This window comes from Rothia sp. HMSC072B03 (assembly GCF_001809565.1).
GTDB lineage: Bacteria > Actinomycetota > Actinomycetes > Actinomycetales > Micrococcaceae > Rothia > Rothia mucilaginosa_A.
The window spans coordinates 90,455-148,125 of sequence record NZ_KV797966.1; the positions used below are offsets into that span (position 1 = coordinate 90,455).

At 59.3% G+C, this 57,671-nt stretch carries 50 protein-coding genes (1 of these 50 cut by a window edge); 27 read left to right on the plus strand and 23 right to left on the minus strand.

Annotation, left to right across the window (positions count from 1 at the left end):
- Positions 1-151: 151 nt before the first annotated feature.
- Positions 152-736, plus strand: a complete 585-nt coding sequence (locus HMPREF2630_RS01790; RefSeq protein ID WP_005504206.1) for an NAD(P)H-dependent oxidoreductase — start codon at positions 152-154, stop codon at positions 734-736.
- A gap of 266 nt (positions 737-1,002) precedes the next feature.
- Here the strand turns inward: HMPREF2630_RS01790 and HMPREF2630_RS01795 are convergent, their stop codons facing one another.
- Positions 1,003-2,439, minus strand: coding sequence for a glyceraldehyde-3-phosphate dehydrogenase (locus HMPREF2630_RS01795; protein ID WP_049344577.1), 1,437 nt, complete (start codon positions 2,437-2,439; stop codon positions 1,003-1,005).
- Positions 2,440-2,725: 286 nt separating this feature from the next.
- Here HMPREF2630_RS01795 and HMPREF2630_RS01800 point away from each other — a divergent pair, with 286 nt between their 5' ends.
- The 3 genes from HMPREF2630_RS01800 (at position 2,726) to HMPREF2630_RS01810 (ending at position 5,226) form a co-directional block, all read left to right on the plus strand.
- Positions 2,726-3,661, plus strand: coding sequence for a carbohydrate kinase family protein (locus HMPREF2630_RS01800; RefSeq protein ID WP_049344578.1), 936 nt, complete (start codon positions 2,726-2,728; stop codon positions 3,659-3,661).
- Between the two features lie 113 nt (positions 3,662-3,774).
- Positions 3,775-4,320, plus strand: coding sequence for a YbhB/YbcL family Raf kinase inhibitor-like protein (locus HMPREF2630_RS01805; protein WP_049344581.1), 546 nt, complete (start codon positions 3,775-3,777; stop codon positions 4,318-4,320).
- A 93-nt stretch (positions 4,321-4,413) separates the two neighbouring features.
- Positions 4,414-5,226: an HAD-IIB family hydrolase gene (locus tag HMPREF2630_RS01810; protein ID WP_049344584.1), complete on the plus strand. Its 813-nt coding sequence runs from the start codon at positions 4,414-4,416 to the stop codon at positions 5,224-5,226.
- 318 nt (positions 5,227-5,544) lie between these two features.
- Here the strand turns inward: HMPREF2630_RS01810 and HMPREF2630_RS01815 are convergent, their stop codons facing one another.
- The 5 genes from HMPREF2630_RS01815 to HMPREF2630_RS01835 all read right to left on the minus strand — a co-directional run bounded on the left by HMPREF2630_RS01815 (position 5,545) and on the right by HMPREF2630_RS01835 (position 11,992).
- Positions 5,545-6,879: a uracil-xanthine permease family protein gene (locus tag HMPREF2630_RS01815; RefSeq protein WP_049344586.1), complete on the minus strand. Its 1,335-nt coding sequence runs from the start codon at positions 6,877-6,879 to the stop codon at positions 5,545-5,547.
- Between the two features lie 235 nt (positions 6,880-7,114).
- Positions 7,115-8,200 (minus strand): acyl-CoA dehydrogenase family protein, encoded by a 1,086-nt coding sequence (locus tag HMPREF2630_RS01820; RefSeq protein WP_049344589.1) that lies wholly within the window; start codon positions 8,198-8,200, stop codon positions 7,115-7,117.
- 29 nt (positions 8,201-8,229) lie between these two features.
- Positions 8,230-8,754, minus strand: coding sequence for a DUF4242 domain-containing protein (locus tag HMPREF2630_RS01825; protein WP_049344591.1), 525 nt, complete (start codon positions 8,752-8,754; stop codon positions 8,230-8,232).
- Positions 8,755-8,999: 245 nt separating this feature from the next.
- Positions 9,000-10,190 carry a Fic family protein gene (locus HMPREF2630_RS01830; RefSeq protein WP_070483139.1) on the minus strand — a complete coding sequence of 397 codons (1,191 nt, stop codon included), beginning with the start codon at positions 10,188-10,190 and terminating at the stop codon, positions 9,000-9,002.
- 341 nt (positions 10,191-10,531) lie between these two features.
- Positions 10,532-11,992, minus strand: coding sequence for a peptide MFS transporter (locus tag HMPREF2630_RS01835; protein ID WP_070483140.1), 1,461 nt, complete (start codon positions 11,990-11,992; stop codon positions 10,532-10,534).
- Between the two features lie 309 nt (positions 11,993-12,301).
- Between HMPREF2630_RS01835 and HMPREF2630_RS01840 the strand changes: the two genes are divergently transcribed.
- From HMPREF2630_RS01840 to HMPREF2630_RS01870, 9 genes are all read left to right on the plus strand, one after another.
- The gene (locus HMPREF2630_RS01840) at positions 12,302-12,634 is read left to right on the plus strand and encodes a rhodanese-like domain-containing protein (protein WP_070483142.1); all 333 of its coding nucleotides are present in this window, start codon (positions 12,302-12,304) and stop codon (positions 12,632-12,634) included.
- Between the two features lie 27 nt (positions 12,635-12,661).
- Entirely contained in the window at positions 12,662-14,242 is a 1,581-nt protein-coding gene (locus HMPREF2630_RS01845) for an anthranilate synthase component I family protein (RefSeq protein ID WP_070483144.1), read from the plus strand.
- 65 nt (positions 14,243-14,307) lie between these two features.
- Entirely contained in the window at positions 14,308-14,889 is a 582-nt protein-coding gene (gene pyrE / locus HMPREF2630_RS01850) for an orotate phosphoribosyltransferase (protein WP_005507935.1), read from the plus strand.
- A gap of 122 nt (positions 14,890-15,011) precedes the next feature.
- Entirely contained in the window at positions 15,012-15,788 is a 777-nt protein-coding gene (locus HMPREF2630_RS01855) for a TrmH family RNA methyltransferase (RefSeq protein WP_239662183.1), read from the plus strand.
- An 866-nt stretch (positions 15,789-16,654) separates the two neighbouring features.
- The gene (locus HMPREF2630_RS01860; RefSeq protein WP_049338606.1) at positions 16,655-17,488 is read left to right on the plus strand and encodes a hypothetical protein; all 834 of its coding nucleotides are present in this window, start codon (positions 16,655-16,657) and stop codon (positions 17,486-17,488) included.
- A gap of 102 nt (positions 17,489-17,590) precedes the next feature.
- Positions 17,591-17,722 carry a hypothetical protein gene (locus HMPREF2630_RS09380; protein ID WP_256370613.1) on the plus strand — a complete coding sequence of 44 codons (132 nt, stop codon included), beginning with the start codon at positions 17,591-17,593 and terminating at the stop codon, positions 17,720-17,722.
- A 413-nt stretch (positions 17,723-18,135) separates the two neighbouring features.
- Entirely contained in the window at positions 18,136-18,492 is a 357-nt protein-coding gene (locus tag HMPREF2630_RS09455; RefSeq protein ID WP_141747363.1) for a peptidase inhibitor family I36 protein, read from the plus strand.
- Positions 18,493-18,559: 67 nt separating this feature from the next.
- The gene (locus tag HMPREF2630_RS01865) at positions 18,560-19,375 is read left to right on the plus strand and encodes a hypothetical protein (protein WP_049342002.1); all 816 of its coding nucleotides are present in this window, start codon (positions 18,560-18,562) and stop codon (positions 19,373-19,375) included.
- Positions 19,376-19,462: 87 nt separating this feature from the next.
- On the plus strand, positions 19,463-20,275 hold the full coding sequence (locus HMPREF2630_RS01870; RefSeq protein ID WP_049338604.1) for a hypothetical protein: 813 nt from the start codon (positions 19,463-19,465) through the stop codon (positions 20,273-20,275).
- 231 nt (positions 20,276-20,506) lie between these two features.
- Here HMPREF2630_RS01870 and HMPREF2630_RS01875 read toward each other — a convergent pair whose 3' ends face one another.
- The 3 genes from HMPREF2630_RS01875 to HMPREF2630_RS01885 all read right to left on the minus strand — a co-directional run bounded on the left by HMPREF2630_RS01875 (position 20,507) and on the right by HMPREF2630_RS01885 (position 24,136).
- A complete protein-coding gene (locus tag HMPREF2630_RS01875) occupies positions 20,507-21,559 on the minus strand; it encodes an ornithine cyclodeaminase (protein WP_005504242.1) in 1,053 nt (350 codons plus the stop codon).
- A 283-nt stretch (positions 21,560-21,842) separates the two neighbouring features.
- Positions 21,843-23,444 carry an amino acid permease gene (locus HMPREF2630_RS01880; RefSeq protein ID WP_049342001.1) on the minus strand — a complete coding sequence of 534 codons (1,602 nt, stop codon included), beginning with the start codon at positions 23,442-23,444 and terminating at the stop codon, positions 21,843-21,845.
- A 305-nt stretch (positions 23,445-23,749) separates the two neighbouring features.
- A complete protein-coding gene (locus tag HMPREF2630_RS01885) occupies positions 23,750-24,136 on the minus strand; it encodes a hypothetical protein (RefSeq protein ID WP_012902700.1) in 387 nt (128 codons plus the stop codon).
- 263 nt (positions 24,137-24,399) lie between these two features.
- Between HMPREF2630_RS01885 and fbaA the strand changes: the two genes are divergently transcribed.
- Positions 24,400-25,425, plus strand: coding sequence for a class II fructose-bisphosphate aldolase (gene fbaA / locus HMPREF2630_RS01890; protein WP_070483145.1), 1,026 nt, complete (start codon positions 24,400-24,402; stop codon positions 25,423-25,425).
- A gap of 183 nt (positions 25,426-25,608) precedes the next feature.
- Here the strand turns inward: fbaA and HMPREF2630_RS01895 are convergent, their stop codons facing one another.
- Complete coding sequence (locus HMPREF2630_RS01895) at positions 25,609-26,190, minus strand: arsenic metallochaperone ArsD family protein (protein WP_049357483.1); 582 nt, start codon at positions 26,188-26,190, stop codon at positions 25,609-25,611.
- 338 nt (positions 26,191-26,528) lie between these two features.
- On the opposite strand from HMPREF2630_RS01895, the gene HMPREF2630_RS01900 reads away from it, so the two are divergent.
- From HMPREF2630_RS01900 to HMPREF2630_RS01910, 3 genes are all read left to right on the plus strand, one after another.
- Positions 26,529-27,041, plus strand: coding sequence for a PTS sugar transporter subunit IIA (locus tag HMPREF2630_RS01900; protein WP_049357482.1), 513 nt, complete (start codon positions 26,529-26,531; stop codon positions 27,039-27,041).
- A gap of 392 nt (positions 27,042-27,433) precedes the next feature.
- On the plus strand, positions 27,434-29,038 hold the full coding sequence (locus tag HMPREF2630_RS01905; RefSeq protein ID WP_049357479.1) for a glycerophosphodiester phosphodiesterase: 1,605 nt from the start codon (positions 27,434-27,436) through the stop codon (positions 29,036-29,038).
- 361 nt (positions 29,039-29,399) lie between these two features.
- A complete protein-coding gene (locus HMPREF2630_RS01910) occupies positions 29,400-31,061 on the plus strand; it encodes an NAD-dependent succinate-semialdehyde dehydrogenase (RefSeq protein WP_070483147.1) in 1,662 nt (553 codons plus the stop codon).
- Positions 31,062-31,232: 171 nt separating this feature from the next.
- Here the strand turns inward: HMPREF2630_RS01910 and HMPREF2630_RS01915 are convergent, their stop codons facing one another.
- The gene (locus tag HMPREF2630_RS01915) at positions 31,233-32,342 is read right to left on the minus strand and encodes a sucrase ferredoxin (protein WP_049350214.1); all 1,110 of its coding nucleotides are present in this window, start codon (positions 32,340-32,342) and stop codon (positions 31,233-31,235) included.
- A 113-nt stretch (positions 32,343-32,455) separates the two neighbouring features.
- Positions 32,456-33,079, minus strand: coding sequence for a TetR/AcrR family transcriptional regulator (locus HMPREF2630_RS01920; RefSeq protein ID WP_049338599.1), 624 nt, complete (start codon positions 33,077-33,079; stop codon positions 32,456-32,458).
- A 156-nt stretch (positions 33,080-33,235) separates the two neighbouring features.
- Here HMPREF2630_RS01920 and HMPREF2630_RS01925 point away from each other — a divergent pair, with 156 nt between their 5' ends.
- Positions 33,236-34,453 carry an ABC transporter permease gene (locus HMPREF2630_RS01925; protein ID WP_233992306.1) on the plus strand — a complete coding sequence of 406 codons (1,218 nt, stop codon included), beginning with the start codon at positions 33,236-33,238 and terminating at the stop codon, positions 34,451-34,453.
- Positions 34,454-34,595: 142 nt separating this feature from the next.
- Here HMPREF2630_RS01925 and HMPREF2630_RS01930 read toward each other — a convergent pair whose 3' ends face one another.
- Positions 34,596-35,423: a UDP pyrophosphate synthase gene (locus HMPREF2630_RS01930; protein ID WP_070483149.1), complete on the minus strand. Its 828-nt coding sequence runs from the start codon at positions 35,421-35,423 to the stop codon at positions 34,596-34,598.
- 358 nt (positions 35,424-35,781) lie between these two features.
- Here HMPREF2630_RS01930 and HMPREF2630_RS01935 point away from each other — a divergent pair, with 358 nt between their 5' ends.
- The 3 genes from HMPREF2630_RS01935 to HMPREF2630_RS01945 all read left to right on the plus strand — a co-directional run bounded on the left by HMPREF2630_RS01935 (position 35,782) and on the right by HMPREF2630_RS01945 (position 38,477).
- Positions 35,782-36,174: an RNA-binding S4 domain-containing protein gene (locus HMPREF2630_RS01935; protein ID WP_060824177.1), complete on the plus strand. Its 393-nt coding sequence runs from the start codon at positions 35,782-35,784 to the stop codon at positions 36,172-36,174.
- Between the two features lie 75 nt (positions 36,175-36,249).
- Positions 36,250-37,695: an MATE family efflux transporter gene (locus HMPREF2630_RS01940; RefSeq protein ID WP_083298871.1), complete on the plus strand. Its 1,446-nt coding sequence runs from the start codon at positions 36,250-36,252 to the stop codon at positions 37,693-37,695.
- A 125-nt stretch (positions 37,696-37,820) separates the two neighbouring features.
- On the plus strand, positions 37,821-38,477 hold the full coding sequence (locus tag HMPREF2630_RS01945; protein WP_049332370.1) for an NAD(P)H-dependent oxidoreductase: 657 nt from the start codon (positions 37,821-37,823) through the stop codon (positions 38,475-38,477).
- A gap of 310 nt (positions 38,478-38,787) precedes the next feature.
- On the opposite strand, the gene HMPREF2630_RS01950 is transcribed toward HMPREF2630_RS01945, so the two are convergent.
- The 7 genes from HMPREF2630_RS01950 to HMPREF2630_RS01980 form a co-directional block, all read right to left on the minus strand.
- Positions 38,788-41,298, minus strand: a complete 2,511-nt coding sequence (locus HMPREF2630_RS01950; protein WP_049344625.1) for a heavy metal translocating P-type ATPase — start codon at positions 41,296-41,298, stop codon at positions 38,788-38,790.
- Positions 41,299-41,443: 145 nt separating this feature from the next.
- Positions 41,444-41,830, minus strand: a complete 387-nt coding sequence (locus HMPREF2630_RS01955) for a chorismate mutase (RefSeq protein ID WP_070483151.1) — start codon at positions 41,828-41,830, stop codon at positions 41,444-41,446.
- Positions 41,831-41,905: 75 nt separating this feature from the next.
- Positions 41,906-42,121, minus strand: coding sequence for a heavy-metal-associated domain-containing protein (locus tag HMPREF2630_RS01960; protein WP_070483153.1), 216 nt, complete (start codon positions 42,119-42,121; stop codon positions 41,906-41,908).
- Between the two features lie 65 nt (positions 42,122-42,186).
- Positions 42,187-42,612: a metal-sensitive transcriptional regulator gene (locus HMPREF2630_RS09385; RefSeq protein WP_070483155.1), complete on the minus strand. Its 426-nt coding sequence runs from the start codon at positions 42,610-42,612 to the stop codon at positions 42,187-42,189.
- A gap of 292 nt (positions 42,613-42,904) precedes the next feature.
- Entirely contained in the window at positions 42,905-43,570 is a 666-nt protein-coding gene (locus HMPREF2630_RS09270; RefSeq protein WP_246822740.1) for a hypothetical protein, read from the minus strand.
- A gap of 497 nt (positions 43,571-44,067) precedes the next feature.
- A complete protein-coding gene (locus HMPREF2630_RS01975) occupies positions 44,068-44,784 on the minus strand; it encodes a DUF6318 family protein (RefSeq protein WP_049347545.1) in 717 nt (238 codons plus the stop codon).
- Positions 44,785-45,178: 394 nt separating this feature from the next.
- On the minus strand, positions 45,179-46,690 hold the full coding sequence (locus tag HMPREF2630_RS01980) for a Sau3AI family type II restriction endonuclease (RefSeq protein WP_049347130.1): 1,512 nt from the start codon (positions 46,688-46,690) through the stop codon (positions 45,179-45,181).
- 203 nt (positions 46,691-46,893) lie between these two features.
- Between HMPREF2630_RS01980 and dcm the strand changes: the two genes are divergently transcribed.
- Positions 46,894-48,213 carry a DNA (cytosine-5-)-methyltransferase gene (gene dcm, locus HMPREF2630_RS01985; RefSeq protein WP_049347127.1) on the plus strand — a complete coding sequence of 440 codons (1,320 nt, stop codon included), beginning with the start codon at positions 46,894-46,896 and terminating at the stop codon, positions 48,211-48,213.
- Positions 48,214-48,291: 78 nt separating this feature from the next.
- On the opposite strand, the gene HMPREF2630_RS01990 is transcribed toward dcm, so the two are convergent.
- The 3 genes from HMPREF2630_RS01990 to HMPREF2630_RS02000 form a co-directional block, all read right to left on the minus strand.
- The gene (locus HMPREF2630_RS01990) at positions 48,292-49,374 is read right to left on the minus strand and encodes an HNH endonuclease (protein ID WP_049347126.1); all 1,083 of its coding nucleotides are present in this window, start codon (positions 49,372-49,374) and stop codon (positions 48,292-48,294) included.
- A gap of 196 nt (positions 49,375-49,570) precedes the next feature.
- On the minus strand, positions 49,571-51,661 hold the full coding sequence (gene pta / locus HMPREF2630_RS01995) for a phosphate acetyltransferase (protein WP_049347124.1): 2,091 nt from the start codon (positions 51,659-51,661) through the stop codon (positions 49,571-49,573).
- Between the two features lie 241 nt (positions 51,662-51,902).
- Positions 51,903-52,526 carry a GNAT family N-acetyltransferase gene (locus HMPREF2630_RS02000; RefSeq protein WP_049344643.1) on the minus strand — a complete coding sequence of 208 codons (624 nt, stop codon included), beginning with the start codon at positions 52,524-52,526 and terminating at the stop codon, positions 51,903-51,905.
- Positions 52,527-52,690: 164 nt separating this feature from the next.
- On the opposite strand from HMPREF2630_RS02000, the gene HMPREF2630_RS02005 reads away from it, so the two are divergent.
- The 5 genes from HMPREF2630_RS02005 to HMPREF2630_RS02025 form a co-directional block, all read left to right on the plus strand.
- Positions 52,691-53,578, plus strand: a complete 888-nt coding sequence (locus HMPREF2630_RS02005) for a spermidine synthase (RefSeq protein ID WP_070483159.1) — start codon at positions 52,691-52,693, stop codon at positions 53,576-53,578.
- Between the two features lie 182 nt (positions 53,579-53,760).
- The gene (gene pheA, locus HMPREF2630_RS02010) at positions 53,761-54,708 is read left to right on the plus strand and encodes a prephenate dehydratase (protein ID WP_070483175.1); all 948 of its coding nucleotides are present in this window, start codon (positions 53,761-53,763) and stop codon (positions 54,706-54,708) included.
- A 116-nt stretch (positions 54,709-54,824) separates the two neighbouring features.
- Positions 54,825-56,132 carry a serine--tRNA ligase gene (gene serS / locus HMPREF2630_RS02015; RefSeq protein ID WP_049332388.1) on the plus strand — a complete coding sequence of 436 codons (1,308 nt, stop codon included), beginning with the start codon at positions 54,825-54,827 and terminating at the stop codon, positions 56,130-56,132.
- Between the two features lie 99 nt (positions 56,133-56,231).
- Positions 56,232-57,320, plus strand: coding sequence for a diacylglycerol/lipid kinase family protein (locus HMPREF2630_RS02020; protein WP_049344645.1), 1,089 nt, complete (start codon positions 56,232-56,234; stop codon positions 57,318-57,320).
- A 103-nt stretch (positions 57,321-57,423) separates the two neighbouring features.
- Positions 57,424-57,671, plus strand: the 5' portion of a protein-coding gene (locus tag HMPREF2630_RS02025) for a hypothetical protein (protein WP_049332392.1). 172 nt of this gene lie beyond the right edge of the window; the window shows 248 of its 420 coding nt (coding positions 1-248); the start codon lies at positions 57,424-57,426; its stop codon lies beyond the right edge, outside the window.

Sequence of the window (57,671 nt, forward strand, 5' to 3'; positions counted from 1 at the left end):
ATCAGGGTGTGGTGTACCGCCGTAAGGCGTAATTTACCGTAAGCGGTAATTTTAAGGGCTGATTCACAGCGTAGTAGCCCTGTACTATGAAACAAGCGGCTGGAATATAGCCAACCGTTCTCGCGGTGTTGAGTTTAAGGAGTGAACTACAGTGAATATTCTTTTGATTGACGGCGGTAAAGCATTCGCCCACTCGGCGGGTCGTCTGAACCACACCCTGCATCAAGTAGCCCGTGATACGTTATCGGCGCTCGGTCATCATGTGCGAGAAACTGTGATTGACGACGGGTACGATATTCACCAGGAAGTAGAAAAATTCCAGTGGATGGATGCGGTCATCTGGCAGATGCCCGGTTGGTGGATGCACGAGCCGTGGACCGTGAAAAAATATATGGACGAGGTGTTTACCGCCGGTGCGGGTACCCTGTACGCTAATGATGGTCGCCACAGGGTCAGCCCCACTGAAGGATACGGCACGGGCGGTCTTCTTCAGGGGCGGCGTCATATGCTGTCGCTGACGTGGAACGCGCCTCGCGAAGCTTTTACCCGGGAGGGCGACTTCTTTGAGGGACTCGGGGTAGATGCCCTCTATATGCACTTTCATAAGGCCCATGAGTTCATGGGGACTACCCAGTTGCCCACCTTTATTTGCTATGACGTGATTAAAAATCCGCAGGTCGAACAGTATCTCGCTGACTATACTGCCCACCTCAACGAGGTCTTCGGTCAGGCGTAAGGGTTTTAAGCCTGCATGCCTTCATAAGCATGTCTGAGGTGGATGCGGAAAACCGCCCGGTGCCCTCGAGCTTCACGCTGCGGGTGCATCAGGGTGTGGTGTACCGCCGTAAGGCGTAATTCACCGCTCGCGTAGCTCTTCTGAGCTTCTGTGCGACACCCCTTATTTGCGCATATAACCTCATAAACAAACCCACCGGCAATATAACCAAATGGCTATATGTACCGGTGGGTTTGTTATATGCGTGCTAGATGAGCTGGGGTAGCTTACTTAGCGGGGTAGGAGGGCACTTCGTAGCCGCCCATACGCTCCAGAACGCGAATCACCTGGCAGGAGTAACCGAACTCGTTGTCGTACCAGACGTAGACAATTGCGGAGTCATCGGTCACCACGGTAGCCAGCGAGTCCACAACACCTGCGGTGCGGGAACCCACGAAGTCGGTGGAAACAGCCTCAGGGGAATCCGAGTAGCCCACCTGGCGGCGCAGCTCGCCGTCGATGGACTCGCGGCGGAACAGCTCGTTCAGCTCCTCAGCGGAACCTGCGGGCTTGGTCAGCTTCACGTTCAGGATTGCCATGGAGACGTCCGGGGTGGGAACGCGGATAGCGTTACCGGTCAGCTTGCCTTCCAGCTGCGGCAGAGCCTTCGACACGGCCTTAGCTGCACCGGTCTCGGTGATGACCATGTTCAGCACAGCGGAGCGACCGCGGCGGTCACCCTTGTGGAAGTTGTCAATCAGGTTCTGATCGTTGGTGAACGCGTGAACGGTCTCAACGTGGCCGCGCTCAACACCGTAGGCGTCATCCAGAACCTTCAGCGCCGGAGTAATCGCGTTGGTGGTGCAGGAAGCGGCGGAGAGAATCTTGTCCTCATCGGTGATGACGTCGTCGTTCACGCCGAACACGATGTTCTTCATGTCGCCCTTGCCGGGAGCGGTCAGCAGAACACGAGAGATACCGGGGCGGTTCAGGTGCTGCTCCAGGCCCGGAACATCGCGCCAACGGCCGGTGTTGTCCACCAGCAGGGCGTCCTTAATGCCGTACTCGGTGTAGTCGACAGTGTTCGGGTCCGAGGAGTAAATGAAGCGAACCGGAACACCGTTAGCGATGATGGTGCTGTTCTCCTCATCCACCTCAATAACGCCCTTGAAGGGGCCGTGAACCGAGTCGCGCTCCAGCAGGGAGGCGCGCTTAACCAGGTCCTTATCACCGTTCTTACGCACCACCACGGCGCGCAGGTTCAGGCCGGAACCCAGCGGCGAGGAGGAACGCTCCAGCAGGATGCGGGCCAGCAGGCGGCCAATACGACCGAAGCCGTACAGCACAACGTCCTGCTCCTTCGGCTGGTCACCCTGGTGGTTCACGGAGGAACCCAGCTGCTCGGGCAGCCACATGGACAGCTCGGGGGAGCCAGCCTCGCGGTGTGCCTTGTGCAGGGCAGCGATGTTAATCGAGCAAGCGCCCAGGTTCAGCTCAGTCAGAGCACGAACAAGCTCGAGGGAGTGCGCGGGGTTCAGGGGCGCACCATCAATGTGGGATACGAAATCGTGCAGCTTCAGCAGCTCAATGACGGACTTGTTGACCAGGCTGCGGCCGTGAATGCTCAGCACCACGCCGTTCTCGCGGTGCAGCTTACCGATGAGGGGGATCAGCTCCTCTGCGGTAGCCTCACGGTCAACCCAGGTAGCGGTTGCAGTCGTCACGTATGACCTTCTTCCTAACTTCGTTGTCGGAGGGTAGGCGCGACGATGCTGTCGCGTCAATACCGGGCCGGGCGTAAGACCCGGCGTCGGTTTAAGTCTAACCCGTACAAACCCTTCTAGAGCCTCAAAATCAGCGATATTGAGGCTAAAAGTCAGAAGAGACCGAAGGCAGTTTGTGAACCCACACGGCAAGCCAACAGAACCCGTCAGAAGGGAAAGCAAAACCACTTGAAATCCCCACAAAAACGCACTCTCCGGAACGGGCTGGCCGAGTAGAATTGAAACCATGTTGACTGTAATCGGTGAAGCACTCGTAGACGTCGTCCACCAGCACGACGGAGAAACCCACGCATACCCCGGCGGATCCCCCATGAACGTCGCCGTTGGCGCATGCCGCCTCGGCCACCCCACCAACTTTGTCGGCCACTACGGCCCGGACGCCTACGGTGAAAGCATCAACGCGCACCTGAACGCCTCCTCGGTGCAGCTGCCCTTCGAACCCACCGCGGAGCGAACCTCCGTCGCCCAGGCCACCATTGGCGCCGACGGTGCGGCGGAATACGAATTCGATATCGAGTGGGCCCTGGACGCTATCGCCGAGGAGCTGGCTGAACTGGCCCGCACCTCCGACGCGGTGCACACCGGTTCTATCGCCGCCATGCTTGAGCCCGGCGCACACGTTGTCGCGGCCGCCTTCGAGGCCGCCCGCGACAGCGCCCTGCTCAGCTACGACCCGAACTGCCGCCCCACCCTCATCCACGATGTGGAGCAGGCACGACAGTGGGCCGAAAAGTTCGTCTCCCTCTCCAGCGTCGTCAAGGCTTCCGACGAGGACCTGCAGTGGCTCTACCCCGAGCGTTCCCTCGCAGACACCGCCCGCGCCTGGCTGGACCTCGGCGCCGAGCTGATGGTGATCACCCGCGGCGCAGACGGCCCCATCGCCTACAGCAAGACGTACCCTGAGGGCATCAGCCAGCCTGCACACCGCGTGGAGGTTGCGGACACCGTCGGTGCCGGCGACTCCCTCATGGCGGCCCTCATCGCGGGCCTGCTGGACCGCGGTATTGCCGGCCCCGAGGCCCGTGCCAAGGTTGCCGCACTGGCCGCAGAAGACATCGCCGACCTGCTACGTTTCTCCGCAACCGCAGCCGGCATCACCGTCTCCCGTGCAGGCGCCAACCCGCCCACCCGCGAGGAACTCGTCGCCGTTCTAAACGGCTAAAAAATGACGCACAGCCGGCGGATAGCTCACCCTATCCGCCGGCATCGTCATATACACGGCCCCTACCCCGTGAAAAATTAATCCAACCACCGCGAGAAAACACAAGGAGAACCATGAGCTCCATTGGCTCCGCGCCCCTGCCCCGTGAACCCTACGCAGGTCTGCCCGAACTGCCCGAATTCACCCTGACCTCCACCGACATTCAAGACGGCGGCACCGCCCCCGAGTGGATGCGCTCCGCCCTCTTCGGCGTGGCAGGCGGTCAGGATCGCTCCCCGCAGCTGTCCTGGAGTGGATTCCCCGAAGGCACCAAGTCCTTCGTGCTCACCTGCTTTGACCCGGATGCGCCGACCCCCTCGGGCTTCTGGCACTGGACCGTCTCTAATATTCCCGCCGAGGTGACCAGCATTGACACCGGCGCGGATGCACCTGCCGGCGCCCTGACGCACCGTAACGACGCCGGTGTGGCGGGCTTCCTGGGGGCTGCCCCTCCGGCTGGTCACGGCCCGCACCGCTACATTTTCTGCGTCACCGCCGTGGACGTGGAGAAGCTCGACATTGACGAGAGTGCAACTCCCGCCGTCGTGAACTTTAACCTGCTCGGCCACGGTCTGGGTCGTGCGTTCCTGACCGTCACCTACGCGGAACCGGCGGCATAGCGGCACGCCGGCACAGTCTCACCAGACCCGCGCCCTGACCAGTACCGTACACTGACCAGCACCGATACACCCCACCACTGAAGGCATATCTGCATGATTAAACTCATCGCCAGCGACCTGGACGGCACCCTCATCGGGCACGACTTCCGGTTCCGTCCGCGGACCCTGCGCGCCCTTGAGGCTGCCCGCGCCGCCGGGATCGATATCGTCTTCGTTACCGGCCGCCCGAGCCGCTGGCTCACGCCCCTGCGCGAGCAGACCGACTTCGACTCCTACGCCATCTGCTCCAACGGCGCCGTGGTGTACCACCTGGGCGCAAACGAGGTGGAAGAAGTCAACGGTGCTGATCCCACGGTGATTGCCCGCGCCCACGAGCTGCTAGAGCCCATGTTCCCTGACGCCACCTACACCCTCGAAACCGTGGACACCGTCTACATTCAGGGCCCGCACGAGGGCGGTGAGGTGCTCGAGGGCGCCCGCGTGGTGGAGGCGAAAATCGCCGAGGCGCTCGAACGTATTGGTTCAACCCCGGTCATTAAGTACCTGATTCGCGTGCCCGGCATGGACCCGGATATTCTGCAGGCGCGCGTGCATCAGGCGGTGGGTTCGCTGGTGTCGGTGACCCGCGGCGTGGTCGGTGAGCCGCTCATCGAGATGGGCTCTAAGACCGTGAATAAGGGACGGATTTTGGAGAAGTTCGCGGCACGCCACGGCATTGAGGCGCACGAGGTGATGGCGTTCGGTGACATGCCGAATGACGCGGAGATGCTTTGCTGGGCGGGGGAGGGCTTCGCCATGGCGTCGGGTCAGCCGGCGCTCATTGCGAAGGTGGGGCGCACCTGCCCGGCCTTCCATGAGGACGGTGTGGCGCAGACGATTGAGGCGATGCTCGCCGAACGGTCCTAGCCGCCTAGCACTAGCTATCCAGCACGAGCCATCCGGTGCTAGCTATCCAGCGCTAGCGGCTGGGTGAGCCTCCGCAGACATAACTTAGACATAAACTTTTATGTCTACACATAAAAAATTTGAGTCTAGACATAAAAATTTATGTCTAGACTCAAATTTTTGTGTCTGATTTATATCTGATTTGTGTCTAAACAGGGTGGCAGTTGTATGTAACGTCCAGAAGACGCAAAAGCGGCCCGGATGGAAACCAATCCATCCGGGCCGCTTTTCTACAGCCTACGCATCAGGAGAGAATCACTCCCACGGGCGGTCAGGTGCCTAGTGCACCTCGGTGCTCTTCTCTGCGTCGAAGGGCTCCAGCGGGTCGCCAGCGGCCTTCGTGTACTTCGCGATGAAGGTCATCAGGTGGAAGATAATCAGGGTTGCCGCGGTACCCAGTGCAATACCGGCGAAGGACAGCTCACCGAAGGTCCAGGTGTAGTCCGCGATACCCACAATCAGCGCCACAGCGGCGGTGGTCAGGTTGATCTGGTTCGAGAAGTTCACGCGGTTCTCGCTCCAAATACGTGCACCGAGCATACCGATCATGCCGTACAGCACGGTTGCGGCACCGCCCAGAACACCCGCCGGGACGGTTGCAATTGCCGCACCGAATGCGGGGAACATGGACAGTGCAATCGCGAAGATAGCCGCCACCCAGTACGCCGCGGTGGAGTACACCTTGGTCGCAGCCATCACGCCAATGTTCTCGGCGTAGGTGGTGGTACCCGAACCGCCGCCCATACCGGCGATGGTGGTTGCCAGGCCGTCCGCCATGAGGGCGCGGCCTGAATAGTCGTCCAGGTTCTTGCCGCTCATCAGAGCAACAGACTTCACGTGGCCGATGTTCTCAGCCACGAGCACCAGAATCACGGGGATGAACAGGCCTGCGAGCTCCCAGTGGAACTCGGGGGTCTGGAAGTGCGGCAGGCCAATGATGCCCTGAGTCTGCACAGCCTTGTCAATCTTGGAGAAGTCCACCTCGCCGCGAATCACAGCGGTGATGTAGCCGATGCCCACACCCAGCAGGATGGACAGGCGACCAATGATGCCCTTGAACAGCACAGAAATCAGGATGATGGAGCACAGGGTCACCAGCGCGGTCACCGGTGCCACCATGAAGTTGTCCTTAGCGCTCTTCGCCAGGTTGAAGCCAATCAGCGCCACAATCGAACCGGTCACGACCGGGGGCATGAGCTTGGTGAGCCAGCCGGTGCCGGCGAACTGAACGATCAGGCCGACCAGGAACAGCGCCACACCCGCCATGACGATACCGCCGAGGGCGCCCGCCGGGCCGTGCGAGTTCATGGCAGCCGCCAGGGGAGCGATGAACGCGAAGGAGGAACCCAGGTAGGAGGGGACGCGGCCGCGGGTAATCAGCAGGAAGAGGACGGTGCCGATACCCGAGAAGAACAGGGTGGTTGCCGGCGGGAAGCCGGTGATAATCGGCACGAGGAAGGTTGCGCCGAACATGGCGACCACGTGCTGCGCGCCGATACCGATGGTAATCGGCCAGGCGAGGCGCTCGTTCGGGGCGACGAAGGAACCGGGCTTAATGCTGCGGCCGTCGCCGTGAATCGACCAGTCGAAGCCGAAAAGCTTAGAGATGCTCAAAGGGAGCTCCTGAAGTGAATGTGGTGTATAAAATTCCACATTATTCTACGCGCCTATGGGTGTAGGTCACAGCTAAATGCCTATAAATATGAGCAGGGATACCCCTAAACCGCTTATATTCCCAATTCGCTATCTGATTGATGGGTGCTGGGTACATAAAAATACCGTCGCCCTCTATATGCAAGATATTGCATATAGAGGGCGACGGTATTGACGAAGACAGCGTCGCTAACGTTTAGAGAGCTTCCTGAAGAGCCTCGAGGTGATCGTACTTCGACAGCTCGTAGCGCAGGTGGCCCTCGGTCGGGGACTGCACCGGCAGGAAGGAAGCCTCACGCAGGCGGCGAGCGGTCGGAGACTCGGCCACGTAACCGGCGCCTCCAACAACCTGCAGCTCAAAGTGAGTAGCAATGGTCGCGAAGTGCGAAACCCCCAGGCGCAGGCTCAGCAGGTCACGGCGCTCGGCGCGCTCCGGTTCGGACGCCAGGCGAATCAGCTCCTCCCGCAGGCTCTCGTACTCGGAGAGGATTAGCGGGAACTCGGGGCGGAAGATGCCCTTCGACACGTCCAGGTGCTTAGCGGCCTCCTGCAGAGCACCTGCGGCCAGGCCCAGGCAGAAGGAAGACTGAACCAGCAAGAACGGTGCGGTGACATCGTGCAGGAACGCCTCGAGGTTATCGCTCAGGATATCCTCGCTCGGCACGAAAACGTCCTCGAACTTCAGGGTGCCCGACTCGGTGCTGTTGAGCGCCAGCAGGTTGCGGTGGTAGTAAATCTCCAGGCCCGGCACATCCTGGCGAATCGTCACGATGTAGCGGTCCGGGTGACCCTCGGGAGCGTTCTCCAAGGCCACCGGCAGAACAATTACGCCGCTCGGGTACAGGTTCGATGCCCAGGAGATAGAACCGTTGAGCTTCAGGCCGCCCTCAACGAGGGTGCCCTTCACCTTAATCGGCTCCAGACCCGACGCCTCCTTGTACGCCGCCGCCATCGCGGTGGTGCCGCTGACGGTCGCATTGGCCAGGCCCTCGGGCAGCTCGCGGCCCACGGCGTCGAAGAACGCGATGGTCGAACGGTGAGCCCAGAGCGAGAAGGCGGTGGTGGCGTCCTCGGTAGCCAGGTCGAATGCAACAGCGACCTGGGGAACCAGGGAGCCGCCGTCGCGACCCAGGGTAATCAGGCCGTCCTTGGCAATCTCACGGAGGGTCTCGAAAGGAGAACGCTCGCCGCGGTCAACGGCCTCCGCATTGGTGCGGGCGAGGGCGAGAACCTGCTCGCGCTGAGGGTAGTCGTACAGGGGTTCCAGGGTGAAGTCGGACATGTGGTTTCTCCTAAGCGGGGAGCGCGCGTCTATGCGTGCAGCTTGAACAGTCGGTCGATGGGAGTGCTGACGGCCTTGCGGGCGCGGACGACAGCCTCTTCGTCGGGTGCATCGTAGAAGCACAGGCACTTGGCGGTGTCTTCACGAACGTAGGTGCGCAGGAAGGAAACCTCGGGCACCTCGGCGTACTTGGGGGCGTTGGCCTTCTTACGGGTCAGGTACTGTTCCATGGTGATCTCTGCGGGGATGTCCCACTCGACCAGGTAGTCGGCGTCCTTCTTGAGCTTCTTGATGTCATCGAGCTCTGCGCCGACGAGGCGGACGGCATCGGGGCCTTCGATGGAGGCGCGCTCACCGATAGCTGCGGCGAGGTCGGGGCCGAATGCGGTGTTCTCGGCTTCGATGATGACGAAGACGATCTTGTGGTCTGCGGAGACCTGGGTTTCGATGAGCTCCGCGCCGTTGGTCAGGGAGGAGTTGACGGTCTCGATGAGGGCGGTTGCCTCTTCCTTGGACGGGTTAGCGGGGGTCAGTTCTACCAGGTACAGTGCCATGATGTTCTCCTTGGGAGGTTGCGTTGGGGTGGCCGGCCGCGTATTTTCCGGCCGTTCTGGAATCACCTTAGACCTGTAGTTGAGGGCTGTCTAATAGATGTCCGTTCGTGGCGTAATGAGTCCTTTTTGACCCTGTGTTTCGTCATGCGCGTTCACGCGGAGACATAAATCGTCACAGTTCCGCGCGCGGGAACCCGCCTGCGGCCGCAGAATTTTCGCGCGGGTTATCGAACCCGATGGTGCATCTATCCGCGTCGTCCTGCTCGTGCCGCAAAGTCATCGAGGGCGCGGTTGAGAGCGGGGACAGTCCACACTTTTTGCCCCTGAATTTTGACGCGTTCTTCACGCAGAATATGCAGCTCCACCATGCGGTTGAGAAGGCGATACACACTAGCTCGGGACCCCTGCGTGTGCTCCTCCATCATGTGCGCAGTGAAGGCGGGCTCAGTGCAGCACAGGTCAGTGAGGGAACGCAGGAGAGGGGTTTTACGCTGGGCAATGGACAGTACCTCATCGCGCAGGGTTTCAATGTCTTGCGCCAGGATTTCTGCGTTGGTGATTGCCTTCTGCGCGGCGTCGATGAAGAGCTCGATGATGGGCTCAGCATCGCCTGCACGGTAGTCGGTGAGCGCCTGAATGTACCCGTCGGTATCGTGCAACAGCCCGGAGGAGACGGGCAGAATCACGTGGCGAGTGACGCCGCGGGCGAGCAGGAGCGCAGAGATGAGGGCTCGTCCGGTTCTGCCGTTGCCGTCAGTGAAAGGGTGGATCGTTTCAAATTGGGCGTGCGCGATAGCCGCCTGCGCGAGGGGATCAATATCGCGGCGGTTCATGAAGGCTACAAGGTCTTCGAGGGCGGCAGGAACTCTCTCGTGATGCGGTGCTATATAGTCGGCGGTTACCGGCGAATCACCCTTAATCCACACCCACTGGGTGCGGAGTACACCGGAGTCCTGATGCAGACCGCGGGTCAGTTCGCGGTGCATCGCGAGGATATTATCGACGCTAATGTTTTCTGCGGTATTCAAGGCTGCACGCATGGCGTGAACATTGCGCGCCACCAGCTCGGCGTTAACTCCGACCTTCGACCCGCTTGCACCCAGGACAGCTAGTGAGAGCCTGCGTGCGCTAACGGTGAGGTTTTCAATCTGTGAGCTGGAGGCGGATTCGCCGCGCAGAAGAACCGCGGAGAAGGGGATTCCGCCGATGTGGTGGAGCCGCTCATCGAAGCGGGTCATTGCGGTGGCGTTCTCTTGGAGGCGCGCTCGCAGTGCGGGGCTGAGTTCGACGTTGCGTTCGGCAATGGAGGCGGGTACGGCGCTGGAGAAGGCGCCGGAGTTGCGACGCGTTGCGCGTCGGGAGGCGAGGGCGTCGCGGTGAACCCAGGGGGTTTGCGGCTCCCATTTGAGGGCGGGCCAGATGATGGTTGAGGGCATGGTTCCTCCTCCCTCCTCCTCTTCATCGGTGTCGTCTTGCTGGTCGTATGGGGGGTCTTAATAAGACAATACACTTCGATTTTCTTATTAAGGCGCTTAATAAGAAAATCCGTGCGGATTGTCTCATTGAGGAAAACGCCCGGAGTGCGCCTCCAAAGCCTCTTTACCCTTCCCCTCCTGAACCTGTCCTCAACATTTCGGCGCTCCGGTTACCGGCGCATACAGCAGTGCATACACATGGGCCCCGAACCCTTGGTAATTCAAGGATTCGGGGCCCTAGCCTATACACGCTTACGCCGCCTGAAACAGCGAGTCAGCAGTGCAGGCAAGTAACTTTGTGGTTACTTCACGCCGCGCATCATCTTCTGAACCGGCTTGTGCACCAGGAACAGCAGCACACCGGTCGCGATGGTGATAATACCCATCCAGGTGAAGTAGGGAATTTCGGTTTCCATGCTGTAGAACGGAGCCAGCCAACCGGACAGCACGGTACCCATTGCCACGGAGGTGAAGTACAGTGCCATCATGTTCACGCGGTGCGCCTTCGGTGCGAGCTTGGTCGCCAGCGAAATACCCACCGGCGAAATAATCAGCTCAGCGATGGTGCAGACGAACAGAATCAGCACGATCCAGCCGACGTTCACGCTCTGGACGCCCGCCTGAGCGAGGAAGATCCAGAACGCCAGGCCGATGATAATCAGCGCTGCGGAGAACTTCAGGGTGGTGACCGGCTGGCGGTCGCCCCACTTGGTCCACAGGGCGGAGAACATCATGCCGAAGACGATGATGAAAATCGGGTTGATGGAGTTGACCAGGTTCGGGCTCAGTTCCATGCCCAGGATGTTCCAGTTGAGGCGCTCATCCGAGTACACCGCCATGACGGTGAACTGCTGCTGGTACAGTGCCCAGAACACGGCGTTTGCAATCCACAGGGGGATGAACGCGGTGACGCGGGAACGCTCGTCGGAGGTGACGTCCTTGGCGGTCAGCATCTGTGCGAACAGGGCGATAGCGCCGATGAAGATGAAGCCCATGACCCAGTTCTTGAGGTTGTCTGCGGTTATCAGACCGGTTGCCAACAGGATGCCGAGAACGACGACGATACCGACCAGTGCCAGGAAGAAGTTACGCTTCTGAGCGCTGGTGAAGGGGGTGCCCACGTGGTGTACGGAGGCGGGCAGGTTCTTGCGGGTCAGCGAGTACTGGATCAGACCGGCAGCCATACCGATTGCGGCAAGACCGAAGCCGAGGTGGAAGCCGCCAGCCTGCCAGCCCCAACCGGTCAGGATCGGGCCGATCAGTGCACCGGTGTTAACGCCGATGTAGAAGATGGTGAAGCCTGCGTCGCGGCGTGAGTCGTTGTCGCTGTAGAGCGAACCGACCAGCACGGATGCGTTACTCTTCAGGCCGCCGGAGCCGATAGCGACCAGCAGCAGACCAATTACCACGCCGGGGATGCCGGGGATGAGGGAGAGGGAGATGTGACCCGCCATGATGCCGATAGCGGAGTAGAAGAGGGTACGCTCGGGGCCGAGGATGCGGTCACCGAGGATACCGCCGAGGATTGCCATGAGGTACACGACTGCACCGTACGCGCCGATAACGCCGGTGGCGAGGTCCTTGTCGAGGCCCAGGCCGCCCTTGTCGGCGGTGTAGTACAGGTAGTAGATCATGATGCCCTGCATGCCATAGAAGGAGAAGCGCTCCCACATTTCTACGGTGAACAGGTTCGCGAGCATGCTCGGGTGGCCGAAGAAGGTCTTGGTGTCCTTGGGTTCGGCACCTGTGATGGTGTTGGACATGGTGGTAATTCTTTTCTGTGCAAGCCCGGGTTCTGTGTGACCCGGACAATATGTGTATAAGTGTATACCCTTATGGGTGCATATGTATACATGGTGTGTGCCTGTATTTCAAAGATTGAACCATCAATCAGTGCATGAAAAACCATTTCGATTTTTTCGTATGCACTGCTTCTGAATCTCACAAACCCCCAAATACCGGGCTAGATGCGCCACGCACCCCCAAAGCGATAGAGTGGAATCACAACTATGCCCACCCGGCACCCCACCGTGCCGACCGGCTTGTTCTAGTTCAATTCAAAGGAGAACCCCATGACCGCTGTACCCCAGGTTGACCCCCGCGACGTTCCCGCAGGCGCAACCATCATCGACGTGCGTGAAGACTACGAGTGGGAGGGTGGCCACGCGACCGGCGCCAAGCACATCACCCTCGGCACCATTACTGAGCGTCTGGCTGAGCTGCCCGCACCCGGTGAGGACTTCTACGTCATCTGCCACGGTGGCGGCCGTTCGAACCGCGCGGCAACCTTCCTGCGTGAGCACGGCTACGCCGCACACAACATTGCAGGCGGCACCAGTGCGTGGTTTGCTGCCGGCCTGCCGATGACCAGCGAAAACGGCGAAGCACCCGCAGTCGTTCACTAAACCGCCAATTCGTCTGCACGCCATACAATGGAGTCCGTGACTAAAACTTCCGCGGACCGTATTTTTTCTACCCCGAACGCTCCCGCATCTGCCTCCCCGAATGCCCTGCCGAGTACTCTGCAGAGCATCCCGTGGGATGCGCAGACGCGGGAGCTTGTCGTGCGCCCGCTTCCTTTCGCGGTGAACTGCGAGGAGGCGTACCCGCTGCTGAGCGGTGGCGCTGAGTATTCCTTCTGGCTGGATTCCGCGCGCGAGGAGTCGCCCATGTCGGTTGCCTCGTATGTGGGTGTGGTTCCGGCGCAGCTGTCGCCCTTGCGCGTGGATTCGGCGCGTGCGGCGGCTGAGTCTGGCGGGGAAGACCCCTTCGCCCAGCTGGAGGCGGCGCTTGCCTGCGCACCGCGCGTGCACCCGGATGCCGCGGTGGCAACCGGCCTGCCCGCGGGTTTGTGTGGCGGTTACGTGGGCTATTTCGGCTATGAGGCGCGTGCCGCCATGGGCATGGAGCACGGCCACCCGGTGCCCGGCTACCTGCCGGCGCATGAGGCGCCGACCCCGGATTCTCTGTGGTTGCCGGCGGTCCGCTACCTGGTGCATGAGCATACCCGCCCGGGTGCTGCGGCGCGTAGCTGGCTGGTGGGGGATGAGCCGTGGTGTGAGGCGGCGGAGCGGCTGCTGAGCACGGTGCTGGCTCCGGCGCTGAGCGCTGCGGGGGAGTGCGCCTCCGAAAATACCCCCGTAAATGCCCCTGAGCTTACCGAGCCTCTGCTCTTTCCTGCACCCGCCGCGGAAGCCTACATGGACGCTGTTCGCGCTAGTCAGCACGAAATCTACGAGGGTAACAGCTACGAGGTGTGCCTGACCGCGCAGACGGTCGCGCGCATCCAGAATCCGAGCCCGGAGCTTTTCTTTGAGCTGTACCGCCGCCAGCGCGCCCACAATGCGGCACCCTATGCGGCGTATCTGCGGTGCGGCGATTTTTCGGTGCTCTCTTCCTCGCCGGAGCGTTTTTTGAGTGTGGATGAGCAGCGTAATGCCCAGACAAAGCCGATTAAGGGCACGGTACCGCGTGGCGCCACCCCGGAAGAAGATGAGGCTGCCGCAGCCTGGTTGCGTACCGATGAGAAGACCCGCGCCGAGAACCTCATGATCGTGGATCTGTTGCGTAATGACCTGTCCACGGTGTCTGACCCGGCGTCCGTGCGCGTGCCGGTGCTCATGGGTGTGGAGAGCTACTCGACGGTGCATCAGCTGGTGTCTACGGTCAGTTCGCGTCTGCGTGAGGGCGTGAGCGCGGTGGCTGCCGCGCGGGCGTGCTTCCCGGGTGGTTCGATGACGGGTGCGCCGAAGCCTTCGACCATGCAGATTATTGAGGGCCTGGAGGGTCGCGCTCGCGGCGTGTATTCGGGTGCTTTGGGTTTTGTGTCGGCGGATGGTTCGGCGAACCTGTCGATTGTGATTCGCACGCTCGTGGCGCACGATGAGGGCACGGTGACTCTTGCCGCCGGTGGCGCTATCGTGGCTGATTCCGACCCGACCGCCGAGTATGAGGAGATGCTGACGAAGTTGCGTGCTGCGTTGCCGCCGTCGGTGGGTCGCGTGGTGGAATAGCCTAGGGCTGGAATAGTGCAGGGAATAGCCTGCGCCGCCTGTACGTGAGCCGCTACACTTGAACTATGACTAAGCTTTCTGAAAATCTCCCCATTGAAGAAGCCCGTGAACGCCTGCGCCAGCTGATTTCTGAGCTGGCTGTGGTGCGCGGGCACGTGGTCCTCGCCTCCGGCAAGGAAGCCGACTACTACGTTGACCTGCGCCGCATCACCCTGCACCACGAGGCTTCTCGCCTGGTTGGTCAGGTCATGCTGGACCTGCTGGATAAGAACGGCATCGAGTTTGAGGCTGCTGGCGGCCTGACCATGGGCGCTGACCCGGTGGGTACCGCGATTATGCGTGCCGCTGGTGATCAGGACCGTGCGATTGACGCGTTTGTGGTGCGTAAGGCTCAGAAGTCTTACGGCATGGGCCGTCAGGTGGAGGGCCCGAGCGTTGAGGGTCGCCGCGTGGTTGCTGTTGAGGACACTTCCACTACCGGTGGTTCTGCGCTGACTGCTGTTGAGGCGCTGCGTAAGGCTGGCGCTGAGGTTGTGGCGGTTGCTGTGATTGTTGACCGTGCGACCGGCGCTAAGGAGCATGTGGAAGAGGTTGCGGGCGTTCCGTGCCTGTACGCGTACTCGAAGGATGAGCTGGGCCTGGACTAGTCTCTACTAGCTTGGACTAGGACCTCGTGAATTTTTAAGACGTTCCGCTGCGGCGGGTGAACCCGTGCCGCTGGCTACTGTGTGTGGCTGGGGGTGCGGGTTTTTGTCTGTAAGATGGCTCTGTGGGCGCCGGAGTGGCGCTGGTTGTTGGCGTGAAGGTGGTTGTGATGGTTGAGAATCGTGAGGCGGCTGAGGCTGTACCTGCTGAGGCTGTACCTGCTGAGGCTGTGCCTGCTGAGGCGGCTGTAGCTGAGGCTGTTGAGGGTACTGAGCAGGGTACTGCCCGTTTTGAGGTGGGTGTGGGCCCGTGGGAGGGTCCGTGGCCTGAGGGCGACCATTGGGATGAGGAGCTGCTGCGTGAGGGCGACCGCCGTAACGTGGTGGATAAGTACCGTTACTGGTCGATGGACGCGATTATTGCTGACCTGGATACGCGCCGCCATGATTTTCATGTGGCGATTGAGAATTGGCAGCATGATTTGAATATTGGCACGGTGGTGCGTACTGCGAATGCGATGTTGGCGAAGGAGGTCCATATTATTGGGCGTCGCCGTTGGAATCGTCGTGGTGCGATGGTGACGGATCGTTATCAGCATGTGCGTCATCATCCGACGATTGAGGATTTTGTGGCGTGGGCGCAGGCTGAGGGTCTGGAAATTATTGGTATTGATATTTTTCCGGATTCGGTGCCCCTGGAGACGTATGATCTGCCGAAGAGGTGTGTGCTGGTTTTTGGTCAGGAGGGCCCGGGTTTGTCGGAGGAGTTGCATGCGGCGGCTAGGGATACTCTGTCGATTGAGCAGTTTGGGTCAACGCGTTCGATGAATGCGGCGACGGCTGCGGGTATTGCGATGCATGCGTGGGTTCGCCGCCATGTGTTTGGCCAGATTCCGTCGTAGCCTGGCGGCTGTTTGGTGTTTAAAGGTTCCGATGCGTTGTGTGCGCGTCGGAACCTTTTTTGTTGGGGGTTTTTATTGGGGGTTTGGGTGATTTTTTTGTTAGAGTGGGGTGTTGAGTTTTTCACATGAATGTGGGTACCCACGGGGTTTGATGCGTTGTTTGTGGTGGGGTTGTGTGATGTTATCTGGATTTTTTGTCTTGTAAATGTAGTAAATAATATTTAAATATATCTAAATCGGGTAAATCACATATTATCACATAAGTGATTTAGGTCACTAAATAAATAGTCTAGGTGTGCTAGTGTTAATTCAAGTCACAGGGAATATGAGAATCGCACTCTCAAATTCGGTTTGGGACATGCGATGGATTTCCTGACTTCGGCTCGCTAATGATTGCGGGTTGTGGATATGAATGACCACGGCGTCATTCTTTTGAAAGGAGATTCTGATGAGGATCTTTAATAAGTCTCTTGCTGTTGCGGCCTGTGTGGCTGCGGTGACTTTCGGTGCGGTAGCACCTCCGGCACATGCGGGTGTTACTTTCTATTCGGATGCCAATTTCCTTGGGTCCCGTATGTACACCTGGGATAACCCTCATCTGGGTTGGATGAATGACCGTGCATCTTCATTGCATTCTGATGGGTGCCGGTGGCGCTATTACGAAGACAGCCACTATAGGGGTCGCAGGTTTGATTCTTCTTCCGACCTCAACTATCTGCGGGGTCTAAGCCATGAGGGTCTCCATTGGGGCGAGACTTGGGATGACCGGATTAGCTCAGTTAGGTATGTGTATTGCTAGGTGAATGGTGGTAGAGGGACAGGATGCTTTCCTGCTTTAAGTTTTTCTTCCACTCTGAAAGGAGGGTGTGCTCTTGCATAAAAGTAGTGCATTCACAATCACTGCCCTAGCAGGCGCGCTTTTGCTGTCTTCATGCGCTCAGGGAGGTGCCTCAAATTCTGAGTATAAAGCCAAGCTCGATTACGCGAATAATTTGATTACTCTTCCCCTGGATGAGTATGACTATGACGATGCGTCAAGGGCTGTAATTAATGAGGCGGTCGCCCGTATCATGCAAGTATGTTATGTAGCTAAGGGATACTCTGATGCTGTCCCTGTGTTCTCTGATGATCAGCACAGTAATATATATGGTGCCTGGAATGTTGAATATGCCAAGAAGTATGGATATTTCAATGAAGAAAAGTCTCGAGAGCGCACGCAGGCGGCAGAGAAAATACCGGCAGAGATTAGGAAGGAATGTCGCAAGGAAAGTGCCAATCAGTTGAAAGAAATTGAATACGAGAATGACAATGACTCTTTCGCTTACCGGCTTAGACAGGAAGCCTATGCGAGTGCGAAAAGTGATCCGGAATGGAATAAAGTTCGCTCTGAATGGTGGAGCTGCCTAGAGAGCAATGGGTTAACACCACGCAAGGATGACCAGGCGTGGGGTAGTCAAGAGACGTCCAATATTGACGTAAGTTCTAAGAGTGAGGAGGAAAAAACTCAAGAAGTGATTCGCCTCGCAACTATCGAAGCGGAATGTAATCAGAAGGTTGGTATGGCTCAGCGTCTGGGTGATATTGAGGCATCCTACCAGGGGCCTCTCATTGAGAAGAACCAGGCGAAGCTTAACCAGTTGAAAGAAGAGAAAGAAAAGCATGTGGCGAGGGCGCGTGAAATTATCGCCACTAGTCAATAACACATTCTGTTTGAACTGAATAGTACAACTAATAATTGTGATGGAGGAGCCCAGTGTTTGTGGGCTCCTCCTGACTTTCCTGGTTGAAAGGAGTCGGTAACAATGAAGGAATTTGCTGCTCTGTTCGCCTGCTTTGCTCTTAAAGAGTGCTACGCGAAAAAAGGATGCGATTTTGAAATCCTAGAAAATGGCTGGGTTTCTGGTGATGCCTCCGGTATGGCTCCTGGAATGTGAAGCATGTGTGCGCGTCGGAACCTTTTTTATTGGGGTTTTTATTGGGGTATTGGGTGATTCTTTGTTTGGGTGGGGTGTTGAGTTTTTCACATGAATGTGGGTACCCACGGGGTTTGATGCGTTGTTTGTGGTGGGGTTGTGTGATGTTATCTGGATTTTTTGTCTTGTAAATGTAGTAAATAATATTTAAATATATCTAAAGCGGGTAAATCCCATATTATCATATAAGTGATTTAAATCACTAAATAAATTGCCTAGGTGTGTTAGTATTAATTCAAGTCACAGGGAATACGAGAGTCGCACTCTCAATTTCGGTTTGGGGCATGCGATGGATTTCCTGACTTCGGCTCGCCAATGGTTGCGGGTTGTGGATATGAATGACCGCGGCGTCATTCTTTTGAAAGGAGATTCTGATGAGGATCTTTAATAAGTCTCTTGCTGTTGCGGCCTGTGTGGCTGCGGTGACTTTCGGTGCGGTAGCACCTCCGGCACATGCGGGTGTTACTTTCTATTCGGATGCCAATTTCCTTGGGCCCCGTATGGAAACTGAGGGGACGACCCATTTGGATTGGATGAGTGACCGTGCATCTTCATTGCATTCTGGTGGGTGTCGGTGGCACTATTACGAAGACATTAATCACAGGGGTCGAAATTTTGAATCTTCTTCCGACCTCAACTATCTTCGCGGTCTAAGCCATGCGGGTCTCCATTGGGGCGAGACTTGGGATGATCGTATTAGTTCTGTTTACAAGGTAAACTGCCGCTGGTAATTGTGATGGAGGAGCCCAATGTTTGTGGGCTCCTCCTGACTTTCTTGATTGAAAGGAGTTGGTAACAATGAAGAAATCTTCTGCCCTACTCGCCTGCTTTGCTTTAGCTTTAAGTTCCTGTGCCGCTGCGCCTAAGGATACTAGCCTCAAAGCCCAGCTGGATTTTGAAAATAACTATATTACTCTTCCCCTCGACGAATACGATATGAGTGACCAGGCCGAAGATATAACATATAGGGCGTATTTGTTGATTCTTAAAGAGTGCTATGCGAAAAAAGGATACGATTTTGAAATTCTAGAAAACGGCTTGGTTTCTGGCAACGCCTCCCAGTACGGCTCCTGGAACGTGAAGCATGCGGCGAATCATTTTACGTCCATCCAAGTCAGAGATGAGCAGGAAAGGATTTATAAGAGCATCCCTGAAGACGTCAGGGCCAGCTGCCGCGAAGAGCATCGGGAAGAACTGGATATGCTCTATTTTGATGAGGATGATGAGAAAAAGTACCGCCCCGTCGAGCGTATCCGTAGTGAAGCGTACATGCGTGCGCAGGCTGACCCTGAATGGAAGAAAGCCCGCTCAGATTGGTGGGACTGTCAGCGTCAGGAAGGGTTGACGCCTCGCACCGGGGACGGTGAATGGACGAGCAAAGAAACGGCCAGTCTGAATGCTGATGATCCCAAAGTGTTGGAGGAGGTTATCCGCCTGGCAACCATTGAAGCTCAATGTAGCGAGAAGGTGAGGTTGGCCCAGCGTCTGGGTGATCTTGAGGCGTCTTATCAGGGGCCTTTGATTGAGAAGAATCAGGCGCTGCTGAATGAATTGAAGGCTGAACGTGATGCGAAGATAGCGAAGGCGCGCGAAATTATTGCCACCCACCAGTAGATATCAGCAACAAGCAGATAGCATCCCTTGGGATAATTGGGGTAACTCCGTTTGAATGCTACAACGAGGTATGGAGGAGGAAAGCCTATGCGTAAGGCTCTCTCTGCGGTAACAGTATTCTGCCTGCTGGGGGCGTGCGTATCCTGCTCCAACAGTGCCGAGCGGGACACCTCACGAAAAGCTGTTCTCGATTATTCAAAGAACTACATACACCTTCCACTGGACGAGTATGCCTTCGATGAACTAACAATCCGTACGGTGAGCACGGCGTGGCACACGCTCATGTCCGAATGCTACGCGCACCACGGGCAGTCCTACGCTGTGCCCTCAATAGACACCCCGCAACCCGGGGGGCTATACGGCAACTGGAACGTCGAGTACGCCAAAAAGTACGGGTACTCCCAGAAGGAATCCCGAGGCCCAGACGATTCAGCATCAGACGACATCAACGCCCGGTGCCAAGAAGAGGTGAAAACCGCATTCTCTGACGTCGAACTGGACGAAAAAGAATACCGGTTTGTAGGAGAGCTAAACTCACAGGCATACACCTACGCCTCCCAAACCGATGAGTGGAAAAATATTCGCTCAGAATGGTGGACCTGCCTGCGTGAACGCAGACTAACCCCCAGGGAAGGAGAGAGCGACTGGATGTCCGAAGAAAGCGCACATCTCATGACCTCCTCCCAAGGCAACGAAGAAGCTAAGCCGGAGGAAATCCGCCTCGCAACCATCGAAGCGGAATGTAACCAGAAGGTGGGTATGGCTCAGCGTCTGGGTGATATTGAAGCGTCCTATCAGGGGCCTTTGATTGAGAAGAACCAGGCGAAGCTCAACCAGCTGAAAGAGGAGAAAGAAAAGCGTGTAGCGAAGGCGCGTGAAATCATCGCCACCCACCAGTAGCCACACCCGCTGAAGGGTAGAACGGGTGAACCAGCCGCAGAATGCTCACAAGTTGCCCATAAGAAAATCCGCGCACAAGAATCCGTGCATACGAAAATTTCATAAGAAGGAGCCGGGGAGTGTCACCACTCCCCGGCCCTCACTTTATTCACTCTCAACCTCGCAGCCTCCGCTGGCGCACCTTACAGGCCCACCAGCTCAAGGCTACTCAGCGTCAGGTTACTTAGCCCTTTAGCCCACCGGAACGTTAACGTTCACCAGCGAGTACAGATCCTTCGGATCATCCGGGCTAGCAACCAGGTCAATGAACTGCTGCAGGTCGGTGTCCTGCGTAGCCGCACGGGCATAACGCAGACCCGAGAAGTCAGCAATCGCGAAGCCCACCGAATCAAACAGGGTAATCTGCTCATCCGACACGCGGCCCGGCTCCTCACCGGTCAGAACCTTCCAGAACTCCACCACCGGGAAGTCCGGGTCCTTCTGCTGAATCTCGCCCTCAATGCGGGTCTGCGGCGGGAACTCAACAAACACAGTGGAGCGGTCCAGAATTTCGCTTTCCAGCTCAGTCTTGCCGGGGCAGTCGCCACCAATAGCGTTCAGGTGCACGCCGGGCTTTACCTGGCGGTCCAGCAGAACCTTCGCCTGCTGCTTATCGGCGGTGCAGGTGGTAATAATGTCGGCACCCTCAACAGCCTCATCCACGTCCTTAGCCAGGTGGATGCGGAAGCCCAGCGGCTCCAGGTTACGGCGGAACTTCTCCATCGCGTGCGGGTCAACGTCGTAGACGGACAGGTCCTCAATGCCGAGCACAGCGCGCATACCCAGCGCCTGGAACTCAGACTGCGAGCCGGTACCAATCATTGCCATCTTCTTCGAATCCTTGCGTGCCAGGTGCTTAGCAACCATGGCGGACACGCCAGCGGTACGCAGCGCGGTCAGCAGGGTCATCTCAGCCAGGAACACCGGGTAGCCGTTGTCCACGTCAGCGAGCAGACCGAACGCGGTCACAGTCTGGAAACCGCGTGCCGGGTTCGACGGGTGGCCGTTCACGTACTTGAAGGAGTAGGTGATGTTGTCGGAGGTGGGCATCAGCTCAATCACACCGAAGGGGGTGTGGGAGGCGACGCGCGGGATCTTGTCGAAGCTCTGCCACTTCTTGAAGTCTTCTTCGAGGAAGTCGACCATGCCGGCAATGATGTTGCCTACGCCGTCCTTCTGAATCCACTTCGCCATCGAGGCGACGTCAACAAATTCCACCGCGTGTGCGCTAGGACGTTCAGTCATGATTTTCTCCTTTGAATATCTGCACAAAACTTCTTTGTGCATCTGGTGGTCACTGCGGATATCTATTATCTCAAAATATATTGCAGGACACACCGTATTAGAAATGCTGTAGATATGTACTTTGCTTTATGTATTACACGGATGTAATACGGAACGAACACGAAAAGACGTACAGGGAGGGGGTTCTAGAACTCCTGGAACCTACGGGCTAGGGTCTAAAACCCCCTCATCGCCTTCACCGGGATTTCACTGGGATATCACGGGATCGGAGGCTGCCGTCGGGTTAGTTGCCCATCGGCTTGTCCTCGTCCTCAGCGTCCAGTTCACCCAGGTCAATGTGGGTGCGAGGCTCCGAAACGAGTTTCTTCACCACGGGGCGGGCAGCAATCACAGGCACGGAACCGGTGTAGCCTTCACGGACGCGAGCAATCTCGTTGACGCGGTCACGAACCGTGTACCAGCCGATAATCAGCAGCGGGATAACCAGCAGTAGCGATGCCAGGGTGTAGGTGCCGACCGGGTAATCCAGTGCCATCAGCACCAGCACAACAGCGAGGAAGACCATCACAGCCCAGTCGCTGAAGCGACCGCCGGGTGCGCGGTAGTTGGGGCGCTTGTACTTGCCCTCGCCGACCAGCTTCAGGTACTTCTGGTGCGACATTGCGATAGCCGCCCAGCTAGCCATGGTGCCCACGGATGCGATGTTCAGCACGACCTCGAACGCCTGCTCGGGAACGAAGAAGTTCAGCACAACACCGAAGAGGCCAATCACACCGGTCAGCAGAATACCTGCCACCGGAACGCCGGAGCGGGATACCTTGGTGGTGAACTTCGGTGCCGAACCTGCAACACCCATCGAGTGGAGGATACGGCCGGTGGAGTACAGGCCAGCGTTCAGCGAGGAAGCAGCCGCGGTAATAACGACCAGCTGCATAATCGGTGCGGTACCGTCAATGCCGATAGCGTCGAAGAAGGTCACGAACGGCGACTCTGCATCCTTGTATGCGGTGTAGGGCATGAGCAGGCAGAGCAGAACCACGGAACCAACGTAGAAGATCGCAATACGCCAAATCACGGTGTTGATAGCGCGGGGGATAACCTTCTCAACGTTCTTGGTTTCACCACTGGTGGTGCCGACCAGCTCAATACCGGCGTAGGCGAACACAACGCCCTGAACCACGATAAGAGCGGGAAGAATACCGTTGGGGAAGAAGCCGTCATTGGCTGCAATAAGGCTCAGGCCGGGGGTGACGCCGTTGATGGGTTCACCGAAGACCAGGTACCAGATACCTACCGCCATGAAGGACAGCAGGGCAAGAATCTTAATGAGCGCGAACCAGAATTCCAGCTCACCGAAGAGCTTCACGGAGATGAGGTTCAGAGCCACAGTGACGATAACGACGATGAATGCGCTGAGCCACTGGGGAATATCTGCGAAGAACTGGTTGTATCGACCGAACCAGCTGATGTAGATAGCGATAGCGGTGGCGTCTGCAACGGCGGTCATTGCCCAGTTCAGCCAGTACAGCCATCCGGATACGAATGCGGCCTTTTCGCCGTAGAATTCGCGGGTGTAAGAGACGAAGGAGCCCGAGGAAGGGCGGTGAAGGATCAGCTCGCCGAGGGCTCGAAGAATCAGGTAGCCGAAGAAGCCGATGACGGCGTAGATAACGGCGAGCATGGGGCCTGCGTCCTGCAGGCGGCTACCGGTGCCCAGGAACAGGCCGGTACCAATTGCGGAACCGATGGCGATCATCTGGAGCTGACGTGCGCCAAGCCCCTTGTGGAAGCCTTCCTGTTCGTGTGCGAACGGGTCATCTGTGGGGGGCTTAGTGTACTGATCCGCTGCAGAAGTCTGCGGGTTCTTGTTCGGTGAGGTGCTCACGCTATACCTCCTTGGATAGTTACGTCTGAAGCACGTGTTACACGAAATGTGGTTGGGAACACGTCTGCGGGTTGTAATGACTATAGCACGGTAATTTAGGTAATATAACTCGCATCACGTAACAATTTATATACATATAATGCATATCTTATAAATATATTTGGTTCATGTTGTATTGTGTGGTTTTCATTGTTTTGTGAAATAGATTAATTGAACCCTGAGTCCAAAAAATCAATTATCCCACCACCGCACAGCACAAGAGCACCCACAACGGGGTGCTCTCACAACCTATTCAAAACGGGGACTTAGCCCTCCATCAGGCGGTCAATCTTCGCCCGCAACGCGCGCTCACGACGATTCAACCACCACCAGCTCGGCCAACGCATCAACGACTTACGGCCCACCTGCACGACCGAGGGGAGCTTCGCCTCCGCAAGCGCCACATCAATCTCGTGGTCACTCGCACCCTCATCACGCATTTTCTCCATCAACTCAAGGGATTTCGCCATATCGCCATGCCCCAAAACATGCCGACTCTTACGCTCCAGAATCTCATCCAACTGGGCGCGCACCGGGGCAATAGCCGCCGCATTCGGATGCTCACGCTCAGCACGACGCTGCGCCTGGCGGGCACGCTTCTCACGTTTCGCGTCGAGCTGTTTTGGATTATTTTTAGCGCTCGCCTTGCTCATGGGAGGTTCCTTTCGTCGCGTCCGGGTGATGTGTGCGCTGGCCTGCACGCGCAGAAGACATCAAGTCATTAACACCTCTACTTTACCGCGGTATTTCGCGGAAATTTCGCTGTAGTAAACCCAAAAAAACCCACAAAAAATTAACGATAAATAAGTCGTATCTTGGTAAAATAGTGCGAGTAGGAGGCGTCTCGCGCGCCAACAAAATATGGTGAACCGGCCCAGCATCGGTAACCGGTCGCATCTATCCAAGGAGTCAGCATATGGCTATTGCAACCCCCGAAGTTTACGCAGAAATGCTGCAGACCGCGAAGGAAAAGGGCTTCGCGTACCCCGCAGTGAACGTGACCTCCTCCCAGACCCTGAATGCTGCAATCCGCGGCTTCGCAGAGGCTGGCTCGGACGGCATCATCCAGGCATCCACCGGTGGTGCAGCATACTGGTCCGGCGCTTCCAAGAAGGACATGGTCGTTGGCTCCTTGGCCTTCGCAGCATACGCACGCGAAGTTGCTAAGCAGTACGACGTGAACATTGCACTGCACACCGACCACTGCCCCAAGGACAAGCTGGAAGGCTTCGTCCTGCCCCTGCTGGCAGAGTCCGAGAAGGCTGTTGCTCGCGGTGAAGACCCCATCTTCAACTCCCACATGTGGGACGGCTCCGCAATCGACCTGGACGAGAACCTGAAGATTGCTGCTGAGCTGATCGAGCGTACCTCCAAGGCAAACATCGTGCTTGAGGTTGAGATTGGTGCCGTTGGTGGCGAGGAAGACGGCGTTGAAGGCGCTATCGACGACTCCCTGTACACCACCGTTGCAGACGCAATCAAGACCGTTGAGGCAATCGGCCTGGGCGAGAAGGGCACCTACATGGCTGCTCTGACCTTCGGTAACGTTCACGGCGTGTACAAGCCCGGTAACGTTCACCTGCGCCCCGAGCTGCTCAAGGAAATCCAGACCGAGGTCGGCGCTAAGTACGGCAAGGGCGACAAGCCCTTCTACCTGGTCTTCCACGGTGGCTCCGGCTCCACCGAGCAGGAGATTGCAGACGCAGTGTCCTACGGTGTTATCAAGATGAACATCGACACCGACACCCAGTACGCATTCACCCGCCCCGTTGCTGGCCACATGTTCAGCAACTACGACGGTGTGCTGAAGGTTGACGGCGAGGTCGGCAACAAGAAGACCTACGACCCCCGCGTTTGGGGTGCAGCTGCAGAGGCAGGCATGGCCGCACGCGTGGTCGAGGCTTGCCAGCAGCTCGGTTCCGTCGGTACCTCCATCAAGTAAGGTACTGTTCGCCCGCCGCAGCTCTCGTAGGTGCTGCCGGGTGTGAACCTAAGCTTCGTTAAGCGAAAGCGGTGCCCGCTTCCTCATCACGAGGAGGCGGACACCGCTCTTTGTTTATGCAGTTCTTTGGGTGCGCAGTTTAGAACCGGGCGAGCCGGGCGCTCGTTGCCGGCAGGGGCGGGTTTACTTGCCGCCGCAGCCGCAACCACCGCATCCACAGCCACCGGACTTCACAGCCACCGAACCGGAGGTGGGGATACCGTCGCCGGTGTCGCCACCCATGAGGTTCACGCGGTTACCGATCTCGGGGCCGCCGACCGGCTGGGGTGCCTTACCCGCCAGGGTTGCCGCGAAACCGGCGGGTTCGCCGCTCAGGTTCGGGATCATCGACGCCGCCGGGGAACCGGACGGGCCGCATGCAGCCGCTGCCGCGTTCGCCTTCGGCTGGGCGACCAGGTGGGCGCGCGCAAAACGCTTAATCTGCTCGGCGGTCGGGTACGCGAAGGACACCTTCACCTCACCGTTGACGAGCATGAGCGGCAGAACCTCAATGCCGTTCATCTCAATCTGCTCGGCGACCGGTGCGCACTCTTCAAATGCGGAAGGGTAGGAGTCGGTGGAGTACACCTCAATGTCCACGCCCGAATCCAGCGCCTCCTGCGCGGCACCCAGGAAGATGGAACGCTCCATATCCTGCGGATCCTCCGGGTTCTCACCGGGGCCCGGAATAAATACTTCAAGAACGGTCTCAGCCGCTTCAGTCATCAGTTTCAGCCTTTTCTCTCTTATGGGCACCGGCTCGGGGGAGGGGTGCCAGTCCTTCACTAAGTGTACTCGGGACCTCAAGAGTGCAGAAGTGTGAGTTGAAGTTCCAGATTTGCGGAATATTTGCAGAATTCGAGTCGAATGACCCTCAGCTCGTGAGCTACGGGTTTAGGTGTTGTATTCTGAGTGCATATGCACCGGAGTGTGCGAACCCTGCAAATCAGGCAGGCGTCGCCCGGTGTGAAACCAAGAAGGCAACGACGCCCGCATCCGACGCGGACGCATCAGCGCTACAAATACACGCTATTCATAGCGCCACACGACCAGAAGGAGCATATATGTTCGGTTTCGGCAAGAAGAAGAAGGAAGCTGCCGCACAGGAAGCATCGTCCGCAGACGTCTACGTCGCACCTGTTACCGGCGAGTACCTGCCGCTGAGCGAAGTCTCCGACCCCGTTTTCTCTCAGGGCGTTATGGGCGACGGCTACGCAGTGAACCCCACCGCAGGCACCATCGTCGCACCCGTTGCAGGCACCATCGCACTGATTCAGGACACCCTGCACGCATTCATGCTCCGCACCGAAAACGGCGGCGAGGTACTGGTTCACATCGGTATCGACACCGTTGAGCTCGGTGGCGAAGGCTTCACCAAGATTGCTAACGTAGGTGACAAGGTTGAGGCTGGCGCACCCATCATCGAGGTGGACTGGGCAGCTATCGAGGGCCGCATCCCCTCCAAGGAAACCATGGTGATGATCACCAACACCGCAAAGTTCAACATCTCCAAGGACTCTGAGGCACGCCGCCCCGTCGCAGCCGGTGACCGCGTCGCTCAGGCATCCAAGAAGTAAGCTGAACCAGCGAAAATAGCTCAGCTTCAACAGCGGTGAAAAACCTGCGAAAAATGTTTTAACGCAAAAGGTCGCGTCCTGTAGGCTCAATCGGGCTGTAGGCGCGGCCTTTTTCGTTACACGAGAAATTTTTTAACGCCGCATGAAATGCCGCTATTAAAAGCGGCGGAAAAGGAGGAACACATTCACCCGCATTACACCGCGGGTAAGAATGAGGCGCACATAATACCCTATTTTCCTGTAAACGCAGTGAATCACCGATAAAAAATCGTTATCCTACTTAGAGTTGTAGTTTGAGTTGAGAGAATCCGGACCCTCAGCTATAAACCAAAAACTTCAATGAACAACCACACACATTACGCTCAACTCATAAAAGAAAAAGGACTACTACGGTGACTGCATTCCCGAAGACCTCTAAGAATCTGAGCCGCCGCGGCTTCATCGGCGCCTCCGCACTGGCACCCGCCGCCCTCATGCTCCAGGCAGGCGAAGCCCACGCCGCAGCCAACACCCGCGCACAGCTCGCGGCAGTACACAGCGGCTCCCCCGCACATCAGTTGCTCTACAAGACCGATGAATTCTTCATCGCCCACCGCGGTGCCGGCAACATCAGCCCCGAGCATACCGCCTACGCCTACGCAGAGTCCGTACGCCGCGGCGCCCTCGCCGTCGAAATTTCCGTACGCACCACCAGCGACGGCCAGTTCGTCTGCATGCACGACACCAACATCAAGCGCACCACCGGTGCGTCCATGGACGTTCGCGGCCACACCCTCGCCGAACTGCGCCAGCACAAGGTTGACATGCGCCAAAACTTGGGCGAGAAGACCGGCCTGTACGACATCCCCACCCTCGAAGAAGCCATCGCCGCAGTTGACGCCGTACCCGCAGGCGGCGAATACGCCTCCGTCGGCGGCAAGAAGGTCGTACTGTTCCTCGAAGCGAAGGACGGCCCCGCACAGGCAGGCCTCGTCAAGTTCATCACCGAACGCGGCCTGCAGCGCCGCACCGTCATCAAGATGTACCGCGACGGCAGCGGCGGCTTCAAACCCACCTCCCGCTACCTGAAGCTTGCCAACTCCGCAGGCTGCGCCACCTGGTGCTACTTCGACGGTGGCGACCCCATCGACAAGATTTCCGCAATGGCACGCCACGAAAACGTAGACGCCATCGGCGTACCCTACTACGAGAAGCCGACCGGCGCTTCCCAGGGCTCCATGAGCGAAGAGAACGTACGCGCTCTCACCGGCCTCGGCAAGGCAGTCATTGTCTGGGAAATCCACCGCCGCTCCGCCTACGAAAAGTACAAGGCACTGGGCGTGAAGGGCTTCATGTGCCCCGACCCCTACTGGGTAATCGGTGACCCCTTCGACTCCAGCGTCAAGATCAAGACCGGCAAGCGCCCCCACGGCATGCTGCCTGCCGACCCCTCCGTCGCAGCGGACATGCCCGACCTGACCGGCACCGCCATCGTGCACAACCAGCGCTACGACGAATCCGTACTGCTCGGCCCGCTGGCGAACTACACCACCCGCGAAAAGTACACCCTCGACTTCTCCATGAAGTGGACTGGTGCACTGCCGAAGCAGGACGGTCACTACGGCTACATTGCGTTCGGTCGCGAACACGACGGCCCCTTCGGCATCGGCAAGAAGTTCGCCGCAAACCAGGAAGACGGCACCTACGTGCTCGCTATCCGCCCCAACTACCGCGGCAGCTCCGTAGCGCAGATCCTCTGCTTCGAACCCAAGCAGACCAGCCCGCGCGTACTGCACACCATGAAGCTGCGCCAGAAGGTCACCACCGGCCAGGCACTGAACTGCAAGATCGTGCTGAACAAGAACAGCTTCTACTACACGGTCAACGGCCAGTACTCCAGCCCCATCAACCACAGCGCCTACCGCGGTCCGTACGTACACTTCGGCCGCTTCCACGGCACCAACGATGGCGGTCCTCTGGAGCTGACTCGAATCGAGGCACGCCAGTCCTGGATCTGAGAGAACCGGTGGGTATAGTCCACCAGGTCCGACTCGCCGCCCGCTAAGCGGTGAGATTACGGATACCGGGCAGAGCGGATGCAACACCGAGCATCCCTTCCGGGCAATGCCTTCCATAATCCCCAGCTAGGACTCGCGCGCACCGAGCGAGAATCTACCTGAAGAATCCACCTGAAGGGGGTCGTATCCAACGCGGATGCGGCCCCCTTTGGCGTGCCTGCGGCCTTTCCAGGGTGTGGAGAAGCGCGGGCGAGGGCGTGCAGGCGCGCGGGGCAGGTTCGAGGGGTAGGGGAGCGTGCAGGACTAGAATTAAAAGCGTCAGAGTCGACCGCACCGGCCGCCCCAACCCGAAAGGCACGCCATGACCACCTCACCCGAAAGCTCCGCCGAGAATCCCGCCGCAAAGCCCACCGCGAAATCCGCCCAGCTGCGAGGCCGCACCGAACCGCACATGCAAAGCATCAACATGCCGCAGCGCGAACCCATCGACCCCTACGAACGGCCCTCCTACCCCTTCTTCTACGTGCCCACCGACCTGCTCCTCGGCGGCAGCTGGGTCACCGGCGACAACGGCTCCTTCCCCGTACACAACCCCTCCTGCGGCCAAATCCTCGCGCACGTCGCCGACGCCAGCGTCGAACAGGGCATCGAAGCACTCGACGCCGCCTGCGACGCCCGCACCTCATGGGCGGCAACCAGCGCCCGCGAACGCGCCGACATCCTCAACCGCGCCTACACGCTCATGACGCAGCGCACCGAAGTCATCGCCCGGCTCATGACCCTCGAAATGGGCAAGCCCCTCGACCAGTCCCGCGGCGAAGTCGCCTACGCCGCGAACTACCTGCGCTGGTACGCCGAAGAAGCTGCCCGCAACTTCGGCCGCACCGGCCTCGCCCCCGAATCCGGCCTGCAGATCACCACCGTACGCCGCCCCGTGGGCCCCTGCCTGCTGATTACCCCCTGGAACTTCCCGCTCGCCATGGCGGCACGCAAGGTCGCCCCGGCGCTCGCGGCGGGCTGCACCGCAGTGCTCAAGCCCGCCTCTCTGACTCCGCTCAGCTCCCTGTACTTCGCGTCCCTGATGCGTGAGGCGGGCCTGCCGGACGGCGTGCTGAACGTGGTGACCACCTCCCGCACCAGCGAGGTTGTCTCGGCGCTGATGGCTGATGAGCGCCTACGGAAGGTCTCGTTCACCGGCTCCACCGCCGTGGGCCGCACCCTGCTCGCGCAGGCCTCGCAGAACGTTCTGCGCACCTCCATGGAGCTGGGCGGTAACGCCCCGTTCATTGTCTTTGAGGATGCGGACATCCCCGCCGCCGTGGAGGGCGCCTACGCGGCGAAGATGAGGAACATGGGCGAGGCGTGCACCGCCGCCAACCGATTCATCGTGCACGAGGACATTGCTGAAGAGTTCACCCGCGCCTTCGTGGAGCGTATGGAGGCGACCGTCGTGGGTGACGGAACCGTCGACGGAACCGACTGCGGACCGCTAATTCAACCTTCAGCGGTTGAATCCATGCTTTTTATGGTCGAAGACGCCCTGGGCAAGGGCGCGCTCCTTGCCTGCGGCGGGTACGTTCCCGAGCTTGAGGAGAACGTTCCGAGCGATACCGGCGGCATGCCCAAGAACCTGAACAAGGGCAACTTCGTGACCCCCACCGTGCTGACCGGCGTGACCGATTCGATGCGGGTGTGGCGTGAAGAAATTTTCGGGCCCGTCGCCCCGATTGCCACGTTCGGCGGCTACGGTGAGGAGGGCGAACGCACCGCCCTGAAGCTCGCCAACGACACCGAGTACGGCCTGGCCGCGTACGTGTACACAAGCAACCACCCGCGCTTTACGCGCATGGCGGCTGGTCTGGAGTTTGGCCTGATCGGTTACAACTCCGGCGTCATCTCGAACGCGGCGGCTCCCTTCGGTGGTGTGAAGCAGTCCGGTATGGGTCGCGAGGGTGGCCCCGAGGGTCTGGAGGAGTACACCGAGCTGCAGTACATCGGCGCGCCGAACCCGTTCGCCGGATAAGTCTGAGGTCCCGGCTACAGCGAACTCTGGATGCAGTGAACCCTGGATGCAGTGAAGCCCCGGCGGGTACCCGAGAAGGTGCCCGCTGGGGCTTTGCGCTGTCTAATCATGCGCGGGTGCTAGAGCTGATGCAGTGGTTAGATCTGGCACTACCTAGAGTTGGTGCAGAGATTAGAGCTGACGCAGCGCGAGCAGCTCGCGGCTGAAAGCATCTGCGGGACCCTTGCCGCAGGAGTTGGGGCGCGGCTCAAGGGTGACCCGCTCGAAGAAGGTGACCCAGGTGCGTCCGTCGGTGTGGGTGGTGAGTGCCGCCTCCAGGGTGGGGTGTTCGGCGGTATCTACCGGGGGCTCGATGCCCGCCTCACGGAGTGCGTTCAGCGCCTCTCGCCCCGATGTTTCACGTGAAACCAAACCTCCAGAGGTTACTTCTTCACCCTTTTTCTCCAATTCGAGGCGCACGGCAACCTCCGCCGCCTGCTCCACCGGAGTATCCGTACTGCGCCCACGCAGACCGTGCAGCGACGGAATATCGCGACCCGCCAGCGACAGGTACGCCGCCAGCGCCGAAGGCTCCGAGAGGCGACCGTAGGTGTAGCCGGTGGGCAGCATAATGCCGACCGGGGCAAAGCGGTGACCGCCCGTATGCGAGCACTCCCAGACCGCGTTCGCGGGTAGGATATCCGCCAGGTGTGCCGCAATGGGTCGGCCGCGCAGAGCACAGCAACGGTCACGCTTAGAGTGGGTGCACACGAGAATAGCGGGGGAGTCCATGAGCTCGGCTCCGGTCGCCTGAATCAACTCCTGTGGGTTGTCCAACGGCAGTTCGAGCAGCTGCTCGGGGGCGCTCACGCTGAACGAGTAGAGCTTCTCCTCACCCGGGGTGCAGAGTGCGTAGAGTACCCGGTGGGTCGGGTTGCCGGATGCATCCGGCGCGCCGTGCAGTACGCGCCCCTCCCTGCCCACCTGGCGAATGAGCAGGAACTTCAGCCCCGCCTGCGAGACTGCCTCGCCCAGTGCGGCAGAGAGTTCCTCGCCGAGGGCGGATCCGTCCAGTACATCGCGGCCCCACTGGCCCACGTGTTCGAGCGCCAGCCAGGCGGTGGCGCGTCCGGCAGTGCCACCGAGAGCCTCGTCGTCATAGAGGGAGCAGGAGTCCGCCGGGATCCTCGTGGCGTGGGTGCGGGAGGAGAGCTCGTCCGCGTGCGCGGCACGCAGATTCTTCAGCTCTGCGGGGTTGTCGGCGCGCGGCTCAGGGGTTGCGGGGGTGCAGGATTCAGTCATAGTTCCTCGATTCTACGCCTGCAGGATGTGAATGACTTATGTTGCCCCTGCGCGGTCTAAATGCTGAAAAACAACCGTCTAAGGGTGATTTTTGGGGACTATCGGTCGGTCAACTACTCAGGAAGAAGCGCTAAAGCGACGCGGTAGAGGTGGTCCTTTTCCTTGGGGTTACCGAAGAAGGAGCGGAGCATGTAGCCCTGGAAAATCATCATGAAGGCGTCCGCAGTATCGCGGGCGTAGTCGGTGATGAGCGCCTCCTGCTCGGGGGTGCGCTGCGCCGGGTCGGGGTTGATTTCGTGCAGAACGCGTAGCTGTTCGGCCGCCCAGGGGGTGAGGGTCTTTACGATGATGCCCTGCAATAGGGGCATGATGTTCGCGGTTGCCCTGGCGATTTCGGGCGCGTGGAGCGATTCAAGGCGGATGCGCAGCATGGCGGAGAAGTTCTCGTTAACCATCTGGTTGGTGTAGATGATTTCGAGAATGTCCTGGGGTCCGGCGCCTTCGGGGAGTGTTTCGTAGAGCTTTTTGATGTTTTCGAGGCGTTCGTTGATGGCGGTGGTGAGGATGTCTTCTTTGCCGGAGAAGTGCGAGTAGATGGATCCGGAGGACAGCCCGGAGGCTTTGATGATGTCGCTCATGGAGGTGTTGGTGTAGCCCTTTTCGAGGAAGCAGCTAACGGCGGCTTCGATGATTTGGGCTCGGCGTGCGGCTTTGGTGGCGTCTGTTAGTCGGGGCATGGTTCCAGTTTAGGGAGTGGGCACAAAACTTACAAACACAATGGAAGTTCTTTTTGTGACTTTACAAACAAAATAGCTATTTTGTTTGCACTCGGTAAAAATCGAGAGTAGAGTTCTGACTCGTAAACGAAATAAGCATTTTGTTTGGAGATTGTCATGAACAACGAAACCGCCACCGCAGTCACCGCAGAAGCAGTGACCGCCGCAGCCACCCAAGCTGCCGCATCCCAGAAGATCGCGGCAAAGAGCATTGCAGAAACAAGCACGCAAGAAACCACCGACCGTTCCTCCTGGCTCAAGGTCATCACCACCTCCGTACTATCATCCTTGGTGGTAGCACTCATCGTCCTAGCTTTCACCTGGCCCACCAAGACCATGGAAGCAAAGAATCTGCCCGTCTCTATCGCAGGCCCCGAGGTGACCGTCAGTCAGTTTGAACAGTCCCTCAAAGACCAAGGTATTGAAACCTTCGACTTGAAGCAGGCATCCTCCCGCAAAGAGGCTGAACAGCAAATCAAGCAGCGCGAAACCTACGGCGCAATCATCTTCACCGAAGGCGCCGCCCCCGAAGTGCTGACCGCACCAGCCGCAAACGCCGCAGCAACCCAGATGCTCAACGGTGTTGCCACCCAGCTGAACGCGCAGATTCAGCAGAAGGCACTCGCCGCTAAGACGGAAGCCCTCACCCAGGCGGTGCAGACGGGCGGTGAACAGGGTGCGCAGGCCGCCGCCCAGCTGGAGCAGATGAAGGTGCAGGCCGAGCAGGCATCCGCAATGGCGGTGAAGACCACCGTCGTGGTACCCCTGAGTGAGAATGACTCCTCCGGTTCCGGTATCGCTATCTCCGCATTTCCGCTGGTCATTGGCGGTATTCTCGGCGGTTCCTTCTCCGTACTGCGCGTGAACGGCACCTGGCGCCGCTTCGCCACCGCAACCCTGTACTCCGTCATCGGTGGTGCACTGACCGCCCTGATTCTGAACGTCTGGTTCGGCATCATCCCCGGCGACTTCGCAACCCTGTGGGCTGCGTTCGGCGCTACCTACCTGGCGACCGCCTTCTTCATTGTGGGTGTGGGTGCACTGTCTTCGCCGCTGATTGGTCTCGCAGTAGGCGCGGTCATCACCATGTTCATTGGTAACCCGATTTCGGGCGCAAGTATGCCGAGCGTGTTCCTGCCCGGTGTGTGGGGGCAGATTGGTCAGATGTTGGTGCCGGGTGCCTCCTCGACTCTGCTGCGTTCGATTGCGTACTTCCCGGAGGTTGCAACGAGTGACCAGTGGCTGGTGCTTGGTTCCTGGATTGCGTTCGGTCTGCTGACCGGCGTGATTGGCTGGGCTCTCAAGGAGCGCCGCACCGCAACGGTGGAGGCATAACCACCGCGGGTTGGATAACCGGCGCAACGTAGCCGGCACAATATAGCCGGTACAGCTTAAGAAGGGTGTGTGCCGTGTTCACTGAACACGACACACACCCTTTTCTGTCGGCATACTGGCTGTTACCGACTGCTATTCGCTGTTACTGGTTGTCGAGCACGTACTGCTTGAACTGCTCGTCCCGGCGTTTGAATTCTTTGAGCTCATTCTCCAGGGCTGCCTGGTTCTTGGCGACGAGCGGCTTCTGGTACTGCGCTTGCAGGTCGTAGAGCTTCTGCGAACGGCCTATATCCCGGTCGCACTGCGCCTCGATGGTGGCGATTCGAATTTCTTCCTCGGAGGCGACGGCGCTCTGAGGAATATTCTTTTCTTCCTCGACGGTCACCTCACTATCGGGGGTGAGGCCCTTATCCTTGACGCATCGCTTCCACTCGTCGTCAAGAGATTTTTTGAGTTGCCTATCGCCTGCGGCATTTCGGGCGTCGGTCTCCAAACGCGTAAACGTGCTGCTTCCGAAGGGTATCTCTCCAATTTGCTTCATCTCATCGACGGCGCGCTGATAGCATTCGGTGCGGACATCCTTCCCAGGGTCGGATGAGGCGGCAGGGGAGGAGAGGTCCAGCGTATTTGAGTCTTCGCGCTCGTGGAGGCCGTATTTTTGGGCGTGCTCAACGTTCCAGATCCCGTAGGTTCTGCCGAGGTTCCTGCCGGATCCTTCGGTGGGGACGAACATCTCGTAGTGTTGCCCGTGTTCGGCAAAGCACTTTTTGCGGGCGAGCTCAAGGGCTTTGGTGAAGTATTCGCCCTTGCCGGCGGTGTTGTATGCGTCCAGAGGCAGGATCACCCGGTCATTTTCTGTGTCGAAGATTGCTCGGGCGCTTTCGTCCTTCTCTAGAGAAGGGCCGAAGGAGCAAGAAGACAGCACAGTGCTGATGAGGGCAGCCGCCAGGAGCTTTTTCAAAGCTGACATGGTGTATATCCAATCTGTTACGGGGAGCCCGTGGCGTCGCGGCCACAACCCCCCCCGTAGACCACGCGAACTAGGTGGTCCTGAGAACACTTCTTGAGAAGGTGACTTAACAATACCCCTAGTGGATGCGGGTTTGCGCTCAATAGGCTGGTGCGTGCAATAGAAAATTTTCTGCCGCGTGGCGGGTTCGGTGCCGGTTGCGGCGCGGTTCGGCGAAGCCATGATGGAACCCCGCCGAAATCCTGTCGAAACCACGGCAAAAATACGGCGGAATCACTGTGAAAACGGCGGAGGGGTAGGAATCGCAGGCGGGCGCACCTGATTTGGTGCCCCGCCCGCCTCGCGCCACAATGAACACATGACCGCAGAAGACACCACCACACTAACCAGCGCCAGGCTCGACCTCTGGCTCTGGTCGGTGCGCATCTTTAAAACCCGCTCCCTCGCCGCCGACGAATGCAAAGGCGGCCACGTGCGCGTCAACGACGCCCCCGCCAAACCCTCCCAAAAACTCAAAAAAGGCGACATTGTCAAGGTCCGCTACCCCGGCTGGGAACGCGTCTTCAAAGTCGAAAAACTCCTCGTCAAACGCGTAGGCGCGCCCATCGCCGTCACCTGCTACGAAGACCTTTCCGGCCCGCGCCCCGCCTACCTCTCCATGCCGCCGGTCGCCAAACGCGAACGAGGCAGCGGCCGCCCCACCAAGAAGGAACGCCGCGCCCTCGACGAACTACGCGGCCGAGGCGCCTAGCCGCGCCCATCTCGTAGAGTGCACCCCGCCCCGCGCGCAGGCACCCGCCGCGGCGGCGGGGAGTAGCCTAGAAGGATGAGCACACAGAAGCACCTTATGGCTGAATCCAGTAGTACCGAACCCGGCGGCACCGAACCCGGTAGCACTGCGCCCGGCGCGCCCGTGAAGAATACTGCCGAGCCTTCGCTGAACCGACGCATCCTCGCCCTCGCCGTACCCGCCTTCGGTGCGCTCATCGCCGAACCCATCTTCGTGCTCACCGACTCCGCCCTCATCGGCCAACTCGGCAAAGCAGAACTCGCGGGCATGAGCATCGCCGCCACGCTCGTCACCACGGTCGTGGGCCTCATGAACTTCCTCGCCTACTCCGTCACGCCCGCCGTGGCGCGCGCCTTCGGCGAGAAGAACCTGCGCCGCGCCTGGCAGATCGGCGTGGACGGCGTGTGGGTCGCCTTCGGCCTCGGCATGCTCCTCATGATCGCCGGATACGCCTTCGCAGACCCGCTGCTGCGCGGCCTCGGCGCGACCGACGAAACCATGAGCTACGCCCTCGACTACCTGCACCACTCGCTCTGGGGCATCCCGCCGATGATGATTATCCTCGCGCAGGTCGGCACGCTCCGCGGGCTGCAAGACACCGTCACCCCGCTCAAAGTCGCCACGGTCGGCACGCTCGTCAACATTGTGCTGAACTGGTTGCTCATCTACCCGGTCGGCTGGGGTGTCGCCGGTTCGGCGACCGGCACCTCCCTCACCCAGTGGGGCATGGCTGCCGCGCTCGGTGTGGTCATGATGCGCGGCACCCGCGAGCACGCCGTCCGCTGGGCACCCGACGTCGCCGGCATGCGTTCGGTGCTCTCGCTCGGCTCCTGGCTCATGCTGCGCACCCTGTCCATGCGCATCGCCTCCCTGCTGACCGTGTTCGTCGTGGCACGATTCGGCACCGAACACACCGCCGCCTACCAGCTCGGCATGGGCGTATTTAACCTCTTCCTCTACGCCCTGGACTCCCTCGCCATCGCCGCCCAGGCGCTACTCGGCAAGGAACTCGGCGAACGCGACCTCAACGTAGAATCCGAACGTGCGAAGGTGCGCCAGCTGAAAAACCGGCTGCTGCGCATGAGCCTCATCTACGGCGTTATCACTGGTCTTATCTGCCCGCTCATCGGCTTCTTCGGCTCCTGGATTTTCACGCAGGACGCGCAGGTGGCGTTCCTCTTCACCATCGCCACCGTCATCATCGCGCTCGGCCAGCCCATCGCCGCGTACGTGTTCACCCTGGATGGCATCCTCATGGGCGCGCAGGACGTGAAATACCTGGCAATCGGCTGCTTCATCATGCTCGTCATGTACGTGCCCGTCATGCTCGGGCTGCACTGGGCGGTTGGCAACGGCACCATGGATGCGCTCGCCGGGTATTGCGGCTTGTGGGCGGCGTATATTCTGTACTTCCAAGGAATCCGCGCGGTCATTTTCGGTCGCCGCGCCTCCTCGGATGTGTGGATGAAAGCCGGTGCCTAAACCCTTCGAACCTAGCTGCTTCGCGCATACGTGCTCTGGGCGTAATGGCTCACAATTAGACCGCCCGCACCCTCCGCGGGTGTAGCATGACAGGGTAATGAAACCCTCATGCAAAGGATGAAACCGTGACCGTAACCCGCGAAGAAGCCCTCGAAATTTTCGCCCGCCGCCGCGCAACCCGCGCCTACGACCCCGACCGCCGCATCAGCGACGAAGACTTCGCCGCAATCCTCGAATTTGCGCGCCTGTCGCCCAGCTCTGTCGGCACCGAGCCGTGGAAGTTCCTGGTCATCCAGGACCCCGAACTGCGCGAAAAGCTCAAGCCGATCGCCTGGGGCATGGCGGGCGCCCTCGACGACGCAAGCCACCTGGTCGTACTGCTGGCGAAGAAGGGCCTGCGCTACGACACCCCGTGGATGCGCCGCACCCTCGAAAGCCGCAATCTCACCGAGGAGCAGATGGAGGCCGCACTCGAACGCTACGGTAACTTCCAGAAGAACGACATGAAGGTCCTGGAAAGCGACCGCGCGCTCTTCGACTGGGCATCCAAGCAGACCTACATCGCCCTGGGCAACATGATGACCGGCGCCGCAATGCTCGGCATCGACTCCTGCCCCATTGAGGGTATGAACTACGAGGCAGTGAACGAGCTGCTCACTTCTGCCGGCCTGTTCGACCCGGAGGAGTACGGCGTGTCCGTTGCTGTGACCTTCGGTTACCGTGCCCGCGAGATTGCCCCGAAGAGCCGCCGCTCCATCGAGGACCTGGTGACCTGGGCATAAGGTTCTGCCCGGTTCTCGGCGAGGTTTTGCCGGGCTGCTGAGCTCGTGCTGTTGAGCTCGGGCTTTCGGGCGAGGCGTTTGAGCCAGGCTTTTGAGCTCGTTGTTCAAGCTAGGCGTTCAAGCCGCCGCCCGTGAAAACTGAATATAAAGAAATGCACCGCCTTTACACGGGCGGTGCATTTCTTTATATCTTTTACCGTGCGAAAAGCACGGCGAGATATGCTTTTGAATTTTTCGTTCAGGCTATTTCAATAGCTAATGTTTGGGCAATTTCGCGCTATACGCTCAGGCAATTTCTCGCCATATTCCGCTACTTCCTAAACGCCGTCAGACGCATAGAATTCAGCACCACGAACACCGAACTAAACGCCATTGCCGCACCCGCAATCATCGGGTTCAGCAGGCCCGCCACGGCGACCGGAACAGCCACCGAATTGTAGGCGAACGCCCAGAACAGGTTCGACTTGATGGTGCGCAGCGTAGCCCGGGAGAGGCGCAGCGCCGTGACCACCGAGGCGACATCCGAGCGGGTCAGCACGATATCGGCGGCCTCCGCGGCAACGTCCGTGCCCGAACCCATCGCAATGCCCAGCTCAGCAAGAGCCAGCGCCGGGGCGTCATTCACGCCGTCGCCGACCATTGCCACGCGGTGACCGGCCTTCTGCAACTGGCGGACCACCTGCGACTTACCCTCGGGGGTCACGCCGGCGTACACGTTATCTGCCGAAATGCCGACCTGCGAGGCAACCGCCTGCGCAACCTGCGGGGCGTCGCCGGTGAGCAGGATGGGCTCCAGACCGAGCTCGCGCAGCTGCGCCATGGTCTCGGCGGCCTCCGGCTTGGGGGTGTCGGCCACCGAAATCATGCCGACCGGCTGCGGGGCGGGAGCGTTTTCTGCGGCCTCGTTATTCGGGGCCTCGCCGCGGGCGACAACCACCGTCGTCAGACCCGCCCGGCGAGCCTGATCCAGCAGGGCCAACTGGCCCTCGCTCAGCTGCGCACCCGCCGCCTGCAGGTACTCGGGAGTACCCACAACAACAAGTCGGGAGGCGCCGTTCTCGGCACCGTCACCCGCGCCGCTCAGCACGCCGCGCACGCCTCCGGGAACACCCTCGAAGTCGCTCACGCTCGGTGCCGAAGCACCCTCAGCAAGTACGCCCTGCTCACGGGCAAAACCGGCAATTGCGCGGGCAATCGGGTGCTCGCTCAGCGCCTCCACGGCGGCGGCATCACGCAGAACAGACAGGGAACGCTCGTTCTTGGAATCTGCAGAATCCGGCGAAATACCGGCAAGGTCACCCGCCGACTCGTAGTCGCCAAACGTGCCGTAGAACGCCACAGACATCTCGCCGGTCGTCACGGTACCGGTCTTATCCAGCACCACGCGATCAACCGTGCTCGTCGCCTCCAACACCTGCGCATTACGAATCAAAATGCCCAGCTGCCAGCCGCGACCCGTACCCGCCAACAGCGCCGTCGGGGTCGCCAAACCCAGGGCGCACGGGCAGGCCACCACCAGCACCGACACCGCCGCATTAAACGCCGCCGCACCGTCACCGGAAATCAGCCACCAGCCGATCAGAGTCAGCGCCGAAATCGTCAAAATCACCGGCACAAACACCGCAGAAACACGGTCCGCCAGGCGGGCAATCGGAGCCTTCGTCTCCTGGGCGCTCGCCACCAGCTCACCCATCTTCGCCAGGGTCGTCTCGGCGCCCACGCGGGTGGCGCGCACCGTCAACGAACCCGAAGTGTTCACCGTGGCACCCGTGACCGTATCGCCCGGATGCACCTCCACCGGCACAGACTCGCCGGTCAGCAGGGACGCATCCACCGCGGAGGTACCCTCGACCACCACGCCGTCCGTGGCAATCTTCTCGCCCGGGCGCACCAGGAACAGGTCATCCGGCATGAGGTCCTCCACCGGAACCTGCACCTGCTTGGTCACGCCCTGCTTATCGGTGCGCAGCAGGGTCGCCTCCTTCGCGCCCATGCTCAGCAGGGTGCGCAGCGCATCCGAGGAGCGGTGGCGGGTGCGGTGCTCAATTGCGCGGCCAATCAGCAGGAACAGCGTCACCATGGACGCCGAATCGAAGTACAGCGGCGCATGGTGGCCGGTAAACATCGACCAGAAGCTGCCGCCCGCATGGTGCACGTGCGCCGTCAACGCCGGGTTTATGAGCAGCTGCGCCAGCGAATAGAAGTACGCCACGACCACGCCGAGGGACACGAGCGTATCCATCGTGGAGGAGCCGTGACGGGCATTGATGAGCGCGGCGCGGTGGAACGGCGCGGCGCACCAGAACGCGACCGGCGCGGTCAGAATCGCCACGACCCAGCCCCAGTTCGGGAACTGGAACGCCGGGAACATGGAAATCAGGAAGATGGGCACACCCAGAATCGTCGCGTAGATAATGCGGTCGGTGAAGCCGCCCTTCATGCTCGGGGTGGTGTGCTGACCGCCGCCGTCGGATGCGCTCGCATCAGTCGCGGCGCCCACGCGCGGGCCGTTTTTGAGGTGCGCCTTGTAGCCGGCGTTGTTGATGGTCTCAACAATCTGCTCGTCGCTCACGCCCTCGGGTACGATGACGCGCGCGGACTCCAGCGGCAGGTTCACCGCCGGGTCAACACCGGGGATTTTGCGGAGCTTACGCTCCACGCGGCCCACGCAGGATGCACAGGTCATGCCCTGAATGTCCACGTGGATAATTCGGGTTGACTCCGTTGATTTTGCGGTCGTTCCGGCAGGATTAAAAAGAGAGCGCTCACTCTGTGATGAGGGCTCACGGGTGATTAGTGAAGGCTGTGTAGAAGACACAATACTTCCTCAAAACTCAAAAACGGGAGGGTAGAAAAAGGCACACACCAAGCCGGGGGAAGGGCCCCGAAGGACCCCGCCCCGGACGGTGTATGGTGCAGTATCAGGGCGCACCGTCGAGGGTGCGCGAGGGAAAAATCAACGCGGCTTAGTGGTCGCCGGGTAGCCCATCCGGGCGGGTCGTGTGCGGGCGAACACCGGTCACCTTCGCGCCTCGATCGGAGACGCCGTACGCGCGTTTCACAGCGGCCCGCGGGAACGGCGAAGCGTTCGCCTTCTCGCGAGCCTTCAGACCCTGCTCGTGCTCGGCGGAACGCTTATTCGCGCTCGTGCCGCTGCGTCGCGCGGCGCCGGTCGCGTCTTCACGCGCCGTATATTCGGGGCTCTGCTTGACCCAGGAGTCGACCAGGGCGGGGTCCAGGCTCATCTGCCGGGCGACGCGGGTGATCGCGTCGCGCAGGTGCATGTTATCGACGCCGACGAGGGTGCGAACCGCGCCGACGACCATTGCGATGTAGTTAGCCGGGTATGCCATGGTGACTCCTGGGTGTGGGTTGCTATGTCTAGCGTACCGGTTTGAGTTGTCCCGGGGCTGTTGTGTGGCGGTCGATTAGACGGCGGGGGTGAAGCCAGCCTCGACGATAGCGTCTGCAACAGCCTGGGTGTTGAGGGTGCCCTCGTGCTCAATGGTCACGGTGGAGACGCCGTCCTTGACGACGTCCACGGTCACGCCGGTGACGCCGGGAACTTCGTTGACCTCTTCGCTGACGCTCATAGCGCAGTGGTTGCAGGTCAGGCCGGTTGCCTTAACGGTGGTGGTGCTCATGATGAGTTTCCTTTCGGTTGTGGGGTTGAAAACTTGGGTCCGCCTGGTGTTTAGGGGCAGCGTGTTTAGCTGCGCATGAGGCGGGAAATGGCGGCGGTTGCCTCTTTGACCTTGGCTTCTGCGATGGTCGGGTCGCCGGTGCGTTCGGATTCGACGGCGGCGCCGGTCACGCAATGGCCGATGTGCTCTTCGAGCAGGTTCAGGGAGACAGCGTGGAGTGCCTTGGAGACCGCGGCAACCTGGGTGAGGATGTCGATGCAGTACTTATCTTCGTCGACCATGCGGGCGATGCCGCGGACCTGCCCTTCGATGCGGCGCAGTCGCTTGAGGTGCGCCTCTTTGTTGGAGGCGTAACCGTGCTGGGTTTCGGGCGCCTCGCCGCTGCAGCATGCGCCGGTGTACGCCTCGGACTGTTCCTTGGCGGGTGCGTCGGATGCGGTGCAGACCTGGTCGGATGTGCTGTGGCAGCACTGGTTGCTAGTGGTTTCCATGACTCCAGTATATACCCTAGGGGGGTATCCCGCAAGGGGATGTTACGAGTTGTTACGCGGTATGGGTTTTCATGCCGAGCTGTTTATGCCGAGAATTTTCGCTATGGGGCTGTAACCCGTGCAGAATTTGTGCCATGGTTTAGTGTCTTCTGCCATGGCTTTTAACTACGACCAAAGACACTAACCTATGGCACAATTTTTCGGCACAGCACGGTAAAACAAAAACGGCCCCGGACGCACATGCATCCGGGGCCGCCTGCTGCAGTTATCTATATGTCATGTCAGAGTTGGTTTACATGTCGGGCCAGTCGCGGTGCAGTGAATACTCTGTGTCCCCGTCACCGCTGTCGTTTAGATGCCAGCGCTGGCCGGTACGGACATCTGCCTTGCGCAACCTGGGGTTCGGGTTATCCTTTTTACCCATGGTGGGGTCGTTCTTGCAGCCCCAACGAGTGTCGTCTTCATCGCAGGTGCCGCCGACGCGTCCCACATCAACCCACCACACACGAATCAGTAGCGGGTCACTGGTCGCCTGCGGGGTCACCATCATCATCTGCCACGGGCCACCATCCACACGGAAACGAGCCGTGTAATGCACGGTCGCGTACGCGTGGAAGTTGCCCGAACGCTGGTAGGCGTAGCTGGTAGCTGTTTGACGCGGACGTTCGCGTGGGTAGGTGGTGACCGGTTTGCCCGCGGTGTAGTTGGTGTCTGTATCGCCGTTGCCGTACTCGATGACGTAGGAGGAGGGCATGAGTTCAATTTCGACGTGTCCGGCGAGCATGTCTGCTTCGAGGCGGTAGGGGCCTCCGTCGTCGACGTAGAAGTTGATGTTGTCGCCTTTGTAGACGTTGGGGTCGCCTTCGGCTCGGCCGGTTCCTGCGGGGGGGTTGTAGGACTGGTGGAGGGTGGGCTTGCCGGGTTCTAGGGACTCTGCAGCATGGCGGATTTCCTCCATGACTTCTTCGTAGGTGGGGCCGGTAGGGCCGGGGTTGTTGGTACCGGTGAGGGTGCGAGCATTGTCGGGGATACAAATTTCTGATGTGGGGCGCTTTCCGAGACCGTGGTCAACAGATATACCGTCGTCACGGACGAAACGGTTGGCATAGTTAACGTGACCGACACGTCCGTCTTTTGTAATGCAAGCGTTGAGTGTTGGGTCGGTTTTTGAATACACCATGGTTAGGCCATTGGGAGCTTTAGAAGTGTACGTATCTGAATTTTGACTCTGAGATCCTGAGTTATTATTTTCCGTAACAATATTGTCTCCAGTGGATGAAGTACCACTATGTTTATTGTTCTTCTTAGGGGTTCTCTGCGTTTGACATATTTTTGCGCTACTATCTGAGGAACATTCATGGGTTTCCACTTTTGCCATTGCAGGAGTATGTAAGGAAAACAAAATTGTCAGAGTGAAAACCTGAGATGCAATTAGTTTATGAATCCGCATTATATTTAATCCTCAACAGGTTCATAATTCATAATTTCCCACTTTTGACCGTTGTGCTTCATCTCAAATTTAAAGGTGTCGTCGGTTTTATCGTCATTACTCCATTTGCGCCAGCTACCGTCGGACTCAACGTAGGTCTCAGAATCCCACTCACGGTAGGCCTTCCAGAAATAAGTTTCACCATCTTCCGACCAGGGGTTACCGTCAGCTAGATAGTGGTTTATGCCGCCAATAATCCACCCGCCACTTTTGTAAAGATCTTCGACATCTGAATAGGCTTTAATCTCATCTTCGAAAGAGGGAGACATAAATTTGCGTGCCATCGAATAGTCACCTGTTTGAGTACCATAGTTGCCCCACATAATCCAGGCATCCAATGTTTTGCGTATACCATCTATGGATTTTTCTCGGTACCCGTCTTCTGGAGCATTGGGTTTCGGTACATTCTGCGCCGGACCGTACTTATCCGCAGGGCGGTATTCCCCATCGGGGGCTTTGGAACCACCCGAGTAGCCTCGAACAGTAGACGGAGTAGCACTCGCTGAAGGCGACTCAGATGCCGCAGCAGAAGCCGCCGCTGTCTCGCTCGGCGTGGCGGAAGAAATTGAGCCCGTAGCCTCGTTGGTGGCCTGCTGGCCGCATGCCGCAAGCAGACCGCTCAGGCCGAAGAGTGCGCCGCCACTCAGCAGGGTGCGGCGGGTCAAAACGGATTCAGGTCCCATTGTGGTGCTCCAATTGTCGGTGATGGTGTGTATGTACTAGTCGAGAAGCTTTCTTTAGGTACAGCAACGTATCCAAAAGCACCCAGACTAGGTACCTCGCATTATCGATGCACCGGTGCATCGCTATGGGTCCCGAGACCACCTTACAGGATGTTTGCCATCTTTTGCAGTCTTTTGAGGTTTTTGGTGGTGAGAGTTCGTTGTTCGAGCGTCTTTGCCTGCCGGGTGGTGTGCGCGACTTCTCGTGTTGGGACCGGTCGATAGGGTGCCTTCACCGCGGGTTAAAGACCCGCGGCGAAGACACTAACCTATCGAAAACCTCTGTCTAAAAAGCAGGCGGCCCTGAATGTATATACATTCGGGGCCGCCTGCTGCGGTTATTTACATTCGATTATTAGTCCCATTGACCTTCAAGAATCTCCCGAACAAACCTTTTAGGTAGCCAGAAGGAGTGCTTTGTGATGTGGCGACCATCGGGAAGCTCGTCGGTGTCCTCGATACAACCCTTTCCGACAAACTTACCGGGCTCAATCTCGTAATAACTATTATTAGCGTGCACCTTGGTGTAAATGATTTTATTCTTCCTGCTCTGAGGGAAATTAGTTGAAACCCTGACTCCATTCTTGCCGTTTGGTCGGGGTGTAAGCTCAACACCTCGGTTGATAATATCCTTTGTCTCCTGCCGTACCCTCATTAATTCAGGCTCTAGGGAGTCGGGGAATCCCCAGAACTTGACCTGATTCAGACAGAAATCACCGGATTCATTCTCGCGGAAAATTACGAACAGAATTTTCTTTGAAAAAATTTCGGTATATACGTGAGAATCTTCCCATTCCTCATTATCTTCATTTGCAAGTTCAATAAATGAATATGATTTAAAGGAAATATCTTCTTTAATGCTCTTGTTTCGCTTAACTCGAATAGCTCGAATCATCATATTTGCCTTTTTGAACTCGGTGGTATTTTCAATTTTTTGAGGGAGGTCAAGAAGTTGCATCATTTTTGTTATAATGGAGTTATTGCGACCCTTGGATTTAAATTTAACATCAAACTCCTTGCAGAGTTCCTCCTCGCTTTTACCTCGATACTGCAGAATTTTTTCTTCAAGAATCTGAGTAAAAGGCTTCGAGGTATCCTTGGTGGCTCGAGCAATACTCTCTAGTTCCTCGGAAGTAAAGATAGTCTCCTGGTAGAGACGTGTTATGTAGCTCTGCTTGAAAGACCAGGCTCTTTTGTTTGCTGGTGCGTCACTAAAAGGCTGAGAGGTAAGGTCTCTTCCTTTGCCGGCACCTTTGCGTGAGGTGGACAGATACATGCCGTCCCTTTCGGAGAGTTCGTGAGCACGCCCTTCTTTAATTTTCTGTGCAATTTTCTGGTAATCGCTAATAATTGTTGGCAAGTCCTCTTCGAGGATTTTTAGAAGATGAACTTTAGCAATTTTATTTTTTAGAATATCTTGGTCTTTGATGAAATGGTAAGGAAGGAGGAGGATGGCCCCTCCTTTCTTCCATGCATGAGATTTATAAAAATCATCTAGATTTTCATCCATATAATTAATGTTCCCAAGGACCAGTCGTTCTTTGGCGGAGATTTTTTCATCTTTATTTACTTTGAAAGGGGTAACTTTAAGTTCTACTCCCACCTTGTTAAAGTCGGGTTCATTTGAGCTGTTGGTGGGGATGCCAAAATAATATTTTTCAATATATGTCCCGTACCTCCCCTTTGACGCACTACTAATTTTTTTGTCTGGTGTGGTGGAGGGGGTTTGATTGATGTAGTCCTGATAAGTCTTGTAGGCGGATTCCTGGAAGGCCTTGAGAATATCGGCAAACTCTACTCCTACTACTTTTTGAGCATATTTGTAGATGCTCTCGATATCCGAGTCATCGTAGTTGAACAGCTCCACTGTCTTTACTCCTCTGCTTGATTGATATTGCCGATAATATTGGCCATGCCGTGTTCTTGTTTTTATGCTACGTCAGATACGGCGGCTGCGCTCTTCGTCTCGTCATTGGCTTTTCTGAGATCCACTTGATCTGAATAGCTGTTCTATGTTATAGTATTAGTATTCGAATATATTTACAAGAGGACTATAAGGACTACTGACTCATGGATCAGAAAACCACCAGCAGTAGCCAGCCTATCCGAGTTATCGAGCTTTTCGCCGGCGTAGGTGGCTTCCGCTTAGGATTTGAAGGCTATAACGCCAACGGCATGACCCTGCCCTCCGCAGGCCCCTTCACGACCGTTTGGGCGAACCAGTGGGAGCCCCCGGGAACCGTTGGCCGCCAGTTCGCGGCACGTTGCTACCAGGAACGTTTCGGAGAAGAAGCAAACCTCGAAAACCGCGATATTCACGCCGTACTTGATGATGTTGAGGCGGGCCTCTATGAAATTCCCGATGCCGACCTGCTCTGTGGCGGTTTCCCCTGCCAGGATTACTCGGTCACCAAGCCGCTTTCGCAGTCGCACGGTATTGAGGGTAAGAAAGGCGTGCTCTGGTGGGATATTTACCGTGCGCTTGAGCTGAAAACCCCCAAATACGTTGTTCTGGAGAATGTCGACCGCCTGTTGAAGTCGCCCGCTAAGCAGCGAGGCCGTGACTTCGCTATTATGCTCTCCTGCTTCTACGCGCTCGGCTACAGCGTCGAATGGCGCGTTATCAACGCGGCAGAGTACGGTCACCCGCAGAAGCGTAAGCGCGTCTACATTTACGCCGAACACAACGCCCCCGAATGGGATTTGTCGCGCCGCATCACCCACACCGGTGTTTTGGCGGAAGCGTTCCCGGTCAAAACTGCAGAGTCTGAGGGTCTTCTCTCCGTCTTCGAAGAGCTCAATGAGGCCGATAAATTCACCATCTCCGATGACCCCTACTACGAGACGGAACACTTCGGAATCGGTGCTAAGACCTCGCCCTTCCAGATTGCCGGTGTCATGCAGAACGGCACCGTGCTCACCAGCAAGGTAGAACCTGACTACCGCGGCGAATTTAAGACGCTCGGTGACGTAGTTCTTCCCGACTCTGAGGTGCCGGAGCAGTTCTTTATTGCCCCTGATAAGGTGCCTTCTTGGGAATACCTCAAGGGTGCAAAGAAGGAAAAGCGCATCAATAAGGCGAGCGGCTTTGAATACTTCTACACCGAAGGTTCAATGTCTTTCCCCGACCCGCTCGACCGCCCGGCGCGCACCATCCTGACCGGCGAAGGAGGCTCGGGCGCCTCCCGCTTCAAGCACGTTGTGGTTGGTGACTCCGGTGCGTACCGTCGCCTCGTTCCTGATGAGCTGGATCAGCTGCAGGGCTTCCCTCGAGGCTGGACTGACACCGGTATGAGCGACGGTAACCGTGCCTTCTGCATGGGTAACGCCCTCGTGGTGGGTATCCCGCACGAAATCGGTAAGGCTATCGCCCGCCGACATAACCAGTAAAAACGCACAGGAGGTGCAGTAGCCCGAAAGCTACTGCACCTCCTTTTTGCGTACCCGGTGGCCTAAACCAGAACAGGCCTAGACTAGTGCTTCTTCAAGCCAATTTAGACCCGAGCGGTGCTCATCCAACAGCTCCAGGGCACGGTTCGGCAACTCAACCTTCAAACGAGCACCCGCCAACGACTGATACTGCGTATTCCCCAAACCGGGGTGCAGAAGAAGAGTCCGCGAAGAGCTCACACCCACCAACTCACTATCGAAGAGCTTATGCAAATCCTTGCGCAGTAGAAGGCCCTCCTCCACGCGGTGTTCGCCTTCGTGTGCATAGCTGTACAGGTGCGCCGCGTCCAGCGCCGCCGTATGGCAGGTGCCGGTAAATGCACACATATTGCCGAAGCGGTTCAACAGCTCTTGGCGGAACTGCCCCTGGCCCACACGAGCCCTGACCGTGCGCATCGTAAAACCGCCCCGAGGATTCACCGGCACCCCGTGAGCATCGTTCAGGGGAAGCTGATGAATACCCGAAGTGTTCAGGCTTTCAAGCCAGTCAAGGACTTTCGCCGTATCGAGGGCGACGATGCTGTTCTGAGTGTTGTACTTGCCCGGCATACTCAGGTCCTTGAATGAGTCCTTATCCGCTGCGCCGATCAGCTCAGTCCAGGTGTCACCGTAGTAGGCAATAAACCGCTGAACTTTCTCGGTTTTCTGCGGCGGGTTTTTGTGCAGACGTTGCTCGGGCTTGAGCTTGTCTCTTCTCAGACACTTTCCATCGCAGCGCCACAGCCCATCGGACTTGAAGGTGATGCGGCTGCTCCCACAGTTGGGGCAATAAGTCATGACCTTATCGGCTTCGTATGACTCAATTTTTCGGATAACAGCGGACCCGAGAAGAATTGAATTATCTCGAATCAGCACGAAGTCACCCTCTCGAACGTTCTTGTGGTTAGGAACTTTCGAGTCGTAAACGTAACGGAACTCTAGAGCGTCATCGTAGACTTTTCCGCTGGCGGCGCTTCGGTTCTCTTCGTCGGGAACGGAGCGCAGTAGCCATACCTGCGGGAGCCGCACGTTAGTTGAAGCGTGCTTGCTCGGGAGGCTGAGGGTCGTCACCACGGACGGGAGAACGAGGTCCGGCAGTGAGGGTGTTGAGTTGTTGTCCATAGCAGCAGCCTAGCAGCCCGGGCGGTTTGCTGCTGCCCGGACGGTCACCGGCTCGGGGTGAGGGGCGGCGGAACCCTGTAATTACAAAAAATCTCCCGCACCGGGTGGAGCACACCTCCAAGGCATGCCCCCCAGTGCGGGAGATTTCTATATCAACGGAACGCCGCAACCTTCACGCTACAGCGCCGCGTGCACCTTACAGGCTCTGTGCCTGAATTGCGGTGATCGCAACGGTGTTGATGATGTCCTCAACGGTGGTACCGCGCGACAGGTCGTTCACGGGCTTACGCAGACCCTGCAGAACCGGGCCCACAGCGGCAGCACCCGAAGACTGCTGAACAGCCTTGTAGGTGTTGTTACCGGTGTTCAGGTCGGGGAAGACGAACACGGTAGCCTGACCAGCAACCTCGCTGCCGGGCAGCTTGGTCGACGCAATAGACATGTTCGAAGCAGCGTCGTACTGGATCGGGCCTTCAACCGCGAAGTCGGGGTTCGATGCGCGCACGAGCTCGGTTGCCTCACGCACAACGTCCACGTCTGCGCCAGCGCCGGAGGTGCCAGTCGAGTAGGACAGCATAGCAACCTTCGGCTCCACACCGAACTGGCGTGCGGTCTCTGCGGATGCCTTCGCAATGTCGGCGAGCTGCTCTGCGTTGGGGTTCGGGTTCACTGCGCAGTCGCCGTAGACCAGAACGCGGTCTTCCATCAGCATGAGGAAGACGGAGGAGACGATCTTGGTGCCGGGGCGGGTCTTGATGAACTCGAGCGAGGGGCGGATGGTGTTCGCGGTGGTGTTCACAGCACCGGAAACCATGCCGTCGGCGATGCCCTTGTAGACGAGCATGGTGCCGAAGTACGAGGGGTCGGTCATGCGCTCGCGAGCAGCCTCGATGGTGACACCCTTGTGTGCACGCAGCTCGGCGTAGGTTGCGGCGAAGTCCTCGGAGTACTCGTTGTTCTCGATGTCGATGATGCGGATCGAGCTGGGCAGCTCAATACCCTCAGCCTGGCAAATCTCTGCAATCTTGGCGGGGTTGCCGAGCAGGATCAGGTCGCAGAAGTCGCGGCGTGCAATGATTTCGGATGCACGCAGGATACGCACGTCGTAACCCTCGGGCAGGACCACGGAGCGGCGGTTTGCGCGTGCGGTCTCGATGAGGTTGTGCAGGAAGCGCAGCGGGGTCATGGAAGCCGGGCGCTCGATGGACAGGCGGGACAGCAGCTCGTCCTTGTTGACGTGCTCGTCCCAGCCACCCAGGGCGGCGGCCAGCTTGCGCTGGTGACCGCTCTCGAGGGAGCCGTGCACGCGGGAGACGGCGCGTGCGGACTTGAAGGTGTCGTGCTCGGTGGACAGCACCGGGAAGGGTGCGTTCTTGATGAGCTCGCCCACAGCGGTGTGCTGGCCGGAAACGTCGTCCAGGCCGCCGGTGAGCAGCACGCCCGAGGGAGCGGGGAAGGACGGTGCCAGTGCGGAGGCCAGGGTTGCGGCCACGATGTCTGCACGGTCGCCGGGGACAATCACGAAGTCGCCGTCGACGAACTGGCCCAGGAAGTTGGAGACGGTCATGGCGGCGACCTTGATGCCGTGAATATCGCGGCTGAGGTCCTCCGCCTTCACGCCGGCGGTGTCGAGCTTGAGGGCCTCGGCAACCTCACCGACGGTCGGAGCGGTCAGCTCGGAAATCTCGGGCAGCACGTAGACGGGCAGGTTTGCCTCGCCGCGCTTGACGGACTTCTCGATGTCCTCGCGCAGGGCGGGCTCTGCACGGTTGACGATGACGGCGAGCAGGTCAGCCTTGGATGCGGTCAGCTCGGTGCGGGCCACGTCAACGGCGGTGACTGCCTCTTCGACGGTGGCTTCCTGCGCACCGACGATGGCGACGACGGGCAGGCCCAGGTCGCGTGCAATCTGGACGTTCAGGTCGAATTCGACTGCGAGTGCGTTGGCGGGCAGGTAGGCGCCGTCAACAATCACGACGTCGCTGTTGGCTGCGACCTTCTCGTAGGCGGATACCGCGCGGGAGGAAATCTCTTCGGTGTCGCCCTCAGCGATGAGTGCGAGTGCGTCGTTCATGGAGACGGCGCCGCCGACCTGCTCCTCGGAGAGGTTGAAGTGCTCGCGAATCAGGCGTGCTACGGGGTCGTCAGCGATGGTTGCGCCGTCGAAGACGGGGCGGAAGAAGCCGACGCGGTCCGCGCGCTTAATCAGGGAGTCTGCCAGGCCCAGGGCAATCAGGGACTTGCCCGAGTTCGGGGACGTAGCGGAGAGGTAAAGACCGGTGGTCATATTCTACTTTCCTTCGGTGGGGTGGCGTTCGGCGCCGGTACCGCGCGTGCGCAGGGGTTCCCTGTGTCTGTGCGGTGTGCGTCGAGCGTAGGTCACTTTCTATGTTAAGACTTTGCGGGTGTGGCGCCTAACAGCGTTTAGGGTGCGATGTGTCGCACGGCATCCCGGGCGGGGCCGCCGCGTGCCTCGCGGTGCCCGCAGCTGCTGGACTAGCCGTCTGGCCCTCCCGTCTACGGGTTGTTTACGGGTTGGGGATGCGCGCGTACCGTACGCTGTGGCCGGGCGCCCAGATGCCGCGTGCCTCAAATTCGATGCTGTTGCGCTGGTAGCCGAGCCGCTCGTAGAAAGAGAGCGCCCGTTCGTTTTCTGCCATGACCCACAGGTAGGAGTTCTCGTCCGGGTAGATGACGGATTCGTAGAGTGCCTGACCGAGCCCGGTGCCGTGCATGTGGTTGAGGGTGTACAGGTGCACGAGTTTACGGGTGCCTGCGGGCAGTTCGGGGAGGTTGTCGGCACGTTCGAGCTCCCAATCGGAGGGCTCGCAGAGCGAGAGCGTCAGGCCGACCGGCTTCTCCCAATCAATCCGCGCGCCGATGGAGCAGGAGAGCCCGCCGTCAGGGGTCCAGCCGGGCACCTCGTAGGCGAAGAAGCCGCGCACGGTGGGGGAGGAGAGGTGGCGGTGGAAGTCTTCGAGGTATTCGTTGCGTTCGGCGCGGTGGCGGGCGGTGAAGCTCTCCCCGAGCGTGTCAAAGTAGATCGGGTCGTAGGTTTGCTCCATGCAGTCCAGCTGCAGGTTGACGTATTTTTCGGCGTCGGTCGGTTCAATTGGTGCGAGCGCGTAGCGGCCCTGACATACAAATCCCATGAGTTCTAGTCTACTCAGTCGGCCCCTGTGGAGGCGGTTCCTTGCGGGTGCGTACGCTAGGGGCGTGCGGGAGCGGCACCCCGGGATGCGAGCGCCGTCGGGCGGCCCGCCCCCGATTAGGTGCGGCGCTGACCGGGGGCGGGTCGTCGGCTAGGCTAGTGGGTATGGCGAAAAAGAGCAGGGCACCGAAGAAATCCCAGAAGGCGCAGAAGAACCAGAAGAACCGGGCTGACGATACCGAGAACACCCCCGTGCAGGGCGCGGCGGCAGGCGTGTACCCCATCTCCACGGGTGAGGCGGAGCTCGTCCCCGACGGCTACCACGCCGACGGCTGGCTGCTGCTCATCAACGGCGTGCAGTCCTCCCACGTAATCGTGGGCGAACCCCGCCAGCTCGACTTCGAGTACATGCGCTGGATCGCGGCGGTCGTCTCCTCCCACGTGGCAGAGCACCTGGACGCCGCGAAGCTGCGCATCACCCACCTGGGTGGCGGCGCGTGCTCGATGGCGCGCTATTTCGCTGCCCTGTCCCCGACCAGCCGCAACACGGTCGTTGAGCTGGATGCCAAGCTCGCCGAGTATGTGCGCGCCTGGTTCGACATCCCCAAGGCGCCGCGCGTGAAGATTCGCGTGGGCGAGGCGGGTGCCGTCACCTCCACGTTTGCCCCGGCTTCCCGCGACGTGCTGATTCGTGACGTGTTCGCCGGTGACACCACCCCCGAGGCGCTCACCACCGTCGAGTTCACCCGCACCGTCGCCGAGTCGCTCGCACCCGGCGGCCTGTACATCCTGAACTGCGGCGACGGGCCGGCGCTGACCGGTGCCCGCGCTGAGGCATCCGCCCTGCTCGAGGTGTTCGAGTACGTGTGCATCGTGGCGGATTCGGCCATGTTGAAGGGCCGCCGCCGCGGCAACGTCATTATTGCCGGTTCGCACGCGCCCCTGCCGGAGGCCGGCTCCGTGCAGGCGGCCGCTATTTCCCGTGAGCTCATGGGTGGAGGCGTGCCCGCCCAGTACTGGGACACCGCGCGGGTGCGCCAGTTCGCGGGTTAGATTTCGGGGATAGGTTAGTTCCTTCGGGGATAGGTTAGTGACGTTGGGGGTGGTTCTTAACCACCCCAAAAGTCACTAACCCACCCCTAAAATCGCCAACCCATGACCGAAGCCATTCCGAGATATATACGGCACGGGCGAAACCCCACCGCTACCGACCCCAACCCGATACCATGGTGACCATGCGATACACCTATCTGGGCCCCTCCGGCACCTTCACTGAATCCGCCCTGCTGAGCGTCCCCGGCGCATCCGACGCCGAACGCATCCCCGCCACTAGCGTGCCCGACGCGCTCGCACGCCTGAACGCGGGCGAGGCGGACGCCGCCATGGTGCCCATCGAAAACTCCGTGGAGGGCGGCGTGAGCGCAACCCTGGATGCTATCGCAGCCAGCGAGGGTGTACGCATCATCCGTGAGGTGCTCGTGCCGATCCGCTTCGTGCTGGTCGCCGCGAAGCCCATCAGCATTGAAGACGTCAAGACCATCTCCACCCACTCGCACGCCTGGGCGCAGGTGCGCGGTTGGGCGCAGGAGAACGTGCCCGCCGCCGCCTACCTGCCCGGCTCCTCCACCGCCGCGGCGGCTGTCGGCCTGCTCGAAGAGGGCTGCACCTACGATGCGGCAATCTGCTCCCCGGCGCTGCTGAACTACCACCCCGAACTGCACGTACTGCAGGACAATATCGGCGACAACAAGAACGCCGTAACCCGCTTCGTGCTGCTCTCCCGCACCGCCGACATCCCCGAACCGACCGGCTCCGACAAGACCACCCTGACCGTGCCGCTGCCCGCCAACCGCGCCGGCGCCCTGCTCGAACTGCTCGAACAGTTCTCCGTGCGCGGCGTGAACCTCTCCCGCATCGAATCGCGCCCCACCGGCGAAGGCATGGGCTCCTACTCGTTCAGCATCGACGCCGACGGCCACATCTACGAGGCACGCATGCGCGACGCCCTGCGCGGCCTGCACCGCGTCTCCCCGACGCTGAAATTCCTCGGCTCCTACCCGCGCGCCGACCACGAAAACACCGAAGTCGACAGCATCCACTCCGATGCCTCCTTCGACGCCGCACACGAATGGGTCGAGTCGCTCTTCCCGAACGGCCGCCCCGCACAGCTGCAGCGCCACTAACGGCACCACTTACAACACCACAGGCCGGCCGCCGCTAGACACCCCCCGCACCTACCCGCGCCCCACCAGCGCAAACCCCGCCCACAACCCACCGCAAGATTAGGTAGGATAAAACAGTGATTGATATTAACCTCCTCCGCGAAAACCCCGACGTCTTCCGCGCCTCTCAGCGAGCACGCGGCAAGGACGAAACCCACGTCGACCGCATCCTCGAAGCCGACGCCGCACGCCGCGCACTCATCGGCGAATATGAGACCCTGCGCGCCGAGCAGAACGCCTTCGGCAAGAAGGTCGCCAAGGCACCCAAGGAAGAAAAGCCCGCACTCGTCGCACAGGCCAAGGAACTGGCCGCCCGCGTCAACGATGCGAAGGCAGCCTCCGAGGCGAAGACCGCCGAATACGAGGAACTGATCAGCAGCATCGAGAACCTCATCATCGATGGCGTGCCCACCGGCGGCGAAGACGACTACGTGGTCGTCAAGAAGGTCGGTACCCCCCGCGACTTCACCGCTGACGGCTTCGAGCCGCGCGACCACCTCGAAATCGGCGAGCTCGTCGACGGCATCGACATGGCCCGCGGCGCGAAGGTCTCCGGCGCACGCTTCTACTTCCTCAAGGGCCAGGTTGCCCGCCTGGAGCAGGCACTCATGTGGATGGCGCTCGACCTGGCAACCGAGCACGGCTTCACCATGATGACCACCCCCACCCTGGTACGCCCCGAAATCATGAACGGCACCGGCTTCAACGTCAAGCACGACGACGAAATCTACCGCCTGGAACGCGACGACCTGTACCTGGTCGGCACCTCCGAGGTGGCGCTCGCCGGCTACCACACCGACGAGATTCTCGACTTTGAGAAGGGCGCAAAGAAGTACCTGGGCTGGTCCTCCTGCTACCGCCGCGAGGCTGGCTCCGCAGGTAAGGACACCCGCGGCATCATTCGCGTGCACCAGTTCAACAAGGCTGAAATGTTCGTCTACTGCCCCGTCGAGCAGGCAGAAGAGATGCACGAGAAGCTGCTGTCCCTCGAAGAGGAAATGCTGCAGCGCTGCGGCCTCGCATACCGCGTGATTGACACCGCCGCAGGCGACCTGGGCACCTCCGCAGCCCGCAAGTTCGACTGCGAGGCGTGGGTCCCCACCCAGGGCACCTACCGTGAGCTGACCTCCACCTCGAACTGCACCACCTACCAGGCGCGCCGCCTGAACATTCGCGAGCGCACCCCGGACACCGTGGACGAGGCAGGCAACGTGCGTAAGGGCCGCACCCGCTCCGTGGCAACCCTGAACGGCACCCTGGCAACCACTCGCTGGTTGGTGGCTATCCTGGAGACTCACCAGCAGGCTGACGGTTCTGTTGTGATTCCGGAAGCACTGCGCCCGTACATGGGCGGCGCCGAGGTTATCCCCGCTGTCGCTGAATAAGGGAAACCCCGCCCGCTGAGTAATCTCAAACTCGGTCGAAAACCCGCTCACCGCGTAACCGGTGGGCGGGTTTTTGCGTGGGCAGGTAGTCTAAGAACTATGCCTCTTTACCGTAAACTCCTTGGTGTTTCTGCAGCGGCGGCGCTGACCGCCTCCGCCACTGGTGCCCGCAAGAAGGCGCGCCGACGCGCTATCGAGCTGGGCGCGCCCTTCGGCGTTCTGCCGACCCTGCCCACCGGTGAAGCGCAGCGTGTGGGCGTGGTGTACAACCCGAGCAAGCCGGGTGCCGCGGCCACCGTTGAGATTCTGGAACGTATCCTCGCGGCGAACGGCCACCCGAAGGCGCTGGTGCGCACCACCCGCGTGGACGAGCCCGGCTCAGAGGCCGCCCGCGAGCTGATTGCCGAGGGCGTTGACCTGCTGATTGCCGCAGGTGGTGACGGCACGGTGCGTGCCGTGGCGGCGGCGCTGGCGCATCACGAGGGGCCCAAGCCGCGCCTGGGTATTCTGCCGATGGGCACCGGCAACCTGCTGGCGCGCAACCTGTACATCCCGGTGAGTGACGTGGCGGCGTGCGTTGATATTGCGCTCAACGGCGTGGGTCAGGACGTTGACGCGATTGAGATGACGACTACGGGCACCACCGGCGAAGAAACCGAACACACGTTCTTTGTGATGAGTGGTGCCGGCTTTGACGCGCTCGTCATGAACGATACGAACGAGGAGATTAAGGCGAAGTTCGGCTGGGTGGCGTACGTGCAGTCCGGCATGAAGCATATGCTGGGCAGGTCGCATCCGGTGCGCATCAGCGTGGACGGTGGGGAGCCCCGCATCCTGCCCATGCGTTCGGTGCTGGTTGCGAATTGCGGTCGCCTGCAGGGCGGTATTCGCCTGGCGGATATGACGGATGTGCACGACGGCAAGCTTGAGGTGATTGTGGCGTCCCCGCGTGACCTGGTGGAGTGGGGCCTGCTGATGGCGAAGGTGATGCGCCGTACGATTCTGGGTTCGCCGCGCGTTGAGCTACCGGTGATTCGCCACCTGGTGGGGTCCGAGGTGGTGCTGGAGTTCCCGGATGGTGCGCAGCCGGTTGAGGTGGATGGCGACCCGGCGCCGTCGGCGCACCGTATTAGCGCGCGGGTGCTGCCTGCCGCCGTGGAGGTGGCGGTCCACCCGGACGTGCTCTAGCGGGCGTGGTTTGCTTGCGCCTGTTTTGAGGAATCGCCCAGGTGGGTGACGTATTCTCAGGGGAGTTGATGTATACACCGAGTACGTCAGGAGACAACCACCTATGAGCAACCAGCCGGCACTTCAGCACACGTATCTTCCGCATCCCGCAGATTATCTGCAGGAGAAGCCGCGCCGTGGCTTCTGGAAGACTGTTCTGCGTATTATCGCCTGGGGCATGTACATTCTGAGTGTGCCCGTGTGCCTGGTGGTGATGGGGGTCGTCATTGTTGGCCTGGTGTTGCTTGGCGGCTCGATTGATAACGTGATTCTTCACTTTGTGGTCATGCTGGTGATGCCTTTTGTGGCTCT

Coding starts and splice junctions, on each gene's coding strand:
- HMPREF2630_RS01800 (WP_049344578.1), top strand. CDS start 2,726: ATGTTGACTGTAATCGGTGAAGCACTCGTAGACGTCGTCCACCAGCAC.
- HMPREF2630_RS01805 (WP_049344581.1), top strand. CDS start 3,775: ATGAGCTCCATTGGCTCCGCGCCCCTGCCCCGTGAACCCTACGCAGGT.
- HMPREF2630_RS01810 (WP_049344584.1), top strand. CDS start 4,414: ATGATTAAACTCATCGCCAGCGACCTGGACGGCACCCTCATCGGGCAC.
- HMPREF2630_RS01820 (WP_049344589.1), bottom strand. CDS start 8,200: ATGTCCGACTTCACCCTGGAACCCCTGTACGACTACCCTCAGCGCGAG.
- HMPREF2630_RS01825 (WP_049344591.1), bottom strand. CDS start 8,754: ATGGCACTGTACCTGGTAGAACTGACCCCCGCTAACCCGTCCAAGGAA.
- HMPREF2630_RS01830 (WP_070483139.1), bottom strand. CDS start 10,190: ATGCCCTCAACCATCATCTGGCCCGCCCTCAAATGGGAGCCGCAAACC.
- HMPREF2630_RS01835 (WP_070483140.1), bottom strand. CDS start 11,992: ATGTCCAACACCATCACAGGTGCCGAACCCAAGGACACCAAGACCTTC.
- HMPREF2630_RS01840 (WP_070483142.1), top strand. CDS start 12,302: ATGACCGCTGTACCCCAGGTTGACCCCCGCGACGTTCCCGCAGGCGCA.
- HMPREF2630_RS01845 (WP_070483144.1), top strand. CDS start 12,662: ATGGAGTCCGTGACTAAAACTTCCGCGGACCGTATTTTTTCTACCCCG.
- pyrE (WP_005507935.1), top strand. CDS start 14,308: ATGACTAAGCTTTCTGAAAATCTCCCCATTGAAGAAGCCCGTGAACGC.
- HMPREF2630_RS09380 (WP_256370613.1), top strand. CDS start 17,591: ATGAAGGAATTTGCTGCTCTGTTCGCCTGCTTTGCTCTTAAAGAGTGC.
- HMPREF2630_RS09455 (WP_141747363.1), top strand. CDS start 18,136: ATGAGGATCTTTAATAAGTCTCTTGCTGTTGCGGCCTGTGTGGCTGCG.
- HMPREF2630_RS01865 (WP_049342002.1), top strand. CDS start 18,560: ATGAAGAAATCTTCTGCCCTACTCGCCTGCTTTGCTTTAGCTTTAAGT.
- HMPREF2630_RS01870 (WP_049338604.1), top strand. CDS start 19,463: ATGCGTAAGGCTCTCTCTGCGGTAACAGTATTCTGCCTGCTGGGGGCG.
- HMPREF2630_RS01875 (WP_005504242.1), bottom strand. CDS start 21,559: ATGACTGAACGTCCTAGCGCACACGCGGTGGAATTTGTTGACGTCGCC.
- HMPREF2630_RS01885 (WP_012902700.1), bottom strand. CDS start 24,136: ATGAGCAAGGCGAGCGCTAAAAATAATCCAAAACAGCTCGACGCGAAA.
- fbaA (WP_070483145.1), top strand. CDS start 24,400: ATGGCTATTGCAACCCCCGAAGTTTACGCAGAAATGCTGCAGACCGCG.
- HMPREF2630_RS01895 (WP_049357483.1), bottom strand. CDS start 26,190: ATGACTGAAGCGGCTGAGACCGTTCTTGAAGTATTTATTCCGGGCCCC.
- HMPREF2630_RS01900 (WP_049357482.1), top strand. CDS start 26,529: ATGTTCGGTTTCGGCAAGAAGAAGAAGGAAGCTGCCGCACAGGAAGCA.
- HMPREF2630_RS01910 (WP_070483147.1), top strand. CDS start 29,400: ATGACCACCTCACCCGAAAGCTCCGCCGAGAATCCCGCCGCAAAGCCC.
- HMPREF2630_RS01915 (WP_049350214.1), bottom strand. CDS start 32,342: ATGACTGAATCCTGCACCCCCGCAACCCCTGAGCCGCGCGCCGACAAC.
- HMPREF2630_RS01920 (WP_049338599.1), bottom strand. CDS start 33,079: ATGCCCCGACTAACAGACGCCACCAAAGCCGCACGCCGAGCCCAAATC.
- HMPREF2630_RS01925 (WP_233992306.1), top strand. CDS start 33,236: ATGAACAACGAAACCGCCACCGCAGTCACCGCAGAAGCAGTGACCGCC.
- HMPREF2630_RS01930 (WP_070483149.1), bottom strand. CDS start 35,423: ATGTCAGCTTTGAAAAAGCTCCTGGCGGCTGCCCTCATCAGCACTGTG.
- HMPREF2630_RS01935 (WP_060824177.1), top strand. CDS start 35,782: ATGACCGCAGAAGACACCACCACACTAACCAGCGCCAGGCTCGACCTC.
- HMPREF2630_RS01940 (WP_083298871.1), top strand. CDS start 36,250: ATGAGCACACAGAAGCACCTTATGGCTGAATCCAGTAGTACCGAACCC.
- HMPREF2630_RS01955 (WP_070483151.1), bottom strand. CDS start 41,830: ATGGCATACCCGGCTAACTACATCGCAATGGTCGTCGGCGCGGTTCGC.
- HMPREF2630_RS01960 (WP_070483153.1), bottom strand. CDS start 42,121: ATGAGCACCACCACCGTTAAGGCAACCGGCCTGACCTGCAACCACTGC.
- HMPREF2630_RS09385 (WP_070483155.1), bottom strand. CDS start 42,612: ATGGAAACCACTAGCAACCAGTGCTGCCACAGCACATCCGACCAGGTC.
- HMPREF2630_RS09270 (WP_246822740.1), bottom strand. CDS start 43,570: ATGGAGGAAATCCGCCATGCTGCAGAGTCCCTAGAACCCGGCAAGCCC.
- HMPREF2630_RS01975 (WP_049347545.1), bottom strand. CDS start 44,784: ATGGGACCTGAATCCGTTTTGACCCGCCGCACCCTGCTGAGTGGCGGC.
- dcm (WP_049347127.1), top strand. CDS start 46,894: ATGGATCAGAAAACCACCAGCAGTAGCCAGCCTATCCGAGTTATCGAG.
- HMPREF2630_RS01990 (WP_049347126.1), bottom strand. CDS start 49,374: ATGGACAACAACTCAACACCCTCACTGCCGGACCTCGTTCTCCCGTCC.
- pta (WP_049347124.1), bottom strand. CDS start 51,661: ATGACCACCGGTCTTTACCTCTCCGCTACGTCCCCGAACTCGGGCAAG.
- HMPREF2630_RS02000 (WP_049344643.1), bottom strand. CDS start 52,526: ATGGGATTTGTATGTCAGGGCCGCTACGCGCTCGCACCAATTGAACCG.
- HMPREF2630_RS02005 (WP_070483159.1), top strand. CDS start 52,691: ATGGCGAAAAAGAGCAGGGCACCGAAGAAATCCCAGAAGGCGCAGAAG.
- pheA (WP_070483175.1), top strand. CDS start 53,761: ATGCGATACACCTATCTGGGCCCCTCCGGCACCTTCACTGAATCCGCC.
- HMPREF2630_RS02020 (WP_049344645.1), top strand. CDS start 56,232: ATGCCTCTTTACCGTAAACTCCTTGGTGTTTCTGCAGCGGCGGCGCTG.